The sequence below is a fragment of the Streptomyces sp. NPDC006487 genome, from assembly GCF_042870555.1.
GTDB lineage: Bacteria > Actinomycetota > Actinomycetes > Streptomycetales > Streptomycetaceae > Streptomyces.
Genome location: NZ_JBIAHN010000001.1, coordinates 110,582 through 167,292 on the forward strand (window position 1 = coordinate 110,582; position 56,711 = coordinate 167,292).

The 56,711-nt window shown below is 72.6% G+C and carries 46 protein-coding genes (2 of these 46 running past the window's edge); 28 read left to right on the forward strand and 18 right to left on the reverse strand.

Features of this window, described 5'->3' with window-relative positions:
• Window positions 1-218, reverse strand: the 5' portion of a protein-coding gene (locus tag ACFYM0_RS00545; RefSeq protein WP_388495229.1) for a TetR family transcriptional regulator. It extends 427 nt beyond the left edge of the window; the window shows 218 of its 645 coding nt (coding positions 1-218); it begins with the start codon at window positions 216-218; its stop codon lies off the left edge, out of view.
• A 210-nt stretch (window positions 219-428) separates the two neighbouring features.
• On the opposite strand from ACFYM0_RS00545, the gene ACFYM0_RS00550 reads away from it, so the two are divergent.
• Window positions 429-1,658, forward strand: coding sequence for an acyl-CoA dehydrogenase family protein (locus ACFYM0_RS00550; RefSeq protein WP_388495230.1), 1,230 nt, complete (start codon window positions 429-431; stop codon window positions 1,656-1,658).
• 111 nt (window positions 1,659-1,769) lie between these two features.
• Here the strand turns inward: ACFYM0_RS00550 and ACFYM0_RS00555 are convergent, their stop codons facing one another.
• Window positions 1,770-2,207, reverse strand: coding sequence for an SRPBCC family protein (locus ACFYM0_RS00555; RefSeq protein ID WP_388495231.1), 438 nt, complete (start codon window positions 2,205-2,207; stop codon window positions 1,770-1,772).
• 155 nt (window positions 2,208-2,362) lie between these two features.
• On the opposite strand from ACFYM0_RS00555, the gene ACFYM0_RS00560 reads away from it, so the two are divergent.
• The gene (locus ACFYM0_RS00560; protein WP_243341733.1) at window positions 2,363-2,548 is read left to right on the forward strand and encodes a DUF5999 family protein; all 186 of its coding nucleotides are present in this window, start codon (window positions 2,363-2,365) and stop codon (window positions 2,546-2,548) included.
• Window positions 2,549-2,734: 186 nt separating this feature from the next.
• Here the strand turns inward: ACFYM0_RS00560 and ACFYM0_RS00565 are convergent, their stop codons facing one another.
• Both ACFYM0_RS00565 and ACFYM0_RS00570 read right to left on the reverse strand, forming a co-directional pair.
• Entirely contained in the window at window positions 2,735-4,756 is a 2,022-nt protein-coding gene (locus ACFYM0_RS00565; RefSeq protein ID WP_388495232.1) for an ATP-binding protein, read from the reverse strand.
• 212 nt (window positions 4,757-4,968) lie between these two features.
• A complete protein-coding gene (locus ACFYM0_RS00570) occupies window positions 4,969-5,988 on the reverse strand; it encodes a fibronectin type III domain-containing protein (protein WP_388495233.1) in 1,020 nt (339 codons plus the stop codon).
• 193 nt (window positions 5,989-6,181) lie between these two features.
• Here ACFYM0_RS00570 and ACFYM0_RS00575 point away from each other — a divergent pair, with 193 nt between their 5' ends.
• The 7 genes from ACFYM0_RS00575 to ACFYM0_RS00605 all read left to right on the forward strand — a co-directional run bounded on the left by ACFYM0_RS00575 (window position 6,182) and on the right by ACFYM0_RS00605 (window position 13,394).
• Entirely contained in the window at window positions 6,182-7,801 is a 1,620-nt protein-coding gene (locus ACFYM0_RS00575) for an ABC transporter substrate-binding protein (protein WP_388495815.1), read from the forward strand.
• A 47-nt stretch (window positions 7,802-7,848) separates the two neighbouring features.
• The gene (locus tag ACFYM0_RS00580) at window positions 7,849-8,814 is read left to right on the forward strand and encodes an ABC transporter permease (protein WP_388495234.1); all 966 of its coding nucleotides are present in this window, start codon (window positions 7,849-7,851) and stop codon (window positions 8,812-8,814) included.
• On the forward strand, window positions 8,807-9,721 hold the full coding sequence (locus tag ACFYM0_RS00585; protein ID WP_388495235.1) for an ABC transporter permease: 915 nt from the start codon (window positions 8,807-8,809) through the stop codon (window positions 9,719-9,721). Before ACFYM0_RS00580 ends, ACFYM0_RS00585 begins: the two co-directional genes overlap by 8 nt.
• A 119-nt stretch (window positions 9,722-9,840) precedes the next feature.
• Complete coding sequence (locus ACFYM0_RS00590) at window positions 9,841-10,731, forward strand: ABC transporter ATP-binding protein (RefSeq protein WP_388495817.1); 891 nt, start codon at window positions 9,841-9,843, stop codon at window positions 10,729-10,731.
• On the forward strand, window positions 10,724-11,383 hold the full coding sequence (locus tag ACFYM0_RS00595) for an ABC transporter ATP-binding protein (protein WP_388495236.1): 660 nt from the start codon (window positions 10,724-10,726) through the stop codon (window positions 11,381-11,383). The genes ACFYM0_RS00590 and ACFYM0_RS00595 overlap by 8 nt, the downstream gene beginning before the upstream one ends.
• A 100-nt stretch (window positions 11,384-11,483) precedes the next feature.
• Entirely contained in the window at window positions 11,484-11,678 is a 195-nt protein-coding gene (locus ACFYM0_RS00600; RefSeq protein ID WP_388495237.1) for a hypothetical protein, read from the forward strand.
• A 147-nt stretch (window positions 11,679-11,825) separates the two neighbouring features.
• A complete protein-coding gene (locus ACFYM0_RS00605) occupies window positions 11,826-13,394 on the forward strand; it encodes a hypothetical protein (RefSeq protein ID WP_388495238.1) in 1,569 nt (522 codons plus the stop codon).
• Window positions 13,395-13,431: 37 nt separating this feature from the next.
• Here ACFYM0_RS00605 and ACFYM0_RS00610 read toward each other — a convergent pair whose 3' ends face one another.
• Window positions 13,432-14,559, reverse strand: a complete 1,128-nt coding sequence (locus ACFYM0_RS00610) for a PP2C family protein-serine/threonine phosphatase (protein ID WP_388495239.1) — start codon at window positions 14,557-14,559, stop codon at window positions 13,432-13,434.
• A gap of 96 nt (window positions 14,560-14,655) precedes the next feature.
• The gene (locus tag ACFYM0_RS00615) at window positions 14,656-18,141 is read right to left on the reverse strand and encodes a M28 family peptidase (protein WP_388495819.1); all 3,486 of its coding nucleotides are present in this window, start codon (window positions 18,139-18,141) and stop codon (window positions 14,656-14,658) included.
• Between the two features lie 187 nt (window positions 18,142-18,328).
• Between ACFYM0_RS00615 and ACFYM0_RS00620 the strand changes: the two genes are divergently transcribed.
• The 3 genes from ACFYM0_RS00620 (at window position 18,329) to ACFYM0_RS00630 (ending at window position 21,795) form a co-directional block, all read left to right on the forward strand.
• On the forward strand, window positions 18,329-19,288 hold the full coding sequence (locus ACFYM0_RS00620; RefSeq protein WP_388495240.1) for a LysR family transcriptional regulator: 960 nt from the start codon (window positions 18,329-18,331) through the stop codon (window positions 19,286-19,288).
• A gap of 143 nt (window positions 19,289-19,431) precedes the next feature.
• Window positions 19,432-20,832, forward strand: coding sequence for a sulfatase (locus ACFYM0_RS00625; protein WP_388495241.1), 1,401 nt, complete (start codon window positions 19,432-19,434; stop codon window positions 20,830-20,832).
• A gap of 78 nt (window positions 20,833-20,910) precedes the next feature.
• Window positions 20,911-21,795, forward strand: a complete 885-nt coding sequence (locus tag ACFYM0_RS00630) for a formylglycine-generating enzyme family protein (protein ID WP_388495242.1) — start codon at window positions 20,911-20,913, stop codon at window positions 21,793-21,795.
• Window positions 21,796-21,802: 7 nt separating this feature from the next.
• Here the strand turns inward: ACFYM0_RS00630 and ACFYM0_RS00635 are convergent, their stop codons facing one another.
• Complete coding sequence (locus tag ACFYM0_RS00635; protein WP_388495243.1) at window positions 21,803-22,402, reverse strand: TetR/AcrR family transcriptional regulator; 600 nt, start codon at window positions 22,400-22,402, stop codon at window positions 21,803-21,805.
• 81 nt (window positions 22,403-22,483) lie between these two features.
• Window positions 22,484-24,472: a discoidin domain-containing protein gene (locus ACFYM0_RS00640; protein ID WP_388495821.1), complete on the reverse strand. Its 1,989-nt coding sequence runs from the start codon at window positions 24,470-24,472 to the stop codon at window positions 22,484-22,486.
• 504 nt (window positions 24,473-24,976) lie between these two features.
• Here ACFYM0_RS00640 and ACFYM0_RS00645 point away from each other — a divergent pair.
• Entirely contained in the window at window positions 24,977-25,513 is a 537-nt protein-coding gene (locus tag ACFYM0_RS00645; protein ID WP_388495244.1) for an NADPH-dependent FMN reductase, read from the forward strand.
• On the opposite strand, the gene ACFYM0_RS00650 is transcribed toward ACFYM0_RS00645, so the two are convergent.
• Together ACFYM0_RS00650 and ACFYM0_RS00655 are read right to left on the reverse strand one after the other, a co-directional pair.
• Window positions 25,510-27,516: a sigma-70 family RNA polymerase sigma factor gene (locus ACFYM0_RS00650; protein ID WP_388495245.1), complete on the reverse strand. Its 2,007-nt coding sequence runs from the start codon at window positions 27,514-27,516 to the stop codon at window positions 25,510-25,512. The genes ACFYM0_RS00645 and ACFYM0_RS00650 overlap by 4 nt on opposite strands.
• Before the next feature lie 3 nt (window positions 27,517-27,519).
• Window positions 27,520-27,843 carry a YciI family protein gene (locus tag ACFYM0_RS00655; RefSeq protein ID WP_327251538.1) on the reverse strand — a complete coding sequence of 108 codons (324 nt, stop codon included), beginning with the start codon at window positions 27,841-27,843 and terminating at the stop codon, window positions 27,520-27,522.
• A 109-nt stretch (window positions 27,844-27,952) separates the two neighbouring features.
• Here ACFYM0_RS00655 and ACFYM0_RS00660 point away from each other — a divergent pair, with 109 nt between their 5' ends.
• From ACFYM0_RS00660 to ACFYM0_RS00680, 5 genes are all read left to right on the forward strand, one after another.
• Window positions 27,953-28,630, forward strand: coding sequence for a DUF998 domain-containing protein (locus tag ACFYM0_RS00660; protein WP_388495246.1), 678 nt, complete (start codon window positions 27,953-27,955; stop codon window positions 28,628-28,630).
• A 207-nt stretch (window positions 28,631-28,837) separates the two neighbouring features.
• Entirely contained in the window at window positions 28,838-29,434 is a 597-nt protein-coding gene (locus ACFYM0_RS00665; RefSeq protein ID WP_388495247.1) for a hypothetical protein, read from the forward strand.
• A 135-nt stretch (window positions 29,435-29,569) separates the two neighbouring features.
• The gene (locus ACFYM0_RS00670; RefSeq protein WP_388495248.1) at window positions 29,570-30,055 is read left to right on the forward strand and encodes a hypothetical protein; all 486 of its coding nucleotides are present in this window, start codon (window positions 29,570-29,572) and stop codon (window positions 30,053-30,055) included.
• Window positions 30,056-30,171: 116 nt separating this feature from the next.
• Entirely contained in the window at window positions 30,172-30,732 is a 561-nt protein-coding gene (locus ACFYM0_RS00675) for a hypothetical protein (RefSeq protein ID WP_388495249.1), read from the forward strand.
• 88 nt (window positions 30,733-30,820) lie between these two features.
• Window positions 30,821-31,843, forward strand: a complete 1,023-nt coding sequence (locus tag ACFYM0_RS00680) for a serine/threonine-protein kinase (protein WP_388495250.1) — start codon at window positions 30,821-30,823, stop codon at window positions 31,841-31,843.
• On the opposite strand, the gene ACFYM0_RS00685 is transcribed toward ACFYM0_RS00680, so the two are convergent.
• The 5 genes from ACFYM0_RS00685 to dacB form a co-directional block, all read right to left on the reverse strand.
• Complete coding sequence (locus ACFYM0_RS00685) at window positions 31,794-32,033, reverse strand: response regulator transcription factor (RefSeq protein ID WP_388495251.1); 240 nt, start codon at window positions 32,031-32,033, stop codon at window positions 31,794-31,796. The genes ACFYM0_RS00680 and ACFYM0_RS00685 overlap by 50 nt on opposite strands.
• Window positions 32,034-32,237: 204 nt before the next feature.
• Entirely contained in the window at window positions 32,238-34,697 is a 2,460-nt protein-coding gene (locus ACFYM0_RS00690; protein ID WP_388495252.1) for a SpoIIE family protein phosphatase, read from the reverse strand.
• A gap of 82 nt (window positions 34,698-34,779) precedes the next feature.
• Window positions 34,780-35,433, reverse strand: coding sequence for a 4'-phosphopantetheinyl transferase family protein (locus ACFYM0_RS00695; RefSeq protein WP_388495253.1), 654 nt, complete (start codon window positions 35,431-35,433; stop codon window positions 34,780-34,782).
• A 31-nt stretch (window positions 35,434-35,464) separates the two neighbouring features.
• Window positions 35,465-38,311 carry a type I polyketide synthase gene (locus tag ACFYM0_RS00700; RefSeq protein WP_388495254.1) on the reverse strand — a complete coding sequence of 949 codons (2,847 nt, stop codon included), beginning with the start codon at window positions 38,309-38,311 and terminating at the stop codon, window positions 35,465-35,467.
• 136 nt (window positions 38,312-38,447) lie between these two features.
• Window positions 38,448-40,079 (reverse strand): D-alanyl-D-alanine carboxypeptidase/D-alanyl-D-alanine-endopeptidase, encoded by a 1,632-nt coding sequence (dacB, locus tag ACFYM0_RS00705; protein WP_388495255.1) that lies wholly within the window; start codon window positions 40,077-40,079, stop codon window positions 38,448-38,450.
• 219 nt (window positions 40,080-40,298) lie between these two features.
• On the opposite strand from dacB, the gene ACFYM0_RS00710 reads away from it, so the two are divergent.
• Window positions 40,299-40,949 (forward strand): hypothetical protein, encoded by a 651-nt coding sequence (locus ACFYM0_RS00710; RefSeq protein ID WP_388495256.1) that lies wholly within the window; start codon window positions 40,299-40,301, stop codon window positions 40,947-40,949.
• A gap of 60 nt (window positions 40,950-41,009) precedes the next feature.
• Here the strand turns inward: ACFYM0_RS00710 and ACFYM0_RS00715 are convergent, their stop codons facing one another.
• Window positions 41,010-42,689: a carbohydrate binding domain-containing protein gene (locus ACFYM0_RS00715; RefSeq protein WP_388495257.1), complete on the reverse strand. Its 1,680-nt coding sequence runs from the start codon at window positions 42,687-42,689 to the stop codon at window positions 41,010-41,012.
• 283 nt (window positions 42,690-42,972) lie between these two features.
• Between ACFYM0_RS00715 and ACFYM0_RS00720 the strand changes: the two genes are divergently transcribed.
• The 4 genes from ACFYM0_RS00720 (at window position 42,973) to ACFYM0_RS00735 (ending at window position 50,761) form a co-directional block, all read left to right on the forward strand.
• The gene (locus ACFYM0_RS00720) at window positions 42,973-43,929 is read left to right on the forward strand and encodes a GlxA family transcriptional regulator (protein WP_388495258.1); all 957 of its coding nucleotides are present in this window, start codon (window positions 42,973-42,975) and stop codon (window positions 43,927-43,929) included.
• 250 nt (window positions 43,930-44,179) lie between these two features.
• Complete coding sequence (gene gap, locus ACFYM0_RS00725) at window positions 44,180-45,178, forward strand: type I glyceraldehyde-3-phosphate dehydrogenase (RefSeq protein WP_388495259.1); 999 nt, start codon at window positions 44,180-44,182, stop codon at window positions 45,176-45,178.
• Between the two features lie 219 nt (window positions 45,179-45,397).
• Window positions 45,398-49,351 (forward strand): Pls/PosA family non-ribosomal peptide synthetase, encoded by a 3,954-nt coding sequence (locus ACFYM0_RS00730; protein WP_388495260.1) that lies wholly within the window; start codon window positions 45,398-45,400, stop codon window positions 49,349-49,351.
• A 72-nt stretch (window positions 49,352-49,423) separates the two neighbouring features.
• Window positions 49,424-50,761 (forward strand): M1 family metallopeptidase, encoded by a 1,338-nt coding sequence (locus tag ACFYM0_RS00735; protein ID WP_388495261.1) that lies wholly within the window; start codon window positions 49,424-49,426, stop codon window positions 50,759-50,761.
• A 221-nt stretch (window positions 50,762-50,982) separates the two neighbouring features.
• On the opposite strand, the gene ACFYM0_RS00740 is transcribed toward ACFYM0_RS00735, so the two are convergent.
• On the reverse strand, window positions 50,983-52,272 hold the full coding sequence (locus ACFYM0_RS00740) for a DUF2254 family protein (RefSeq protein ID WP_388495262.1): 1,290 nt from the start codon (window positions 52,270-52,272) through the stop codon (window positions 50,983-50,985).
• Between the two features lie 217 nt (window positions 52,273-52,489).
• Between ACFYM0_RS00740 and ACFYM0_RS00745 the strand changes: the two genes are divergently transcribed.
• The 3 genes from ACFYM0_RS00745 (at window position 52,490) to ACFYM0_RS00755 (ending at window position 54,817) form a co-directional block, all read left to right on the forward strand.
• Window positions 52,490-52,969 carry a hypothetical protein gene (locus ACFYM0_RS00745; RefSeq protein WP_388495263.1) on the forward strand — a complete coding sequence of 160 codons (480 nt, stop codon included), beginning with the start codon at window positions 52,490-52,492 and terminating at the stop codon, window positions 52,967-52,969.
• Window positions 52,970-53,080: 111 nt separating this feature from the next.
• Window positions 53,081-53,809 (forward strand): hypothetical protein, encoded by a 729-nt coding sequence (locus ACFYM0_RS00750; protein WP_388495264.1) that lies wholly within the window; start codon window positions 53,081-53,083, stop codon window positions 53,807-53,809.
• A 117-nt stretch (window positions 53,810-53,926) separates the two neighbouring features.
• The gene (locus ACFYM0_RS00755) at window positions 53,927-54,817 is read left to right on the forward strand and encodes a 2OG-Fe(II) oxygenase (protein WP_388495265.1); all 891 of its coding nucleotides are present in this window, start codon (window positions 53,927-53,929) and stop codon (window positions 54,815-54,817) included.
• Window positions 54,818-54,903: 86 nt separating this feature from the next.
• Here the strand turns inward: ACFYM0_RS00755 and ACFYM0_RS00760 are convergent, their stop codons facing one another.
• Window positions 54,904-55,755: a LysR substrate-binding domain-containing protein gene (locus ACFYM0_RS00760; protein WP_388495266.1), complete on the reverse strand. Its 852-nt coding sequence runs from the start codon at window positions 55,753-55,755 to the stop codon at window positions 54,904-54,906.
• A gap of 151 nt (window positions 55,756-55,906) precedes the next feature.
• On the opposite strand from ACFYM0_RS00760, the gene ACFYM0_RS00765 reads away from it, so the two are divergent.
• Window positions 55,907-56,269 (forward strand): DoxX family protein, encoded by a 363-nt coding sequence (locus ACFYM0_RS00765; protein WP_388495267.1) that lies wholly within the window; start codon window positions 55,907-55,909, stop codon window positions 56,267-56,269.
• 36 nt (window positions 56,270-56,305) lie between these two features.
• A protein-coding gene (locus ACFYM0_RS00770) for a DUF5990 family protein (protein WP_388495268.1) crosses the window boundary here: on the forward strand, window positions 56,306-56,711 show its 5' portion. It continues 14 nt past the right edge of the window; 406 of the gene's 420 nt are visible here — the first part of the coding sequence; it begins with the start codon at window positions 56,306-56,308; its stop codon lies off the right edge, out of view.

Genomic DNA, 56,711 nt, shown 5'->3' on the forward strand with positions numbered 1-56,711 from the left:
AGGGCGTCCGTGTGCCGGACGGCCAGGGCCTGGTAGAGGCCCGCCTTGTCGCCGAAGTGGCGGTAGAGGATGGGTTTGGTGATCCCCGCTTCCGCCGCGATGGCGTTCATGGACGCTTTGGGGCCGTCCCTGAGGACGACCCGGTCGGCGGCCTCCAGCAGCTCCCGCCGCCGGCGCTCGCCCGCTCCCGGCTCACCGGACTGCCGTGTGGTCTCCATGCCCTGTTCACTCCCCGCCCTTGCGATGTCCTGAGGCCCACGCAACGTAACACCCCGCACACCCTGGTGATCTCATCGGCGGTCCGTCATCGCTGCTGCTTGACAGTGCTTACCGGCCGGTAACAGACTGGAGTCGAAATGGGGGTTACCGCTGGTAACTACTACTGGGTAACCATCTGCACGGCAGGCGAGACGAAAGCTGGAGGGGACATGGCGGAGTTCACCATGGAGCTCAACGACGACCAGAAGCAGGTGCGGGACTGGATCCACGGCTTCGCCGCCGACGTGATCCGCACCGCCGCCGCGGAATGGGACGAGCGCGAAGAGACTCCGTGGCCCGTCATCCAGGAGGCCGCCAAGGTCGGCATCTACTCCCTCGACTTCTACGCCCAGCAGTTCTTCGACCCCACGGGCCTCGGCATCCCGATGGCCATGGAGGAGCTGTTCTGGGGCGACGCGGGCATCGCCCTGTCGATCGTCGGCACCGGGCTCGCCGCCATCGGCGTCGTCGCCAACGGCACCGAGGAGCAGATCGGCACCTGGATCCCGCAGATGTACGGCACCCCCGACGACGTGAAGGTCGCCGCCTTCTGCTCCTCCGAGCCCGACGCCGGCTCCGACGTGGGAGCGATGCGCACCCGCGCCGTGTACGACCAGGCCACGGACGAGTGGGTGCTCAACGGTACGAAGACCTGGGCGACCAACGGCGGCATCGCCAACGTCCACATCGTGGTGGCCGTCGTCGACCCGGAGCTGGGGACGAAGGGGCACGCCTCCTTCATCGTGCCGCCGAACACCCCGGGCCTCTCCCAGGGGCAGAAGTTCAAGAAGCACGGGATCCGCGCCTCGCACACCGCCGAGGTGGTGCTGGAGGACGTACGGATCCCCGGTTCCTGCCTGCTCGGCGGCAAGGAGAAGCTGGACGAGCGGCTCGCGCGGGCCCACGAGCGGGCCAAGGCGGGCGGCGGGGAGCGCGTGAAGAACGCGGCCATGGCCACCTTCGAGGCCTCCCGCCCGGCCGTCGGCGCCATGGCGGTGGGTACGGCGCGCGCCGCGTACGAGGTGGCGCTGGACTACGCGAAGACCCGTACGCAGTTCGGCCGCCCGATCATCGACAACCAGGGCGTCGCCTTCCAGCTCGCGGACATGCGGACCTCCATCGACGCGGCCCGGCTGCTGGTGTGGCGGGCCTCCTGGATGGCGGTCGCGGGCAAGCCCTTCACCTCGGCCGAGGGCTCGATGTCGAAGCTGTTCGCGAGCGAGACCGCGAAGAAGGTCACCGCGCAGGCGCTGCAGATCCTGGGCGGCAACGGCTTCACCCGCGAGTACCCGGTGGAGCGCATGCACCGCGACAGCGCGATCTACACCATCTTCGAGGGCACCAGCGAGATCCAGCGCCTGGTGATCGCCCGCACCCTCTCGGGCATGCCGATCCGCTAGCGCGGGGCCGGAAATCAGGGAAGGGGCCCGGGGTTGCCGTGGGGCGGCCCCGGGCCCCTTCGTACGCCGTCGGCGGGCCCGCCGGGCCTGGCCGGGGCTCCTGCGCCCCGCTCAGGGGCGCAGGAGGGCCTCCAGGGCGCGGGTGAAGAAGAGGCGCGCCGCCGCCGCCACCAGGGGGTCGAAGGGGCGGCCCAGGCCGCGCACGTGCAGTTCCTCGCGCCATTCGGCCTCGCAGCCGCCCGCCGGCGCGGGGCGGATCTCGATCTCCGCCCTGCCCCGCACCACGCGGCCGTGTTTGACCAGCCGGACCAGTCCCGCGGAGCCGGCGTGCGGGGGCTGCCAGAGGGTGACTTCCATCGGGTCGTCGAAGGTGATGCTCCCCACGCCCGTACGCATGGTGAAACGGGTCCCGGTGTGCGTCGGGGGCGGCGTTTCGATGATCGCCCGGGTGAGCGGGACGGCGGAGGCGTGGCGTTCCCAGTCCGTCAGCCTCCTCCACGCCTCCCCGGTGTCGAGAAGTGTGTGGTGAATGATCCGGATAGCGGGCATGAGCGCATCGTAAGCGGGCATACACACCCTGAACTGGGCGGCGAATATGGGTTCCGCCCGGGGGTGGCGATCAGCAATACTCACCGCCACCGTGGATCGCGGATTCGACCGGGTGACCACCGGCCTTCCCGCCCCACTCTGCGAGGAGGTGCGCCATGTGCTCCCACCAGCCCCCCTGCCCGACCGCCGACAGCGTTGACCACGACGCCGCACGCACCGTGGCCTTCCACCCCGAACAGGGCTGGAACCTGCTGTGCAACGGTGCCGTGGTCTTCGATGACACAGGTGAACTGCTCCCCGACGGCCGCACGGTGGAACCCCGCCGCCCGGCCCTGGTCTGAGCGAGGAGGCAGCATGCGCCAGCAGCTGATCCGAAAGCCCGTCCCGAAGCCCGCACCCCGAGACCTGGACCTGCGTACACCGTCGGGCAGACCCCTCCCGTACTGACGGGAGCCCCGGATTTACGCCACGGCGCCATCGGCTGCGTCCACCGCGTGGGCCCACTGCCCGGGCCCACGGGTCGGGCGTCAGCCGGTGGACGCCGCCGCGCCGCCCAGGAAGGCGTTCTCGTACGCCTCGTCGCCGATCGCCGCCCTCGCCTGCCGTTCGCCCTGCTCGCGCACGGCCGTGAGTGAGGGGGAGCCCATCTGCGGCCGGCCCACCGTGCGCCACCATGCGTGCCCCGTGCCCAGCAGCCGGGCCGCCAGCTCGCCGTCTCCCATGGCCGCCACCGCCGCCGCCAGCAGGTCGAGACCGAGCGCGATCCCGAAGCGGTCGCCCAGCAGCCGTTTGCCCGACAGCATCGCCCGCGCGTGCCGGGCCGCCTCCCCGTGGTGGCCGAGCCCGAACGCCGCCACGGCCAGGATGTAGTCCGCGTACGCCCGCAGCCAGCGCTCGCCCAGCTCCGTGCAGGCCTCGCGCAGGCCCTGGGCCTCCTGCTCGGCTTCCTCGAAGCGCCCGAGGTCGCACAGGGCGTAGCCGGTGGCCAGCCGGCACAGCAGCCAGCCCACGCCGCTGGGTCTCCCGCCGTGCCCCCCGCGCGCCCGGGGGCCGGCGAGCGCCAGGGCCCGTAGGGGGTCGCCCGGCATCAGCACCGACACCGCGTGCAGGTACGCGGCGCGCAGCTCCGGCTCCGGGTCGGCCAGGGTGGCCGCGGCGCCGGTGCAGGCCTTGCCCAGCTCCTCGGCCGTGGCCAGGTCGCCCTGGAGCAGGGTGGTGAGCCCCAGGGCCCACAGGGCCTGCACGTACGCGGCTCCCGAGCGCGGGCCCCGGCTCAGGGCCCGTTCCAGGAAGGACCGGCCCTCGTGGACGTGGCCGCAGGAGAACCAGAAGAACCAGAGCGCGCCGGTCGTCTCCAGGGCCGCCGTGGGGTCCGAGCGGAGCAGGTGTTCCAGGGCGGTACGGAGCTGCGCCTGCTCGGCGGTCATCCTGCGGTACCAGTCCACCTGGCCCGGGCCCATCCAGCCCGGGTCGGCGGCCTTCGCGAGCGCCGCGTACCAGTGGGCGTGCCGGTCGGCGACGACGCGCTCCTCGCCGAGTTCCGCCAGCCAGTCCTGGCCGTACTCGCGGATGGTGTCCAGCAGCCGGTAGCGGGCGCCCGCGCCCCGTTCCCGGCTGCACCGGACCACCGACTTCGCCACCAGGGACGCCAGGACCCGCTCCACCCGTGCGGCGGGCAGGGGGCCGCCGGAGCACACCGCGCGGGCCGCGGCCACGTCGAAGTCCCCGGTGAACACCGAGAGCCGGGCCCACAGCAGCCGCTCGACCGGCTCGCACAGCTCGTGGCTCCAGCCGATCGCGGTGCGCATCGTCTGGTGCCGGGGGAGGAGGGCGGTGGTGGTGCCGGACAGCAGGTCGAAGCGGCCTTCGAGGCGCTGCACCATCTGTTCCAGGGTCCACAGCCGCATGCGGGCGCCGGCCAGTTCGAGGGCGAGGGGGATCCCGTCCAGGCGGCGGCAGATGTCCGCGGCGAGGGCCGCGCGGTCCGGGTCTGTGAAGGCGGCCGCGGCGAGCGGGGTGGCGGAGATGGCGCGGGCCCGGAACAGGGCCAGGGCGTCGCTGTCGGGGCCTTCGCTGGGCAACGGGCTGACCTCGACCAGGTCCTCCCCGGGGCTGCGGAGCGGCTCGCGGGTGGTGATGAGCACCGTCAGGCCCGGTGCGGACTGCAGGAGTTCGCCCACCAGGTGCCGGCAGGCGGCCACCAGGTGCTCGCACGTGTCCAGGACGAGCAGCAGCTCCTTGTCGGCCATCCATGCGCACAGTTCCTCGTCCAGGGGGCGCGGGGACTGGTGGGCGAGGCCGAGGGCGTGCGCGACGGTGGCGGTGAGCAGGTCGGCGTCGCGCAGCGGGGAGAGCTCCACCCACCACACCCCGTCGGGCCTGCGCTGGCGGGGGTCGGCGGCGGCCCGCAGGGCCAGCCTGGACTTGCCCACGCCGCCGACGCCCGTGAGCGTCACGAGCCGACGCTCGCGCAGCAGGTCGGACAGGAGGCCGAGTTCACGCTCACGGCCCACGAAGCTCGCCGTTTCCGGCGGCAGGTTTCCCGGCACGGCGCCAGAGTCTGGCCCAGGATCGCCGTCCATGGAATCTGCCTGATTGTTGTTGACCGAGTACTCACCGAACACGGGAGTATTCTGCGCGATCTTCTTTCTCCGCAGTACCGTTCGGGGCAGATCGAACGAACAGGTTGTCAGGAACTGCTCCGTCGACGGGAGTTCGCGAGTCGTTCCGCAGGCCGCTCGGGAGGCGTTCGGGAGGGCGTTCAGGAGGCCAGTACGACCCGCCGTTCGGCGGAGAAGGCGCCCCAGGTGCCGTCGGGCAGCCGCGCCCGGAGCTTCACCGTCCATACCGTGCCGGGCGGTTCGGCGACCGTGAGGCGGTGTTCCGCCCGGCCGTCCGGGACGGCGCCCTCGCCGAACTGGATGACGGTGGTGGGGCGGCCGTTGACGTAGAGCTCGTACGCCGTGGTCTGCCGGCCGGTGGCCGGGGCGTTCCAGGCGAGGGTGACCGCGCCCGGCGAGGCGACCGCGGTGAACTCGGCCGGAGCGGTGCCGGTCCGCTGTCCGGGCCCGGGCGGGGTGGTCACGTCCGCGGCGGGGCCGGCGGGGGAGGAGTTGTCGGAGCCGTCGCGGGCCCGGACGGTGAAGGTGTACACGCTGTCCGGCCGGAGGTCTTCCAGGACCGTGGTGGTGATGCCGGGGCCGACCGTGTGGATCCGGGCTTCGCCCTGGTAGACGTCGTACGCGGTGACGCCGGTGTCATCGGTGGCCGCGGCCCAGGTCAGCCGGGCGGAGGTGGGCCCGAGGGCCCGGCCCTCCGTGCGGGGCGGGGCGGTCGGGGCCAGCCGGTCCTCGGCCGTGGCCGCGGGGGTGGTGGCCGAGGCGGCCGCGCCGGCCTGGGAGGTGTTCCCGGCGGCGTCCCGGGCGCGGACCGTGAACGCGTAGGCCGTCCGCGGGGTGAGGCCGGTGATGTCCGTCATCGTCTTGTCGGCGGGCAGTTCACGGACCAGCCGGTCCGCCTGGTAGACGAGGAAGGAGGTCACCCCGTCGGCGGGCGCGGGCGACTGCCACATGACGTGGACCGAAGTGGCGCTGCCCGCTTGGGCGGTGAGCCCGGCCGGAACCGCCGGGGGTGTGGTGTCGGAGTCGCCGCACGCCGTCAGCGAGGCGGCCGCGAGGGCCAGGGCCAGGGCGGGTGCGGCTCCGCGTACGGACGGCCGCCGGGAGCGGCGCAAGGGGCGGCGCGGGGGGTGCGGCGCGGTGCTGGGTGCGGGGTCGTGCACGGCGGGCACCCTCGTCTTCCGTTCTGCGGGTCTTCCGGCTCCTCGGAAAGGTCTAGACATATATGGCATGCTCCGCGGCGGCCGGGCAAGACCCCTGCGCGGCCCCTTCCCGCCGGTGCGGCCCGGTTCGTGTTCCTCCGTCCCCGTCTGGCATTATTGCGTGCTCTTTGCAATAACGAAGGAAGTGCACCAGATGAAGGCCCGGACCGTACGGGGAATGGCCGGGGCGACCGCGGCCACGGTGATCGTCATGGGGGCGGCGGCCTGTTCGAACCCCGGGGGAGGCGTCGCGGCGGGCGCGGGAGCGGCCGACTCCGCCGTGGTCGGCATAGCCACCGAGCCGGAGAGCCTCAGCCCGCTGCTGGGCTACGGCAAGGACGGCAACTCGAAGATCTTCGACGGACTGCTGGCGCACGACGCCGACATGAAGCTGAAGCCCGCACTGGCCGAAACCCTCCCGGAGGTCTCCGCGGACGGACTCACCTACACCTACCCGCTGCGCCGGGGCGTGAAGTTCAGCGACGGACGGCCCTTCGGTGCCAAGGACGTCGTCTTCACCTACCGGACGATCCTCGACGCGAAGACGAAGAACGCGTCCAAGTCCGAGCTCGACGCGATCGCGGACGTCACGGCGCGCGGTGAAGACGCCGTCGTCTTCACCCTGAAGTACCCCTACGCCCCCTTCGCCGAGCGGACCGTCCTGCCCATCGCCCCCGAGCACGTAGCGGGCGGACAGGACGTCAACAGCGGCGAGTTCACCACCAGGCCCATCGGCACCGGACCCTACGTGCTCACCACCTGGTCCAAGGGTGAGAAGCTGAGCTTCAAGGCCAACCCGTCCTACTGGGGCGGCGAGCCCGCGGTGAAGAAGTTCACCATGGCGGTCATCAAGGACGACGACGTACGCGCCACCCGGCTGCGCTCCGGCGAACTGGACGGGGCCGTCCTGCCGCCGAACCTGGCCAAGGGATTCAAGTCCGACGAGGCCGGCAAGGCCGCCGGGACGATGAAGACCTACGCCGCCAAGACCTTCGACTACCGCAACGTCACCCTGCCGACCGGGCACCCCGTCACCGGTGACACGGCCGTCCGCCGGGCGCTGGACATCGCCGTGGACCGCGGCGCGCTGGTCGACAAGCTCCTGGAGGGCGCGGGCAAGCCCGCCTACGGCCCCGTCCCGACCGGCAGCCCGTGGTTCGCCGCCGGCACCGAGCGTCCGTACGACCTCGCCGAGGCCAAGAAGATCCTCGACGACGCCGGCTGGATCCCCGGCGCCGACGGCATCCGCGCCAAGGACGGGGTCCGAGCCGCCTTCCCGCTCTGGTACACCTCCGGCGACAAGCTCCGCCAGGACCACGCGCTCGCCTTCGCCTCCGACGCCAAGAAGGCCGGCATCCAGGTCACCACCGAATCGGGCAGCTGGGAGGTCATCGAGCCCCGGATGAAGACCGACGCCGTCCTCGCGGGCGGCGGCTCACCGGCCGACCCGGACTTCGACCAGTTCCTGACGCTGAACTCCGCCCTCGCGGGCGACGGCTTCAACAACATGGCCCGGTACGACAACCCGGCCGTCGACAAGGCACTGCTCGAGGGCCGCAGGAGCGCGGACCCGGCCGTGCGCAAGGCCGCGTACGACACGGTCCAGCGCGAGCTGGTCAAGAACCCGGGCTACGTCTACCTCACCCACATCGACCACCTCTACGTCGTGGCCGACCGGTGGGACGGGCCCTCCACCCAGATCGAGCCGCACGACCACGGCCTCGGAACCGGCCCCTGGTGGAACGTCGAGAGCTGGAAGCCGAAGCACAAGTGAGCCGTCTCCAGGGTCTCCGGCGTCTCCGGCGTTTCCCCTGGGGGCCGATGGCGCGCATGGCGGGACGGCGGACCCTGTTCGCCGGCCCGGTCCTGCTCGTCGTGACCTTCGGGGTGTTCGCCGTCGCCTCGCTGTCCCCCTTCGACCCCGTCAAGGCGTACGCCGGCACCGCCGGGCTCACCGCCTCCCAGGCCGGACTCGACCAGCTGCGGGTCAACCTCGGCGCCGACCAGCCCCTGCCCGCGCGATGGTGGGAGTGGCTCACCTCGGCGCTGACCGGCGACCTCGGCACCTCCGCCGTCATGCGCCAGCCCGTCTCCGACGTCATCGCGCAGCGCCTCGGCTGGTCGGCGCTGCTCGCGCTGTGCGCCTTCGCCGTCGCCGTGCTGCTGGGCACCGGGCTCGGCGTCCTGGCCGCGCGCCGGCAGGGCGGGCGCCTGGACCGGGCCGTCTCCGGGCTCGCGTACACCCTCGAAGCGGCCCCGGCCTTCTGGCTGGGCCTGCTCGCCGTCTGGTTCTTCTCGGTGCGCCTGGGCGTACTGCCGTCCGGCGGCCTCACCGACGCGGGCAGCGACGTCGTCACCGCCGGGCAGGTGGCCCGCCACCTGGTGCTGCCCGCGCTGGTCCTGGGCATCTCCCAACTGCCCTGGTTCTTCCTGTACGTCAGGCAGGGCGTGGCCGACGCGCTGGAGGAGGATCCCGTACGGGGCGCCCGTGCGCGGGGCCTGGGGGAGCGGCGGGTGCTGCTCGGCCACGGGCTGCGCTCCGGCATGCTCCCGATGCTGACCCTGATCGGGTCACGGGTGCCGGAGCTGATCACCGGAGCGCTGATGGTGGAGACCGTCTTCAGCTGGCCCGGCATCGCCGCGGCCACCGTCCAGGCCGCGACCGCGGTGGACTTCCCGCTGCTGGCCGCGCTGACGGTCCTGGCCACGGCTGCCGTGCTCGCCGGGAACCTGCTCTCCGACCTGCTCTACGGGCTGGCCGACCCGAGGGTGGGCTTCGATGGCTGACGCGACCGGGACGGCTGACGCGACCGGGACGGCCGACGCGACCGGAGAGCGGCTCTGGCGGTCCCACGGCCGCGACCGGAGTTCCACCCGGACCCTGCGGGTGCGGACCTCGGCGGTGATCGTCGCCCTCATCGCGCTCGCCGTGCTGCTCGTGCCACCTCTGGTCCAACTCGACCAACAGGCAGTCGACTTGTCGGCAAAGCTCCTGCCGCCCTCCTGGGCCCACCCCTTCGGCACCGACGACGTGGGCCGCGACCTGCTGCTGCGCTGCGTCTACGGGCTGCGCGTCTCGCTGCTGGTCGGGCTGGTGGCCGCGCTGGTCGCCACCGTCCTCGGCACGGCGGTCGGCGCGCTCGCCGGGGCGCTCGGCGGGTGGCCGGACCGGTGCGTCATGCGGGTGGTGGACGCCCTGTCCTCGATCCCGCACCTGCTGCTCGGCATCTTCATCGTGGCGATGTTCCGGCCGGGGGTGTGGCCGGTCGTCGTCTCCGTGGCCCTGACCCACTGGCTGTCCACGGCCCGCATCGTCCGCGCGGAAGTCCTCTCGCTCCGCTCGCGGCCCCACGTGGACGCGGCCGTCTCGGGCGGCGCCTCGCGGTGGCGGGTGGCCGTACGCCACCTCGTGCCCGGAGTGCTGCCGCAGGCCGGGCTCGCCGCCGTGCTGATGATCCCGCACGCCATGTGGCACGAGTCGGCCCTGTCCTTCCTGGGCCTCGGCCTGCCGGCGCACCAGGCGAGCCTGGGCAACCTGGTCCAGACGGCCCGCGGTTCGCTGCTCGCCGGCGACTGGTGGCCCACTCTGTTCCCCGGGCTCCTCCTGATCGTCCCGACCCTGGCGATCGCCGGTCTCGCGGGCGCCTGGCGCGAGCGCCTCAACCCCCGCCGCCGCTCGGAGCTGACACTGTGAAGACCCCCACCCCGCCGGCGCCGGAGTCCTCGGCGGCGCCGGCCGGCGTCCCGCAGGGGCCGGACCGGCGTTCCACCCGGCCCGTCCTCGAACTGGACCGGCTCTCCGTCCGCTTCCGCATGCGCGGCGGCCGGTACGTGGAGGCCGTCACCGACGCCACCCTCGCCCTGGCCCCCGGCGCGTGCCTCGCGCTCGTCGGGGAGAGCGGCTGCGGCAAGTCCGTGCTCGCATCCGCCCTCCTCGGACTGCTCCCGGGCAACGCCGAGACCGCCGGCTCGGCCCGCCTCGCCGACGGGACCGACCTCCTCGCCCTCGACGAACGCACCCTCGCCCGCAGCATCCGCGGCCGCCGCGTCGCCCTGGTGCCGCAGAGCCCGGCCGCGCACCTCACCCCGGTCCGCACCATCCGGTCCCATCTGGAGGAGACGGTCCGCGAACTGACCGGGGCCGCCAAGGCGGAACTGCGCGGGGCCGCCGAAGCCGCGGCCCGCCGGGCGGCCTTCCCCGCCACGCACCTCGACCGCCATCCCCACGAGCTCTCCGGCGGGCTCGCCCAGCGCGCCGCCACCGCGCTCGCGCTGATCGGCGACGCGCCCCTGCTGCTCGCCGACGAGCCGACCACCGGTCTCGACCGGGACCTCGTCCGCCGCACCGTCGACGAACTGCGCGCCCACACCCGGGACGCGGGCCGGGCCCTGCTGATGATCACGCACGACCTCGCGGCGGCCCACCGGATCGCCGACACCGTGGCCGTCATGTACGCGGGCCGCATCGTGGAAACCGCCCCCGCCGACGTCTTCTTCGGCGCTCCGGGCCCCCGCCACCCCTACGCGCGCGGACTCCTCGACGCCCTCCCCGAGCGGGCCTTCAGGCCCGTCCCCGGCGCTCCGCCCGAGCTCGGCGCGCTCCCGCCCGGCTGCGCCTTCGCCGCCCGCTGTCCACGCGCCGACTCCCACTGCCGGGCCGAGCGGCCCCCGCTCACCGAAGGGGTGGCCTGCCACCATGCTTGAGCTCACCGGCATCACCGCCGGCTACGACCGCCGGGCCCCGGTCGTCCGCGGCGCCCACCTGAGCCTCGCCCCCGGCGAATCCCTCGGACTGCTCGGCCCCAGCGGCTGCGGCAAGTCCACCCTGGCCAGGGTCGCCGCACTGCTGCACCGGCCCGACCGGGGGACCGTGGCCTTCGACGGCCGTGCCGTGACCGGCTTCCGGCACCGCGCCCCGCGCGCCCTGCGGACCTCCGTCGGCATGGTGTTCCAGCAGCCCCGGCTGGCGGCGGACCCCCGGCTCAGGCTGCGCGAGCTGGTCGCCGAACCGCTCCGGGCCACCGGCCGGCGTGGCGAAATCGACGCCATCGTGCCCGAGTTGGCGGACCGGGTCGGCCTGGGCGCGGACCTGCTCGACCGTCGGCCCCACGAGGTCAGCGACGGTCAGTTGCAACGGGCGTGCGTGGCAAGGGCGTTGGTGCTCCGGCCGCGGTGGCTGGTGTGCGACGAGATGACCGCCATGCTCGACGCGTCCACCACCGCCGCGCTGGTCGGCGTGGTCGAGGAGTACCGGGCGGAGTCCGGCGCGGGCCTGCTGGCGGTCGGGCACGACCCCGTGCTGCTCGGCCGCTGGTGCGGGCGAACGGCCCACTGGGACGAGATCGTCAAGGGCTGAACACCGGTCACGGACCGTCAACACCCGTTTGGCGGACACGAGTTTCGCCCGAAGAGCCCTCCCGCTGCGCCAGCATGGCGCCGCGTAAGGAGGTGTTCCGATGGTGATCTCCCTCTCCGTCCTCGTCCTGCTCCTCGTCCTCGCATGGATCTTCATGCGCGGCGGCGGCCTCAAGCTGTCGCATGCGCTCGTCTGCGTCCTGCTCGGCTTCTATCTCGCGAGCAGCAGCCTCGCGCAGACCATCCACAACGGAGTCTCGGCCACGGCGAACGTGGTCGGCGGCTTCAAGCCCTGACCCACACCCGCGAGTTGATCAACTGTTGCGCCTTCGTGAATCATCCGGCTCTTCCATGGACTCCTCAGGCAGTGCGATCTAGCGTCTGGCCGCGGCGCGATGTCATACGCAATGTCAATAGAGCCGAGGACAAGAAAGGAAGTCCGGATGTTCCGAAGAGCGCTGAACTGCGCCGTGGCACCCGCTCTCGCCGCATGTGCGGTGTTGTACGGGGTCTCGCCGGCCGCCGCCGACGAGATACCCCTGGCCCCGGGCCACCGCCTGGTCAGCCATTACGAGGGCGCCCCGGCCGCGGCCGCGCCGCTGCCCGGCGAAGCCCCGCCGCAGCACCCCTTCCTCGCGCCCAACGGCCGCAGCGGCATGCACTCCGACGCGGCGGGCAGTGCCACCTCGCCCTGGTCGGGACCGCTCGGCAAGAACCCGAAGGTGACCAGCGAGAAGATCGCCGCCCTCGGCGGCGAATGCGCCACCGCCACCTTCGACTCGGGCGGCCGGCTGGTCACGGTGTGCGGCACCTTCGGCGGCTTCAAGGTCAAGCTGCTGGAGCCCCGTACGCTCGCCACGCTCGCGGAGTACCAGCTCCCGCAGCGTTCCTCGACGGTCCAGGCGATCACCTCGCTCGACTTCTCGAAGATCTTCAAGGACACCTCGGGCGGCGCCTACTTCTACCTGGACAACCAGGACCGGGCGGTGCTGGCCGACTCCCGCCAGCACGTCCTGAGGCTCTCGCACGTGCAGAAGCCGGACGGGGGCTGGGAGTTCAAGGTCGACAACGACTGGGACCTCACCGGCCAGGTCCCGCACGACTGCGTCGACTGGACCAACCTGTGGCCCAGCGGCACCTGTGACCCGGTCACCTCGGTGATGCCCGACTGGGACGGCCGCATCTGGTGGGTCACCCGCCAGGGCCGTGTCGGCACCGTGGACCCGGCGACCTCGGTGATCCGCTCGGTCCGGCTGGCGGGGGAGGAGATCCAGAACTCCTTCTCGGTCGGCGAGGACGGGGTCTCCATCGTCACCGACCACGCGCTGTACAGCTTCACCGCCTCCGCCGACGGCACCCCCGTCGTGCAGTGGCGCCAGACCTACGACCGGGGTACGGGAACCAAGCCCGGCTCGGTCAACCAGGGTTCGGGCACCACCCCGGACCTCTTCGGCAACGGCTACGTCGCGATCACCGACAACGCCGACGACCGGATGAACGTCCTGGTCTTCAAGCGGGGCCTGGACGTGCCCGAGGGGCAGCGCCTGGTGTGCAAGGTCCCGGTCTTCGGGCCGGGTGCCTCGACCACCGACAACTCCCTGATCACCTGGGGCAACAGCATCGTCGTCGAGAACAACTACGGCTACGAGAACGTCACGTCGCTGGTCCTCGGCAAGTCGGTCGTCGGCGGCGTGAGCCGCATCGACGTCCGCGCCGACGGCAGCGGCTGCGACACGGTGTGGCAGAGCGCGATCCGCTCGCCCTCCGTGGTCCCCAAGCTCTCCACCGCGAACGGACTGCTCTACTTCTACGAGAAGGAGCCGAACGTCTGGGGGATCGACGCCTGGTACCTCACGGCCGTCGACTTCCGCACCGGTGAGCGCCGCTGGCGTCAGCTGACCGGCACCGGCCCGCTGTACGACAACAACTGGGCCCCGATCACACTGGGCCCCGACGGGACGGCATACGTCGGCGTCTTCAACGGCATCGTCTCGGTCCGCGACGGCGGCTGAACCACCGCGGGGACCCGTCCACCGGGCGGGTCCCCGCTCAGGGCAGCCGGCCGACGCGTTCGATGGCCACCATCGCCGCGTCGTCGCCCAGGAAGCCGTTCGGGGTGTGGGCGAGGAGGTCCGCGCAGAGGTGGCGCAGGAGGGCTTCCGGGCCGTCCCCCGGCCGGTCCGCTGCCCGCTCCGGCAGGGGGTAGAAGGCCCCCGACGCGTCACGGGCCTCGATGACGCCGTCCGTGTACAGCAGGACCACGTCCCCCGGCTCGAAGGGGAAGGACTGCGGGGTGAACCCGGTGTCCGCGAACTCTGACAGGCCCAGGGGCGGCGCCGGGTGGTCCACTTGGAGGGGGACGACGCGGCCCGCGCGCAGCAGCAGCGGCGGCGGGTGCCCGCAGCTGACCACCCGCAGCGACGGCTCCCCGTCGGGAATGTCGAGCACGGCCGCGGTGGTGAACCCCTCGTCCGGCCGCCCGGGGCCCGAGGAGCCGTCCGCACCCCGGTCCGGGTCGGCGGCCACGGCGGCCTCCAGGTAGCCCACCAGCCCCGGAAGGTCGGCCTCCAGGTGGGCGGCGGCCCGGAAGGCGCCGAGGACGACCGAGGCCTCTCCGACCGCCTCCAGCCCCTTGCCGCGGACGTCGCCGATGATCAGGCGGGTGCTGTCGGCGGTACGGGCGGCCGCGTACAGGTCGCCTCCGATCTGCGCCTCGGCCTCCGCCGACAGGTACACCGAGGCGATCCGCAGCGGACCCATCCGGTCGCGCAGCGGTCGTAGGACCACCTGCTGCGCCGCGACCGCCACGGAACGGAGCTGGGTGAGCTGTCGCTCGTGCACTTCGCGCAAGTGTGCGAAGAAGGTGACGAAGGCCGAGATCAGGACGAGGGCGATGATCTGGAAGGTGTGGTTGAGGTCCGTCAGGGAGGTCCGCGCGACGGCCACCGCCACCTGTGCGAGGACCGCCACGGCGCCGACGAAGCCCGTCGTGCGCGGCCCGGCGAAGGAAGCGGTGAGGGCCGGGGCGGCCACCAGGAAGGGGCCCAGGTGGACCTCCGGCGGTGCCAGCACGTCGACCACCGTGACCACGGCGATCAGCGCGAAGGGGACCGACAGCAGCACCGCGCGTGATTCCCGGAACCTGCTGGCGCGTGCGTGAGCCGGTGAGTGGTCCATGCCTCCTGCATACACCGCACACGGCCGGGCGGCACCCGCTCCGGCCGTGTGGCCGGGGCGGGTGCCGCCCGGGTGGTGCTCAGGGTGCCGGGGGCGTCAGCTCACCTGGAGGGTGACGTCGTCCACGACGAAGGAGGTCTGCAGGGAGGCGTCCTCCAGGCCCTGGAACTTCAGCGTGACCGTCTGGCCCGCGAACTGGGAGACGTTGAACGTCTTGAGCTGATAGCCGGAGGCCGCGTTCACGTTGGACAGGGTCGTCAGCGTCTGGCCGCCCACCGAGACCGTGAAGGTGTCGTAGACCGTGTTCTCGGTCTCGGCGGTGTCGATGTGCAGGTAGAAACCGAGCTGGTACGAGGAGCAGCCGGTCGGGATGGTCACGGACTGCGAGGCGCTGTCCGTGCGGGTCGTGCCGTAGCCGTTGAGCCAGGCCTTGTACGTGCCGCCGTGCGGGGTCTGCCCCGCCTGGTTGGTGATGACGTTCGTGGTGGTCGTCCACGGGGTGGTGCCGCTCTCGAACCCGCCGTTGGCGACGAGCTGGCGCGGGGTGCAGGAGGGGCCGGTGCCCGTGACGGTCAGGGTGTAGGTGGTGGTGTGGCTGACCGAGCCCGAGCCGGTGACGGTCAGGGTGTACGTGCCGGGCGCGGTGCTCGCGCCGACCTGGACGGAGAGCGTGGAGGAGCTGCCCGACTGGACCGAGGTGGGGCTCAGCGAGGCGGTGGTGCCGGCCGGAGCTCCGGTCACCGACAGGGCGACGGTCTGGGCGGCGCCACTGGTGGTCGCCGTGTTGATCGTCGAGCTGGTGGTGCCGCCCTGGGCGGCGCTGCCGGTGGCCGGGGAGGCGCTGATCGAGAAGTCCGGGCCGGGGGTGGTGCCGCCGACGGCCTGGTTCCAGACGGTGTAGGCCACGCCGTCGGCGCTGCGGTCCAGGACCGTGGCGCTGATGTTGTTCGTGGTGTCGCAGGAGGCGTGGTAGCAGGGGTCGTACGCCGCGTTCGCGGTGCCGCCCCACTTCGTGGCCTGAGCCGAGGTCTTGCGGGCGCTGGCGCCGGCCGCGTAGCCGGAGGTGGGGATGCCGCCCTGCTGGAAGGAGTAGTCGTCACTGCGCCCCTGGCCCTCGGTGTTCTCCTCGGGAGCGAGGTTCAGGGAGGTCCAGTAGGCCTTGAGCGGGGCGGCCGCGGTGGAGTTGACGTTGTTGATGAAGTAGCCGCCGTTGGTCGAGCCGACCATGTCGAAGTTGTAGTAGGCCTTGATGGCGGTCTTCTGGGTGCTGGTGAGCTGGTTGACGTAGAACTTCGAGCCGTTGAGGCCCTGCTCCTCGTCCGTCCACCAGGCGAAGCGCACGTGCTTGGTCATGGTGGGGTTCTTCTGGGCGAGGACGAGCGCGTTCTCCAGCAGGGTCGCGGAGCCCGAGCCGTTGTCGTTGATGCCCGGACCCGCCGAGACGCTGTCGAGGTGCGAGCCGAACATGACCGTCTGGTCGGCGGGGCCGCCGGGCCAGTCGGCGATCAGGTTGTTCGACGGGTAGGTGCACGAGGTGCAGTTCTGCTCGGTCACCGTGTAGCCGGCGGCCTGCAGCTTGCCCTTGACGTATGCCAGCGACGCCGAGTAACCGGCGCTGCCCGCACGTCGGTTGCCGCCGTTCTGGGAGGCGAGCGTGTTGAACTGGCTCAGGTGCGCCTGGACGGCGGCCACGTCGATGTTCGGCGCGCCCGGGTTGGGCGTGGTGCCGCCGACGGTGAGCGCGTAGTCGACGGTGTGCGAGAGGCTGGTGCCCTGGCCCTTGACCACCACGGTCGAGGATCCGGGGGCCGCGCTGGAGGAGGCGGTCAGCGTCAGCGTCGAGGACTGGCCGGACTGCACGGTGGCCGGGCTGAAGGTGGCGGTGACCCCGGCCGGCAGGCCGGACGCGGTGAGGGTGACCTGCTGTGCCGTGCCCGTGGAGACGGCGGTGGCGACCGTGGTGGTGGCCGAGGCGCCCTGCTGGACGGTGCCCGAGGCCGGGTTCAGCGCCATCGAGAAGTCGCTGTTCTCGCCGCTCGGGATACAGGCCGGGTCACCGGCCTGGGCGGGCACGCTGATGGCGTCCCAGGCACCCTTGGTCTTGTTGAACAGGTTGCAGGTGGCGTCCAGCGACTTGGCGGAACTGAGGGTCGCCGTCCGGTACTTCTTGTAGGACATGCTGGAGGTCTTCAGCAGCATGCCGCCGTAGAAGATCTTGCCGGCGTTCTGCACGCCCACACCGGTCAGCGTGGACTGGTTGCACGTGCTGCTGTTGGGCTTGCCGCCGCCCGGGCTGGTGCCCTCGGCGAGCAGGTAGAACCAGTGGTTCAGGGGGCCGGCGGCCGCGTGCACCTCGGTACCGGGTATCGCGGAGCTGTAACAGGCCGGGTCGTTGTTGACGGCCGGCGGGTTGTACATGTTGCGGATCGGACCGTTGCCCACGAGGTTGATCATCTCGCCGACGGTGTAGTCCGGAGTGTCGTACGGGGAGGGCTCGTTGATGAACGCCTCGGTCAGCGCGCCGAAGATGTCACCGGTGGCCTCGCCGAGCCCGGACTCCTGGCCGCTGGTGCCGCCGGGGGTGTTGGAGTCGATGGCGTGCCCGTACTCGTGGGCCACCACGTCCACGCCGGCGATCCACTCGTTGGCGTTGTTGTGGCCGATGCTGACCGAGGTGCCGTCCCAGTACGCGTTGACGTCGTTCAGGCCGACCTTGGCGGGGAAGCTGCGGCCGCTGCCGTTGACGCCGTTGCGGCCGAGCCACTGGCTCAGCATGTCCCACTGCTTCTGGGCCGCGAACATCAGGTCCACGCAACCGGTCTCCTTGGAGGTCGGGTTGCCCGTACCCCAGGAGTCGGAGGACTTCGAGAAGACCGAGCCGGAGCTGTAGTCGGCGCAGCTCAGACCGGTCCGGTTCGGGTCGCGCAGGGAGTACGTGCCACCGGAGGCCGTGGTGTCGATCGTCAGCGGGTTCGGGCCGTTCCACTTGCTGTTGCCGCTGCCCGCGACCACCTCGTCGAAGCGGTCGAGCACCTTGCCGGTACGGGCGTCCACGAACACGTGCAGCTTGCTGGGGGCCTTGGCGGTCCGCCCGACCAGGACGGTCTCCCAGGCCAGCACCGCCTTGTCGTCCTTGAGTTTGACGACGAGCCGGCGGCTCTCCACCTTGTCCGTCTTGACCTGCTCGGCGCGCGAGACGGTCTCGGCGGCCTGCGCCGAGACCGACGCGGTGGTGGCCACGTCGATCACGGTCGCGGAGGCCGACTGGAGGGCGCGCACCCGGCCCTGGCCGTCGGCGAGCACGACCGCGTCGCCGCCGACGACCGGCAGGCCGCGGTAGCTGCGCTCGTACGCGACGGAGTAGAGGTCCTTCACCCAGGGGGTGACCAGGCGGCGGTCGTACTGCTGCTGCGGGGAGTTGACCAGGCTGTCGAGGCCGCTGCGCACGGCCGCGTCGGCCGCGGCGACCGCCCGTTCGGCAGCGGTGGGCGGGAGGGGATCCGCGTTCTGCGAGGCGGTGGCGGTGGTGGCCAGCGTGCCGGCGAGGCCCGTGGTCAGCACCATGGCCGCGAGGGCGGCCATCCATCTGGTGGGCTGCAAGAGTCCACTCCGATCGTGTGGGGGGTGGGACGGGGAGGGGAGGTGCGCGAAAAGGCGGTCTGGCTGTTCGCGGCCGAGTATGGGCGTGTCCATGACGAGATCGGGACATCCCTGCCGACATAAGACCGGCGTTATGGTGCCGACGGATGACGCTGCGTAAGCTGCCGGGATGCAGCTGGAGTTGAGACATCTGCAAGCCGTCTGCCAGATAGCGGAGACCGGAAGCCTGGGGGGCGCGGCGCGGGTCCTCGGGGTCTCCCAGCCGGCTCTCTCCGCCCAGCTGCGCCGGATCGAGCGGGTCACCGGCGGCGAACTCTTCGTCCGGGGCCGGCTCGGGGTCGAACCCACCCCGCTCGGCCAGTTCGTCCTGGCGAAGGCCCGCCGGGTGCTCAGCGAGATGGACGCCCTCGGCTCGGAGGCTCGGGCCCGGACGGCCGACGCCCCGCTGCGCCTGGGCTGCATCCTGCTGGTGCTGATCGACGGCCTGATCGCCCGGCAGGACCTGGTCCTGGCGGGCCGGGAGATCACCGTGGACCTGGAGGACTCGGTGACGGCCCTGGTGCGGATGCTCGGCGCGGGCCGCTACGACGTCATCGTGTACGGCGAGGTCAACGACCACGAGGTGCCGCTGCCCGCCGGCGTGACGGCCCGCACCCTGGTTCCCAAGGAACCCTTCTGCATCAGGATGTCGGCCCGGCACCCGCTGGCCCGGCTGGAGGCCCTCGACCTCGCCGACCTCGCCGACGAGCAGTGGATGACCCTGGTGGAGGACGACGACGGGGGACCCGAGGCGCTGGTCGAGGCCTGCGCCAAGGCCGGCTTCGTACCCGCGCTGCGCTACCGGATCACCGACCGCATGATGCAGTACGACCTGATCTCCGCGGGGCGCGCCGTCTCCCTCAGCCAGCCCACCGCACCCGCCGTGGCGGGCACGGTGATGCGGCCGCTGATCGGGGCGCCGATCACCGGGCGCATCCGGCTGGCCTGGAACCGCTCGACGGTCTCGGCCCGCCAGGCGGAGCTCTTCTACCGGTCGGCCGTCTACGCGTACCTGGCCAATGTGGACAACAACGCCTTCCACCGGGCGTGGTGGGACGAGCATCCGGAAGCCCATCCGGTCCTCGACTGACGTTGTTCACGGACCCTGACGTCATTTCATACTCCGTACATGGAACGCCTATTGGGATCCCTTTACGCTCTCCGCATGGCAGTGGCTGCCACACCATCTTTTGAAGTTGATGGGGCGCCTTCGGAGAGCAGGAGGAAATACCCATGAGCAAGAGAATCCGTACGCAGGTCAGCCGGAGAGGATTCCTCGCCGGGACCGCGGCGGCCGCGGCCGCCGCCACCGTGCCCGCGATCGGCCAGGCCGCCGCGGCTCCCGCGGCAGCGGCCGCCGGCCGTCCGAACATCCTGTTGATCGTCACCGACGACCAGCCCAAACAGACCGAATGGGCCCTCCAGAAGACCATCGGCTGGCTGGCCGGGGAGGGCGTGAAATTCAACCACGGCCACGTCACCACCCCGCTGTGCGCGCCCTCCCGCTCCTCCGTGTTCTCGGGCCGCTACGCCCACAACCACGGCGTCCGCAACAACGCCGCGTCGGCTTCCCTCGACCAGAACACCACCGTCCAGCGCTATCTGAAGCAGGCCGGATATCGCACGGGCCTCTTCGGCAAATACCTCAATGCGTGGAACATTGCCGACGCGCCCCCGCATTTCGAGGATTTCGCACTGCTCCAGCCCTCGTACGTGGACGGCAAGTGGAACGTCAACGGGACGGTCCAGACGATCAACGGCTACACCACGAACATCATCAAGAACCGGACGCTGGGCTTCCTGGACAAGGCGGCCACCGACACCCGCCCCTGGTTCGCCTACGTCACCCCGTACGCCTCGCACGGACCCCGCACGCCCGAGGCCAAGTACGCGGGCGTGCCCGTACCCGAGTGGAACGGACGCCCCTCCGTCACCGAGGCCGACCGCAGCGACAAGCCGACCTACATCAAGGAGGCCACCGGCACCCTCGAGGACGGCAAGCGCATCCGCGCCGAGCAGCTGCGGGTGCTGCTCTCCGTCGACGACGCGGTCCAGGCCTTCAAGGACAAGCTGGCGGCCACCGGCCAGCTCGACAACACGCTCGTCATCTACATCGGCGACAACGGCTTCGGCTGGGCCGACCACGGCTGGACCGCCAAGTCGGTGCCCTACAGCCCCGCGCACGAGGTGCCGTTCTACCTCTCCTGGCCCGCCGGAGGCCTCGGCGCCGGCACGGTGGACAACCGCATCGTCGCCAACATCGACATCGCGCCCACCATCCTGGACGCCGCCGGGATCACCCCGAACACCCCGCAGGACGGCACGTCGCTGCTGAGCGCGTACAGCCGCGACCACCTGCTCGTCGAATGGTGGCGCAAGGGACAGGGCACCGACCACCGCACCTGGTCCTCCTACGTCTCCAAGGACAAGCAGTACGTCGAGTACTACACGCTGTACACCGACGCCAACGGCACCGTGGCCGGCACCGGAGAGGTCAAGTTCCGCGAGTACTACGACCTCGCCGCCGATCCGCACCAGCTGGTCAACAAGCTCTACCAGGCCACCCCGGCGCAGGAACGGAACCTTGGCATCCCCGCCCTGGCAGCTCAGCTCGCGGCCGACAGGGTCGGCTAGCCCCCGCCTCCGGCCGGGCGCGCCCCCGCGCGCCCGGCCGGACCGCACCCATCCGCACGTACGTCCACCGGAGCCCTCATGTCCTCCTCCTGCTGCACCCCGGGCCACGACTCCCCGGCCGGCGCCCTGACCCTGCTCGCCGCGCCGGTCGTCGCCGCGCCCCGGGCCGTCCGCGGTCTGCTCGACCTCCCCGGCGGGCGCTTCCTCATGGGCACCGACGACGCGGATGGGTTCCCGGCCGACGGGGAGGGCCCGGTCCGGGAGGTGGAAGTGGCCCCCTTCCGGATCGCGCCGACGACGGTCACGAACGCGCAGTACGCGACCTTCGTCAAGGCCACCGGCCATGTCACGGAGGCCGAGGACTTCGGCTTCTCCTTCGTCTTCGCCGGACTCCTGCCGGACGAACTCGCCGCCTCCGCACCGGCCGTGGACGGGGTCCCGTGGTGGCGGGCGGTGTCCGGCGCGAGCTGGAGGCATCCCGAGGGACCCGGGTCGTCGATCGCCTCCCGGCAGAACCACCCCGTCGTCCACGTCTCGTGGAACGACGCGGTGGCCTACTGCGGCTGGTCCGGAACGAGGCTGCCCACCGAGGCCGAGTGGGAGTACGCGGCGCGCGGCGGCCTGGAGGGGCGCCGCTACCCCTGGGGCGACGATCTCGCACCGGGCGGCCGGGTGCTGCTGAACATCTGGCAGGGCGACTTCCCCACCATCCACACCGCGGGCCGGACCGGCACCGTCCCGGTGAAGTCGTACCGCCCCAACGGCCACGGGCTCTACAACGCCGTCGGCAACGTGTGGGAGTGGTCCGCGGACCGCTTCGCCCCGGGCCACCCGTCCCGCGCGATGCGCGGCGGGTCCTTCCTCTGCCACGACTCGTACTGCAACCGCTACCGGGTCGCGGCCCGCAGCTCCAACACCCCGGACAGCTCGACGTCCAACATCGGCTTCCGTGTGGCTGCCTGAGAGTGGGTCAGTCGGTCCGGACGACGAGCCCCGCCACGTGGTCGGTGACCATGTCCAGGATCTCGGCGGCCGCCTTGTCGTCGCCGAGGACCAGGAAGTTCAGGGTGACCCCGTCCGTCATGGCCGCCAGATAGCGGGCCAGCACGGTCACCGGCACGCTGAGCTCGAACGGGTGGATGAGGCGCAGCTCTTCGAGCAGCACGGTGTACGCGGCGCAGTAGGACTCGTACTGCTTGCGCGCCAGGTGCCCGAACTCCGGCTGGCGCAGCGCGTACTGGGTGAGCTCGTAGGTGAGCATGTGCGCCCCGGGGCTGGCCGCCACGTGGTCCCAGTACGCCTGGAAGCCGGCCCGGACGGTCTCCCGCAGGGTCGGCCTCGGCAGGATCGCGGCCTTCACGAGGGTCACGTAGTGCGCCGTGATGGTCTCGATGACCGACTCCAGCAGCGCCTGCTTGGAGTCGAAGCAATAGTGGAAGACGCTCAGGGAGACGCCCGCCTCGGCGGCGATGGAACGGGTCGTGGTCCTGGACACCCCGTCTCGGGTCATCGCGCGGATCGCCGCCTCCGTCAGCTGCCTGCGCCGGTCGGTCAACGGCATCCGTGCCATGTACGGGTCCCCCTTCGCTCGGTGCGCCCCGGGCGGGGTGTCCGCGGGCGCACCGGCCCCCGGACACCCCGCTCGACGCCGTCAGCTGCTGTATACGCCGACTTCGTACAGGGAGTAACCCCACTGGGTGCCGCGTCCCGCTCCGTGGACGCGTACGTACCGGGCCGGGACCCCCGCGAACTGCGCCGTGTCCAGGCCGCCGTCACCGCTCGCCGTGGACCAGGCCGTCTGCCAGTTCGTCCCGTCCGGGGAGAGCTCGATGCGGTACGACTTCCCGTACGCCCGCTCCCACTCGAGCGTGACCCGCTTGACCAGGGAAGGGGAGCCGAGGTCGAACTGCACCCACTGGTCGTCGCTCCAGTCGCTCGCCCAGCGGCTGCCCCGGTCGCCGTCCACGGCCCTGCCGGGCGCGTAGCTGACGAACGGGTTCCACTCGGCGGAGCTCGCCGAGGCGGCCGTGCCCGAGGCGAGGTTCACTCCGGCCTTGTGCTGCTCGGAGTTGCCCCAGGTGCGCAGGTAGGACTCGGCGCCCTTGAACAGGTCGTCCACCACGCCCTGCCCGCCGACCAGCCGGATGTCCTCGATCCAGTCGGGCACCAGGCCGTAGTGCGAGGCGCCGTCGGTGTTGAGGTCCCACGTGCGCTGGCCGGTGGTCACCTTGTCGATGACGGAGCCGCCGTCGGTGCTGCGGAAGGGATACGTGACCGGGTTCGGCGTGTTCGCCCCGCGCGGGCCGGGCCAGCCGCCGACGCCGTTCATGTCGGTGCCGTAGCCGTAGCCGACGTTGTACTTCTCGCGCAGCGCGTCGGTCCGCTTGGCCTCCGCGCTGAAGCCCTCGGAGCCGCCCATGTACGCGGCGGCGAAACCGCCGAGCTTGTAGAGCCGCTCGGTCCAGCCCAGGTCCATCCAGCTGTGCGAGGAGATCACGCCCGGGTACGACTCGGTTTCGAGGATGTCGAAGGCCTGGCCGGCCGCCTTCACGCTCATGTGGTCGAGCTCGAGCATCATCTTGCGTTTCATCATGCCGCGCACCGCGTAGTCACCGAGGTCGGTGAGCCCACGGGTGTTGCACTGGGCGCCCGAGGCGTACGAGGGCACGCTCACGCCCGCGGGCAACTGCTTCTCGGCAGAGGCCGCCGGGGCCAGGCCGATGGGGTTGTCGTGCTGCGGGCCCGCGCACTGCTCGGTCTTCCAGAAGGTGCCCGTGGAGAGGAACTGCCCGACGTTGATGGCCGTTCCCAGCGCACCCTCGTCGAAGCGGACCCCGCACAGGGCGTTGTCGAACTTGTGGCACAGGAACATGCTGCGCACGCCGAGGTTGTACAGCTCGTCGAGCCCGCGGTCGATGTCCTGCCTGCTGCACTGCGCGATGTCCAGGATCTGCTTGCAGCCGAAGGGCTCGGAGGTCTCGACCCCGAGGACCACGGCCAGCTTGCCCTGCTTGATCACCTCACGGGCCTGGGCGGAGTCGGTGACGATGCGGAACCAGCCCTTGCCCGCGCCGCCGTACATCTTGTCGATGTAGGCCTGCATGTCGTAGGTCTTCTTCGCCTCCAGGCGGATGGCGGTCATCTCGTCGCAGCCGCGGTCCTTGAAGAAGTAGACCGAGCAGATCACCCCGTTGGTGACCAGGTCGTTGACGAGGACGCGCTGTCCGCCGCGCCAGGCGCGCTCGATCCAGGCGTAGTAGTTCTGCTGGTGGGTCAGCGAGTCGTGGGCGGGCCAGTCCTTGAAGGTGGGCCAGCCGTCGGGGTCGTGCTTGCCGTCGCCGCCCTTGGTGATGAAGTCGAAGATCGCGAGGCTGCCGTCGGGGTAGTGCTCGGGACAGTCCTTGAGCGCGTCGGCGATCCCGGCGTCGGAGAAGGGCTTTCCGCAGATCAGGCGGCCACCGAAGCCCTCGTTGGACATGATGTGGTCGTGCGCGTCGACGAAGCCGCGGACGTTGCCCTGGGCGTCGGTGCCCTTGAAGGGCTCACCGGTCACGTTGATCTGGGAGTCGGGCGCGGGCCGTGCGGTGGGGTTCCACCAGCCGTTGTCGGCCGCCGCCCCCGGTACGGGGCCGAGCGCCATGGCGAGCAGGCCGAGGAGCAGGGACAGGATCGCGAACGGCTTGCGCCGGCTGCGGGGGTGTGGTTCCGGTCGTTGCCTTCGTGGTTCTGGGGTCATGGCCACTCTCACGTCCTCGGTCGGCGGAGGGCGCGGTCGAGGACACGGTCCACCGGAGGCGTGGCCGCCCTGGCACCTGTTTGTCATGTCCCGCGCAAGCATTGGGTCGAGAATCGCTACTGCCGGGTACAGAGTCAAGAGTCCGGGTCACATGACCTGATGGATCGTCACCCTACTCGCCCGCCGGGCCGCCGTCAGCGGGATGCGGAGGAGAGGGCGAAGCGCCCCGGGGTGGTGCCGACGACGCGCTTGAAATGCCGGGTGGAGTGGGACTGGTCGTAGAAGCCCTCCTCGGCCGCCTCCTCCAGGGACAGGCCGCCGCCGGCCCGCGCACCTCGGACTACGTCCAGGGCCGCTTCGGCTGACCCGGGGGAGTCCCTCCTGCGACGGATCAATACATTGGGGCACATGTCTACGCTGCCTGTGATCCTCTTGCTGTCCGGAAGCCTGCGGGCCGGCTCCTCCAACGAGACCGTCCTGCGCACCGCGCAGGCGGCTGCCCCCTCCCGGCTGCGGACCGTCCTCTACGAGGGGCTGGCGGACCTTCCGCACTTCAATCCCGACGAGGACACGGAACCGCTGCCGGGTCCCGTGGCCTCGCTGCGCGCCGCGATCGCCGGGGCGGCCGGGGTGCTGATCTGCGCCCCCGAGTACGCCGGCACGCTGCCGGGTTCCTTCAAGAACCTGCTCGACTGGACGGTCGGCGGCACCGAGATCTGCGACAAGCCCGTCGCCTGGGTGAACGCGGCGGCCCCGGGGCGCGGCCAGGGCGCGGAGGCCACGCTGCGGACCGTGCTCGGCTACACCGGAGCGGACATCAGGGACGCGGCCTGCGTTCGGATCCCCGTGGACCGCGGGACGGTCGGCGCCGACGGGACCATCGCCGACGAAGCCGTCCGCGCACGGCTCGGGGAGGTCCTCACGGTCTTGGCGTCCGAGGGCTAGGCGGTGCCCTCGGTCGGCCGCGGACCGGGCTTGAGGCGGCGCAGGGTGTAGCCCTCGCGGTCCGGGTCCAGGGGTCTGGTGGTCTCCTTGAAGAGGTGCTCGGCGCGCTCGTAGGACAGGCGGCGCCGGCCCGTGTCCGGGCAGAGGTCGGCCGGGCCCGGGGTCCTGGCCGGGCCGGGACGCCGCTCGGAGAGGAACACCGGACCCCTGGTGCGGCCGGCCAGCAGAAGGGGCAGGAGCCGGGCCGTCCCGGAGCGCCAGCCCACCCACGCGCGGCCCGCGCGGGCCCGGCGGTCCTCCAGGTCCAGGTCCTCCACGTTCAGGGACAGGACGGCCTTCACCCCCGCCCCCGACTCGTGCAGGAGCCGCCACAACGTCAGTTCCCGCAGGGGTACTTCGGGGTCGCTCCAGAGCGCGTCGAGCTGTACGGGGCCCAGGGCGGAGCCCCGGGGGAGAGGCTCGGTGCGCCGCTCCAGCCCGGCCGCGAGCCCGTCCAGGCCGGCCCAGGCGCCGAAGGAGCGTACGGCCGCGCGGTGCCGGTTCCAGGTCCTGGCCGCCCCGGCGCCCCAGGCGGCCGTGCACACCCGTGCCACCTCCTCGGACGTCAGGCCGGACAGCGGTGTGCCGTCGCCGAGGTCCAGGCGCAGCCGCCGCAGGGTCTGCCCGTACGAGCGGACCGTCGCCGCGTCCAGCTCCGTCCGGCCGAGGAAGCCCTCCGCGGCCCGGCCGAGGGCCGGACCCGGCGCCGTACCGGCCGGGCCGCCGGTGACGGGGACCTCTTCCGCACGCCGGCGCAGGAAGGCGCGCTCGGCGGCGTTCTTGGCGAGGGCAGCGGCCCGGAGGAACTCCAGCCGCGCCTCCGGGCCGCGGTCCAGGCGCAGCAGCAGGTCTCCCCGGACGCTGGGGAGGAGGTGGTAGTCGCGGAGCACGGGATCGGCGACCAGGGAGTCCACCAGGTCGAGGCCGGCCTGCGGCCCGTGGGCCATGCCGAGGGCCACCGCCCGGTTGAGCTGGACCACCGCCGTCGGCAGCAGTCGCGCCAAGGCTCCGTACAGGGTCGCGATCTGCGCCCAGTCGGTCTCCTCGGCGGTGCGCGCCTGTGCGTGGCACACGGCGATCGCCGCTTGCAGCATGTAGGGGCCGGGGGCCCCGCCGGCCTCCCGCGCCCGCAGCATCGCGGTGAAGCCGCGGCGTACGAGCAGCTGGTCCCAGCGCCCCCGGTTCTGCTCGTGGAGCTGGACGGGCTCGCCCGAGGGCCCGGTGCGCGCCGCCGAACGGGAGGCCTGGATCTCCATCAGCGCCACCAGGGCGTGGACCTCGGCCTCCCGGGGCGCAAGCTCGGCCAGCAGCCGGCCCAGCCGGAGCGCCTCCAGGCAGAGCCCGGGCCGCATCAGATCGTCGCCGGAGGTGGCCGAGTAGCCCTCGTTGAAGATCAGGTAGATGACTTCAAGCACCGAGGACAGCCGCTCGGGCAGCTCCGTCTCCTCCGGCAGGTCGAAGGGCACGCGGTGCTCGGCCAGCGTGCGCTTGGCCGCGGCGATCCGACGGGTGACGGCGCTCGCCGTGACGAGGAAGGCCCGTGCGATCTCCTCGGCCGTCAGGCCGCCCAGCAGCCGGAGGGTGAGGGCCGCACGGGCCCGGGCCGGCAGCACCGGGTGGCAGGAGAGGAACATCAGCCGCAGGACGTCGTCCTGTTCGGGCTCCTGGTCCTCCCGGTGCCCCCGGTCCTCCTCCAGCTGGTGGGCGAGCTGCTCCTGCTTGTCCGTCAGCATCCGGGAGCGCCGGATGTGGTCGACGGCCCGGCGTTTGGCCGTGGTCGTCAGCCATGCGCCGGGGTTGTCGGGGACCCCGGCGACCGGCCACTGTTCGAGCGCGGCGACGAGCGCGTCCTGGGCCAGTTCCTCGGCCAGGCCGACATCGCGCACCAGACGTGTGAGCGTGGCGATGATCCTGGCCGATTCGAGCTTCCAGACCGCGTCGATCGTCCGCGAGGTGTCCGGCACGGGTCAGGGGCCGAAGACCTGCTGGACCACGCTCTCGCCGTCACCGACGATCCTGCGGAAGCGGCGGGCCAGCTCGATGGCCTCTTCCCTGGAACGGACCTCGATCAGCGCGAAACCGGCCACGGCCTCCTTGGCCTCGGCGAAGGGCCCGTCCGTCACGGTGATCTCCTCGCCGGAGGAGGCCACCAGGATGCCGCCCGGTTCCAGGCCGCCGGTGGCCAGCAGTACGCCGGCCGCCGTCAGCTCCTCGATGAACCTGCCCATTTCCGCGTACAGCCGCTCGTCGGGGGCGGCGTCGGAAGGCTTCGTCGTCATCAGGTAGCGCATGGGGACTCCCTCGTCTCGTGGTGCCGAGCTGCTGCCCGTACCTGCATACACGTCGAACCGGCGAGAACCGAACGAGAGCCGCGTACGACGAACCCGAGAGGTACCCGCCATGAGCACCCGAACCCCCGCCGCTTCCGCCACCGCCACCGCCACCGTCTCTTCCTCTGCCACCACCCGCTCCCTGCTCACCTGCGTGGTCGTGGCCTCCCCGCTGTGGGCGGTCGTCTCCCTGACCCAGGCCGCGAGCCGCGAGGGCTTCGACATCACCCGCCACCCGCTGAGCGCGCTGAGCAACGGCAGCCTCGGCTGGCTCCAGATCACCAACTTCCTGCTCGCCGGAACCCTGCTTGCCATCGGGGCGACCGGCCTGCGCCGGGCCCTGCGCGGCACCCCCGGATCCACCTGGGCGCCACGGCTGGTCCGGATCGCCGGCATCGGCATGATCGCCGCGGGAGCCTTCGTCATGGACCCGGTCGACGGCTTCCCGCTGGGCGCCCCCTCCGTGGAGACCGCCACGCTCACCTGGCACAGCTACGCCCACTTCGCCGCCGGATCGATCACCTTCACCTCGCTGATCGCCGCCTGCTACGTCCTGGGCCGGCACTTCGGCCGCGCCGGGAACCGCCGGTACGCGATCGGCTCCCGCGTCGCCGGTACCGCCCTCCTGATCGGCAACGGCTGGGCGATGGCCGGTGGCCGGGCCGGCACCCTGACCCTGGCCGTCGGAGCCGTCACGGCACTGCTCTGGGTCTCCGTGGTCGCGTACCGCAGCCGCCGGGGCCTCTGACCCCGCAGGCTTATCCGGCTTTTAACCCGTGGTTCGAAGGGTGTCAAGTCCCGAGTTTCCGGAACATGACCCGGATGGGCCGCCCGGGGCTTACTTGAGGCACAAGGGAAGCGGCAAACGGAAAGCCTCTCCGAGGAACTCCTCCTCTTCCCGACATCACCTCACCGTCCCGAATATCCCGGGTACGCAAGCCATTAGGAGAAGGTCATGAACCGTAAGACTCTCACCAACGACTCCGCCCGCACCAACCGCCGTGGATTCCGCATCGCGACGCTGGTCGCATCGGCCGCCATGATCTCGGGAGCGGTCCTCCTTCCGGCCTCCATGGCCACGGCGGCTCCGGCTCCGGCCCATGTGGCCACCGCCCTCCCGGCGGCCGGTGGCGCCGGAGGGGACGGCGGGGAAGGCGGCGGCGGCCTCATCGGCGGCGGTGGCGGCTCCGGCGGCTCCGGCGGGGGCAGCGTTCTCGGTACCGGCGGTGCCGGCGGCAACGGAGGCAAGGGCGGCGACGGCGTCCTCTCCGGTGGCGGTGGCGGTGGCGGCGGTGGCGGCGGCGAAGGCTTCGTCGGCGGCAAGGGCGGCAACGGCGGCGGGGGCGGCAGCGGCCTCTTCGGTGGCAGCGGCGGCAACGCCGGCAGCGGCGGCGACGGCATCCTGATCGGCGGCGACGGCGGTAAGGGCGGCAAGGGCGGCTTCGGTGTCCTCGAGGGCGGCAACGGCGGCAAGGGCGGCAAGGGCGGCTTCGGCGGCCTGTTCGGCGGCCTCGGCGGCGGTGGCGGCGCCGGAGGCGGCAGCATCTTCTAACCGCTGACTCCTCACCGTGCTCGACGGGGGTGGAGGCCTGCAGGGCCTCCACCCCCACCCCACCCGCTTCACCACCACCCGCTTCACCCCTTTCCCCATCAGCGACATCCGTGCTCACGGAAACGGAGAACCCCCATGTTCACGAGCCCCTGGCAGCGTCCGCTCATCCTGGCGGCGGCCTCCCTGGCTTTCGTCACCGGTACGGCGTGCGCCGCGCAAGCTGCGCAGTCCCACACCCCCGCAAGCTCCGTTTCCTCGATCATGACCGGATCGCCCGCCCACTGCGGGTTCGGCGGTGCAGGTGGCGAAGGCGGCGAGGGCGGCGAAGGCGGCAAGGGCGGTCAGCCCGGCAAGCCCGGTGAGCCCGGCAAGCCCGGTGGAGTCGGCTGCTTCCGGTTCGACGACCTGCCGGACAAGCCCAAGGCGGAGCTGACGATGGTGGACAAGGTGCGCATCGTGGTGACCCTGCTGGCCGACGACTCCGACGAAATGAAGGAGAAGATCGCCAAGAAGTACAAGATCTCGACCGAGCAGATCGACACCTGGAAGAAGAGCTACGAGGACGGCGACTGGTTCGCCCTGATGGGAAGCAGCAACCCCTTCTCCCCCCTCTCCTCCTGACATGCGGGCCCGACCGGCCGGTGGCCGGCCGGGCCCTTTTCCGTCCTCATTCCCGACACCGTTTCCGGTATCGATTTCAACCATCACCATCACCATCAATCGGCAAGGAGAATCCCATGCGTACGCGTTCCTGGAAGTTCCGTATTGGTCTTGTCATCTCGTCGACGTTGATCGGTGCCGGTGCGATGGCGCCCGCGGCCATGGCGGCTCCGGCGTCGACGGCCACCGTCACGACGGCTGCGGCGCCCAGTGGCTGGCAGGACGGTGGTGACAGCAGACCCGGCACGAGCCGCCTCGCCGGCAAGGTCCAAGTGGGCAACGGCAGCGTCCGCGTCGGTGACAGGGTGTGCGCCGGCAACTGCAACGGAACGGTCAACGGAACCAACGGCGGCAACGGCGGAATCTGCGCCGGGCTCTGCAACGGCAGCGCCAACGGAGGCACCGGCGCCCAGGGCCGGCCGTCCGGCAACGGTTCCCAGGGCGGCAACGGCGGAATCTGCGCCGGAGTCTGCGGCGGCAGCGTCAACGGAGGCACCGGCGGAAAGGGCGGCAACGCGGCCCCCGGTGGTGACGGAGGCGCCGGAGGAAAGGGCGGCACCGGCGGCATCTGCATAGGCGTCGGCTGCGAAACCAGTGGCCGCGGCGGCAACGGCGGGGCCGGCGGCGACGACGACTGACCGACGGCACATCCCCGTGGGGCGAGCACCGCTCGCCCCACGGGCATGCCTGTGGACCACTGGATAGACTTTCCGAGGGAGGCGCCTGATGGGCACGGCAGCGAACCAGGGCCTTTATACGGGCCGGGCCTCCGGCCTGATCGGCAGGCAGATCGCCGGCTACCGGATCGAGCGCATCATCGGCCGGGGCGGCATGGCCGTCGTCTACCAGGCCAGGGACCTGCGCCTGGACCGTACGGTCGCGCTCAAGCTGATCGCCCCGGAGCGCGTCCGGGACGAGGTCTTCCGGCGCCGCTTCGCCCACGAATCCAGGGTCGCCGCGAGGATCGACCACCCGCACATCGTGCCCGTCTTCGAAGCCGGGGAGACCGACGGGGTCCTCTACATCGCCATGCGGTACGTCGCCGGGATGGACCTGCGGGCCCTGCTGGACCGTGAGGGACCGCTGCCCGTCCCGACGGCCCTGCGCATCGCCGCCCAGGTGGCATCGGCCCTCGACGCCGCCCACGAGCACGATCTCGTGCACCGGGACGTCAAGCCCGCCAACATCCTGGTCGCCGAGGGCACCGACAGCGACCACCCCGAGCACGTCTACCTCACGGACTTCGGCCTGACGAAGAAGTCGCTGGCGCTCACCGGCTTCACCACGGCGGGCGAGTTCGTCGGCACGGTCGACTACATGGCGCCGGAGCAGATCTCCGGGCGCCCGGTCGACGGCAGGTGCGATGTCTACAGCCTCGGCTGCGTCGTCTACGAGTCCCTGGCGGGAGGGCCGCCCTTCGTCCGGGACGACGCTCCGGCGCTGCTGTGGGCGCACCAATACGACAAGCCGCCTCCCCTGTCGGAGAAGCGGCCGGATATCGCGCCGGAGGCCGGCGCCGTGCTGGAGAAGGCTCTCGCGAAGGTCCCGGAGGACCGCTACGACTCGTGCCTGGAATTCGTGGCGGCGCTGCGTGCGGCGACCGCCACCGCGGCGGTCCGGCGGACAGGTCCGCCGTCTCCCGGGGATCCGGGGAGCGGCGAGCCGCCGAGGGAGCCCCCGGACTGGGCGCGGCCGGTGTTCACAGGCCCAGGGAGATCGCCAGGCGGGTCATCTCCGCCGTGGTGTTGATGCCCAGCTTGGCCCGGATGCGGCGCAGGTAGGCGTCGACCGTGTGCTTGGAGAGTCCCATGGAGCGGGCCGTCTGCACGTAGGTGCACCCGGCGGCGATGTGGCGCAGAGCCTCCTGCTCACGCGGGGCGAGGACGGCTGCGGGGGCTGTGGTGGCTTCGGGGTGCGGTGCGACGAGTGTGAGGCTCATGGGACTTCCTCCGGCACTTCGGCTCGTTCATCACGGCTGCTCGCACCTTTGGAAGCAGAGGACATGTCCACGAATGTGAATGTATGTCCGTGTTAAAGAGCCTGTCGGTGGGAGTTCATCACCCTGTCCGTCGTCTGTCACGAGCGTGTCACAGGGGAGGGGAGAAGGTCCTCGGAAGGACCGCCGAAAGTCCCGGGAAGGTGCTCAGATCCCGGCGAGGGACTGCTCGGCCCAGATGGTCTTCCCGAAGAGGGTGTGCCGGGTACCCCAGCGCTGGGTGAGCTGCGCGACCAGCAGCAGGCCGCGCCCTCCCTCGTCGAAGATCCGGGCACGCCGCATGTGCGGGGCGGTGCCACTGGCGTCCGAGACTTCACAGATCAGCGTCGTGCCTTCGTGGATCAGCCGCAGCTGGACCGGCGCCTCGCCGTAGCGGATGGCGTTGGTGACCAGCTCGCTGACCACGAGCTCGGTGACGAAGGCGGCCTCGTCGAGCCCCCAGGCGGTCAGCTGGTCGGTGGCGCTGCGGCGGGCCTGCGCGACGAAGGAGGGGTCGGAGGGCAGGTCCCAGACGGCGACCTTGTCGGTGTGCAGGGCCCGGGTCCGGGCGACGAGCAGGGCCACGTCGTCATCGGGACGATGGGTCAGCAGAGCCGTCAGCACCCGGTCGCAGACGGTGTCCAGAGTGGAGGCGGGCCGGACCAGGGCCGCGAGCATGCTGTCCAGGGCCTCGTCGACGTCGTGGTCCCGGGCCTGGAGGAGGCCGTCGGTGTACAGCGCGAGGAGGCTGCCCTCGGGAAGTTCCACCTCGACGGTCTCGAAGGGCAGGCCCCCCAGGCCCAGCGGCGGCCCCGCCGGGACGTCGAGGAGGTACGCGTTGCCCTCGGGGGAGACCACGGCGGGCGGCGGATGGCCGGCCCGGGCGGCGGTGCACCGGCGGGTCACCGGGTCGTACACGACGTACAGGCAGGTGGTGCCGATCCCGCCGGAGGATTCGTGACCCGCCTCGTCCGCCGACAAGTGGATGATCAGGTCGTCGAGGTGGGTGAGCAGCTCGTCGGGCGGCAGGTCGACATCGGCCAGCGTGCGTACCGCCGTGCGCAGTCTGCCCATGGTGGCGGTGGCGCGCATGCCGTGACCGACGACATCTCCCACGACCAGGGCCACCCGGGCTCCGGACAGCGGGATCACGTCGAACCAGTCGCCGCCCACACCCGCCTCGCCGCCGGCGGGCAGGTAGCGGGAGGCGATCTCCAGCGCCGACTGCACGGGCATCGTGTGCGGGAGCAGGCTGCGCTGCAGCGTCATGGTGCTGGTGTGCTCCCGGGAGGTCCGGCGCGCCCGGTGGATGGACGTGGCCGCTCGGGCCGCGAGCTCCTCGGCCAGGCGCAGGTCCTCCGGGTCGAAGGGCTCGCGCTGCTGGTGACGGCTGAAGACGGCCAGGCCGACGGTGACCCCGCCGTCGCGCAGCGGCACGAGCATCATCGAATGGGTCCCGTGCTCGCCGATCCAGCCGGCTCCGGGATCCTGCGCCACCCACCGGGCGACGGCCGGGTCGGCGGTCCCGTACACGGCGCCCCGCCCTGCGGCCAGACACTCCACGGGGGGCGACAGCGCCGGGTAGACGGTCGTCTCCCCGACCGCGAACCGGGACTCCTGACTCCCGCCGAGGACCGACCGTACGGCGCTACGGGACACCGTGAGCGCCCCCGTCCCGGGACTCCGGGACGAGGCCTCGCCGCGCGGGGAAGGCTCCAGCAGGTCGACGAGCGCCAGGTCGGCGAGCCGGGGGACGGCCGCGTCGGCCAGTTCCTGCGCGGTGCGGGCGCTGTCCGGGGTGGCGGCGATCCGGGCCCCGGCGAGGGTCGGCGGGAGCGGCTTGCGCGGGGCGGTGTCCCCCGTGGCCCTGTCGTGTGCGGTCAGGTACACGGCCCGTACCCGGCCGTCCGGGCCCGGCACGGGGGCCAGCGCGGTCGCCCAGCCGGACGCCGCGCCCGCGCCGGGCGGCCGTACGAAGCCGTCCACGGACTGCGGCTCACCCGTCTCCAGCACGCGGCGCATCCCGCGCTCGGTCTCCTCGCTCACCGGGTCGGGGGCGATCTCCGAAAGGCGCAGCCCGCGCATCTCGGACTCCGTGAGGGCGAGCAAGCGGTGCATGTCGGCGTTCGCCCGCACCAGCCGCAGGTCCTCGTCGAAGACCGCCAGGACGCAGGGGGCGCGGTCGAAGGCCCATTCGCCCAGGGGCCCGTCCCAGGACGCGTCCGGCGCGCCCGGCACGGCTGACACCACGAACCACTCGGCCGCCCCGCCGTCGGCCGTCCTGCGGTGCGCGAGGAGCCCCGTGTCCAAGCGGCGGCCGTCCCGGTGGCGCAGCGGCACGGTACCGCTCCACCGCTCCCGCCCGGGTGCGACCGGCCGCGCCGCGGTGCCCGTTCCGCCGGATCCGCCGGATCCGCCGTGTTCGCCGTGACGGTCCGCGAGCAGGTCCGCGGCGGGCAGGCCCACGACCTCCGAGGGAACGTAGCCGAGCAGCCGGCGGGCTTCCTCGCTCCACCCGGTCACGATGCCCTGCTCGCTCACGGTGGCCGTGGCCGTGTACGCCGTCCCCGGGGAGGCGTGCGTCGTCCGGGCCGGCCGCTCACCGGGAGGGGTGGGAAGTTGCTCCATCGCCGCTCATCTCGCCTTCGCTGGCCAGGGGCTCCACTGACAAGCATGAGACGGCGCGGCAAGGAGCACCAACGCAGTGCCGTCACGTGCCCGGGTGCGCCAGTACGAGGGCCAGGACCGCGTCCGCCGCCCGCCACACCACCGCGCGCCGCCGCCCGCCGAGGAGGGGCGGCCGCAGGCGCAGGATCTCCACGCGGAGCGGAGCGGCGCCGAAGATCCCGCTGCGGTCGGCCTTGACCGCCGCCTCCTTCAGGGCCCAGGCGGCGGCCAGGAACTCGGGCCGGCCGGTATCGGAGAGGGATAGCTCCCCGGGAGAGAGCACGCGGTCCGCGACCCGGCGTACCGCCTCGGCCGAGGCGGTCTCGCACAGGTCCACTCCGACCGGTTGCGGTGCGAGGGCCGCGGCGACGTGCCCGTCGGTGTGGCTGATGGAGAGCCGCAGGTCCGGCGGCGGGCTGCCGCCGACCAGGACGTACGGGCTGCCGTCCGCGCGGGGCAGGACCTCCACCTCCCGTTCCGGAGCGCCGACGGCCTCGTGGACCAGCCGCTTGGCGAGCAGTCGGCCCGCGGTCCACTCGGCCTGCCGCCGGGCCGGCAGCGCGAGGACCACGCGCAGCTCGGCGGGCGAGAGGAAGGGGGACCGGTCGAGATCGCCGCGCCGGGCCACGAGGAGGACGGCGCCACCCCAGCGGTGGACGTGACCCGGTGCGATCCGCGGGAAGGCGTCGGTGTGCACGGTGCGCATCACGGCGGCGGGCCCGGCGGGCTCAGGCGGCCCGGGCCGCGTCGGCATCGGCGTCCTGACCGGAGCTCGGCGCTGCCATCTCCTTGGCGGAGGCGGAGGCGGAGGCAGCGGCCGCGCGAAGGGCCGGGGCCGGGGCCGCCGGGGCCGCGAGGGGTGCGGCGAGGCGCAGGGCGGCGGGGCCCGGTACGCCAGGCGGGGTGGGTGCGGGCCCGTCCGCGGGGCGACGGGTCGTGACACGGTAGGACCGCCCGTCGAGCTTGGCCACCGGCAGGTCCAGCAGTCGGCGCTCCTGCGCGGGGACCAGCGCGCGCGGGTCGACCGGGGCGCCGAGGACCGCGAGCCGGGCGAGGGCCAGGACGAAGGTGCGTCCGTCGTCCGGCACCTCCCCGGTGACGGGGATGACGTGGACGTCGCCGTGGCCGATGAGGTTGCGGCGGACGGAGGTGAGCAGCGAGGTCCCGCCGGCCACCTGGAGGAAGACGCGGGCCCCCTGGCGGTAGGCGGTGCGGACGGCGTCGTCGAAGAGGACCGGCGCGGACGCGTGCCGGGCCCACAGCTCGCGCAGCCGGCCGGGGTCGGTGCAGACCTGCGCGTTCACGGACGAGACGAACGGCACGGCGGGGCTGCTGATGCGACGGGCGGCGAGGCCCGAGCGCACGGCCTCCTCGGCGCGGGCCAGCCGCGGGGAGTGGAAGGCGTTGGACACGTCGAGCGCCGCCGTGACGATCCCGGCTTCCGCGCAGGCCTCGCGCAGGGAGGCCAGACCTTCCGGCGTGCCGCTGACCACGACCTGCCGCGGCTGGTTGAAGCAGGCGAGCCACACGTCGTCGATCCCGTCGACGAGCCGGCGGCAGGTCTCCTTGTCGGTCTGCACGGCGAGCATCCCGCCCCGGAGCCCGCTCCCGGCCCGCCGCAGGGCCGCGCCCCGGTGCACCAGCAGCCGGACGGCGTCCACGTGGGTCAGGGCCCCGGCCGCCGCGGCGGCCGCGTACTCGCCGGTGCTGTGGCCCAGGGCGAGGTCGGGGGTGATCCCGCAGTCGGCGAGGACCCGGGTGACGGCGATCTGGACGGTGCCGAGCAGCGGCTGGCACACCTCGGTGGCGGCGAGCATGCGCCCGAGCTCCCCGTTGTCCACGGGGGACGGCCGGGACGCCCGGGGCGCGGAGGCCTCGCCGTACAGCAGGTCGGCCAGGTCGAAGCCGAGGTCGGCCCGGGCCACGGCGCTGAGTACGCAGACGGCCGAGCGGTAGGCGGGGAACCTCTCGTAGAGGTCCCGCATCATGCCCGGCCGCTGACTGCCCTGGCCGGGGAAGAGGAAGGCGGTACGGCGCTGCGCGGCCGGCAGCGGGGCGTCGGCGGCGAAGGCGCCGTCGCCGAGGTCGCCCCGGGCCCCGGCCAGGAGCTGCTCACGGGCGTGCCGCAGGCGGCGCAGGAATCCGGCCGTGTCGGTGGCCACGATCGCGAGCCGGGCCGGCAGCGGCGCCCGCGCGCCTAGGGTGTGGGCCACGGCCGCCAGCGGCGTACGGTCCGCCGCGTCGAGTACGTCGAGAACCTCGCCGATGTGCTGGTCCAGCAGCTCGGGGTTTCCGGCCGAGAGGAAGACGAGCTGGTGCCGGGTGACCTCGGTGCCGGGTTCGGCTCCGGCGCCCGCGGTGGCGGCGGCCCCGTGCGCAGGCCGCCGGGGGACCGGGGCGGGGCGCTCCTCGAGCACCACGTGGACGTGGGTGCCGCCGAACCCGAACGAGCTGACGGCGGCACGTCGCGCGGTGCCGCCTCCCGGAAAGGGCCGCGGCGTGTCGGCGAAGCGCAGGCCGGCCGCGGAGATGCCCAGGTCGGGGTGGGTGGTGGTGGCCGGCTGCGGGACGACCGTGCGGTGGTGGACGACCAGGGCCGCCTTGATCAGGCCGGCGATGCCCGCCGCGGACAGGGAGTGCCCGATCAGGGCCTTGCCCGAGGCCAGGTAGCACAGGGCCGGGTCGTCGTCGGGGTACTCGGTGCGCAGCCGGCGCAGGGCCTCGACCTCGGCACGGTCCCCGGCGGCGGTCCCCGTGCCGTGGGCTTCCAGGAAGCCCACGGAGGACGGGGCGACACCGGCGTCCTCGTAGGCCCGGCGCATGGCGCGGAGCAGGCCTTCGGCGGTGGGGACGAGCGGTCCGGGGGAGGCGCCGTCGTCGGCCGAGCCGATGCCCTTGATCACGGCGTACACGCGGTCGCCGGCGGCGAGGGCGTCGGCGAGGGGCCGTATGACGACGACACCGGCGCCCTCGCCGAGGACGAACCCGTCGGCTTCCGCGTCGAACGGGCGGCACACCCCGGCGGCGGACAGGGCGCGCAGCCGGGAGGGGCCGACCGGGCTGTCGGGGGTGAGGTCGAGGTGAACGCCGCCGACGAGGGCGATCCGGCAGGCGCCCTGACGCAGGTGGGCGATCGCCTGGTCGAGGGCGACCAGCGAGCCGGAACGGGTGGTGTCGACGGCGAGGCCGGGCCCGCCCAGGCCGAACCGGCGGCCGACGGTGCCGGACGCCGTGTCGAGCAGGCTCCCGGGCAGGTCTGCGGAGCCTGCGAAGAAGACCCCGGTGTTCTCCCGGTCGAAGTCGCCGCGGCCCATCCCCGCGTCGTCGAGGGCCTCGCGGCTGACGTCGAGCAGCAGCCGGTGCTGTGGGTCCATGTCCCGCGCGCGGGCGGGCGGCACGCCGTGGTGCAGGGCGTCGAAGCGGTCCACGGAGTCCGGGAGCGCCGGGTTCCGGCGATCCCGGGGCTCGGCGGCGGACCGCCGTGCCCCGCTCAGCAGGAGGTTCCAGTAGCCGAGGACGTCGGAGGCGCCGGGAAAGCGGCAGCCGAGTCCGATGATGGCGATGTCAGCAGTCATGGCGGGTCTGCCTTCGGTCCGGATGGCGTCGCTCCCGCTGTGCGCGGGACGGTCGCTTTCCACCGTGCCCGGAGGCGGCGCGGGGCCGTAGACCCGGCTATTCGTTACTTGACAGGTGCCCGCTCGAGTGCCGCTCTCAGGTGCCGCGCGCGCCCTCCTGGAGATGGGCGGCGATCATGGCGACGTCGTTGGCGATGTCGAGGATGCCGCTCGGGTCGGTCGTCGGGGTCGAGGCGCCGGTGACGCCCGCGTAGAAGACGTCGAAGCGGCCGTCCCCCTTGTCCAGGTAGCCGGCGATGGTGATGGCGCCGATGCCCAGGCGGTCGTTCAGGGCGTCCAGCCCGACGGCGGCCCCGGTCTTGGCGAACACCTTGCCGCGCGCCGGGCAGTCGCGGCAGTTCTCGGCCAGCAGCCCGTCGACGCCGAGGACCGGCAGCGCCTCGCGGAAGCGGCGTGCCTCGGGGGAGCGCAGCCAGTACGTCAGCATCTGTATCTCCGCCTGCGGCGTGGACCGGTCGACGGGGTTGCCGCCCCGCCCGTCCAGGAGCTGTACCTGCGCACGGTCCACCTCGGCCGCGTCCAGGAAGGAGGCCAGGACGGGGAAGCCGTCCATGCACGCGCGGCTGCCCGTGGTGACCGCCATCAGGCACATGCCGAGGTTGGCGCCCAGGTTGTGGCTCACCTTGAGGATGAGCTTGGCGTAGTCGGCGAAGGGCGGCGAGGTGTACGCGGCCACCCGCGCCCGGCCCTCGTAGCCGGCGGGCAGCCGGTCCACGGGGTTCCCGCCCACCGGATCCGCGGTCACCTCCACCCCGGCCCGTTCGAGGGCCTCGATCAGCGCGGTCCGGCCGAAGGCCGCCGGGTCCGTGATGGGGGAGACCTTCAGTGCGGGTGCGGCGCCCGCCGCGATCGTGCCGGACAGCCTGATCCGGGTGCCGTTGTCCGAGGTCGTGACCGTGATGGCCGTCGGCTTGCCCGCCGCCACCGTCTTCACGGTCGAAGTGACCCGGTACGGGGCGACCTTCGGCCGCCAGTCCAGCCGGGCGGGAGCGTCGGCGCGGTCCCCGGGGGTGGTCGTCAGGTCGATGAGGTTGTCGTTGACGATCAGCGGGGTCGGGGTGGGGACGAGGACCGGCTCGGGCTGGAACAGCCGGTCGTCGACGATCACGTTTCCGTCGACGCGGGTGATGCCGGAGTCGCGCACCTGGCGCGCGAGGAGGTCGATGCCGGCGAGCGGGTTCTGCGGGGTGAGCGTGGCACCGGGGACGTCGTCGGCGTAGGTGTGGTCGAGGTCGGTGAAGGCGACCGTACCGTCGGGGCGGGTCCTGCCGCCCATGGTCAGATCGCCTTGGGCGACGAGGGCGAGATCGCCGGTCAGGGTCGCGCCGCGCCGCTCGCCCACCGCGTAGAGCGGTGTCACGAAGCGGTGGTCGGGACCGAGGGCGTGCCAGGCGCCGGAGACGCTGAACAGTTTGGCGGTGGACCCGGGGATGAAGAGCTGGTCGGGGAACCGGCTGTGGACGGTCCGTCCGGTGTCCGGGTCGACCTGGAGGAGACCCCACTGGGCGTTGCGGTAACCGGGCTTCCGCATGATCTCCGTGATGCGGGGGTCGAGCGGGTCGGAGCCACCGCGGTCGGAGGGCGTGGGTGTGGGCGCCGGTGGTGTCGCCGCGGCGGCCGTGCCCGCGGTCAGGACCACGAGCAGGAGGGCCGCGCATCCGGCGGCCATGCGCCGCCGCAGGGGCCGGGGGTGCGTTCCTCTTGGCACGGCGAGCCCCGTTCGTCCGGGCGGCGGGCTTCCGCATGCGTCGCCCGGTCGCGTGTACCCGGTACCCCGTAGGCGGTACGCAGGGTTCAGCCAGCGTGGCACGGCCGCATCCGGCGCGCACCTCGCCCGGGCACCACCCCCACGGCAGGTGCGGTCCCGGGGCGGCGGCGTACGTTGGGAGGGGGGCCGTACGAGGGCTGCTGCAGAAAGGGCCGACCCATGGCGCACACGGCTGGTGCCCGGGGCACGAACAAGGTGGCGCAGTTCCTGGAGAGCCCGTTCGTCGGGTTGTCCCCCTGGATCGTCTTCGCCCTCGTGGTGGGGCCCGGGCGCTTCGAGTGGGCGGTGGGGCTGGCCCTGGCCATCTCCGTCTGCCTCGTCGTCGGCAGCCGTCTGGTCAGTCCCGGCTCTTCGCTGAAGATCCTGGAATTCGCCGACGTCGTGTTCTTCACGGTCCTGACGGTGGTCGGGGCCTTCGCCAGTGACGGCACACGGCGCTGGCTGGAGACATACGCGGGCGAGATCTCGAACATCGCCCTCTTCGCCATCGCCCTCGGCTCCATCCTGGCCGGGGTGCCGTTCACCCTCCAGTACGCCCGGGAGCAGGTCGACCGGAAGTTCTGGGACTCGCCCGTCTTCAAGCGGACCAACTACCTGATCACCGGGGTCTGGGGGCTGGCCTTCCTGATCAACGCGATCGTGGGGGCGTACGGCGACCTCGTGCTGCGCGACCCGGACAACATGTGGACCGGCTGGATCATCCAGGTCCTCACCATCGTCGGAGCGCTGCGCTTCACCCGCCGGTACCCGGAGGTCGTGCGGGCCCGTGCCCAGGCCGGCGCCGAGGGACAGGCCCCGACCGGTTCCTGACGCACGAGCCGCGGGGGCCGCCGCGGATCGCGACGGCCCCCGCGGTTGCGAGGCGGTGGATCAGCCGGTGAAGCCGGCCGTGATGGAGGTGAACTGCCAGTCGCTCTGGGCGATGCCGGAGCAGGTCTCCTGCAGGCCGCCGCCGGGGCAGCCGCGGTCGCGGTTCACCGACCAGAAGGCGAGGCGCGCGATGTGGTGGGAGTTGGCCCAGTTGCGGATATCGGTCCAGTTCTGGACGGTGGTGGTCTCCTGGGTGTCGCTGATGCCGTTCATGCCCGAGATGCCGATGTGGGAGTACGCGGTCGCGTCGTCCCAGCCGTAAGTGGACTTGAGCTTGGCCTTGAGGCCCTCGGTCGCGCTGACGGTGCTGGCGTACATGTCCGTCGAAGCGTTGCCGAAGTCGAACGGCATGATCGTGAAGACGTCGATGCCGGCGTTCAGCGCCTTGGACTGCTCGATCAGGCGGTTGCCCCAGCTGGTCGGGCCGGTGGTGGAGGTGCCGAAGGTCAGGATGGTCTTCAGACCGGGGTTGTTCTGCTTGACGATCTTGAGCGCGCCGAGGATGCGGTCCTGGACCACGGCGTTCTCGAACTCGTCGGTGTTCTCGATGTCCACGTCGATGGCCTTGAGCCCGTACGCGTTGATGACCTGCTGGTACGCACCGGCCAGGGCCTCGGCGCTGGAGCAGTTGGGGCCGAGCTTATTGCCCTGCCAGCCGCCGATGGAGGGCACGATGTCGCCGCCCGCCGCGCGGATCGCGGCGATGGTGCTCTGGTCCACGCCGCCGGTCAGCGGGCGCTGGCCGTCCCAGGACGGGTTGCAGCCGCCGGAGGAGAGGATGAACGCCATGGTGAACCACTTGGTGCCGGTCGCGTTCATCACCGTGGTCGGGCTCGGCGGGTTGCCCCAGCCGAGGTAGAGGTACGGAGCGGCCTGCTTGAAACCGGCCGGCGGCGTGGTCCCGGTGTCGGTGGTGACGTTGACGGTGTTCGAGGCCGCCGAGGTGTTCCCCGCGGCGTCGCGGGCGCGCACGGTGAACGCGTAGGCGGTGCTGGGGGTCAGGCCGCTGACGGTCGCGCTGGTGGCGGCGGAGGTGGCGACCTTCGTCCCGCCCTGGTAGACGTCGTAGCCGTTCACGCCGACGTTGTCGGTGGACGCGGTCCAGCTCAGGGACGCCGTGGTGGAGGTCTTGCCGGTGGAGGTGAGGCTGCCGGGCACGGTGGGCGCCTGGGTGTCGACGGTGCCGCCCGGGCCGTCCAGGGTGATGTCGTCGGCGTAGTAAGTGCCCTGCCCGTACCAGCCGTTGAGGTAGATCTCGGCGCTGGTCTGGGAGGCGCCGGTGGTGAAGGCGACGGTCAGTTTGGTGTACGCGGCGGCCGAGGGGGTCCAGGTGGAGGCGCCGCCGGTGACCCCGAGGTAGACGTAGCTGCCGCGGACCCAGGCGGAGAGCGTGTAGCTGGTGTTGGGCTGCACGGCGACGGTCTGGACGCACTTGGCGTTGTCGCTCGCGCCGGCGGCGCCGGCCAGGGCCTTGCTCCCGCCGTGCACCGGTGAGCCGACCACGGAGCCCAGCCCGCCGGAACAGGACCAGCCGGCCGTGGTGCCGGACTCGAAGTCGCCGTTCGAGAGGATGTTGGCGCCGAAGGCCGCCCCGGGGGAGGTCAGCACCGCGGCCGCGCCGAGCAGGGTGGCGCCGAGGGCGCAGGCCAGCCGTGTGCGGGTTCGGTTTGGGGTACGCAAGGAAGTGCCTCCAGTGGGAGTGGGGGGACGGCGTGGAGCGCGAAGCGTGGGCGTGCGGCCTGCCGGGGGCGCGTGGGGACGGGACGGCGGGCCCGTGGGTGGGGCCCTGTGGCCGGGCGGGCGTGGGGAGTTGACGTCGTATCCGCTTCGTGGCCGGGAACCTAATCCTCCGGAAGGACCGCCGTCAACAGGTCTGGACCAACTGATAGGTGGTTATCTCAATCGGAAGGTTTACTAACCGTGGTGCTTGACAAGGCTCCCGCCCCTTCGGAAGCATGACGCGGTGCCAGCCTTCCGCCCCCACCACGTCGCCGTCCTCGTCCTCGAAGGGGCGAAACCCCTCGACGTCGGCATCCCCGCACAGGTGTTCACGACCCGCGCGAGCATGCCCTACGAGGTCCGGGTGTGCGGCGCCGCGCCGGGACTGGTGACCGGCGGTGACGGACTGTCGTACTCCGTCGCCCACGGCCTCGAAGCCCTGGCCTGGGCCGACACCGTCTTCGTTCCCGGCTACCGGTTCCCCGACCGCGAGGACCCGCCGCGGGCCGTCGTCGACGCGCTGATCGCCGCCCACGAACGGGGCGCGCGGCTCGCGGCCATCTCCACGGGAGCCTTCGCGCTCGCCGCCACGGGCCTGCTCGACGGCAAGCGGGCCACCACGCACTGGCACTACACCCGGGCCCTCGCGGCGAAGTGGCCGCTGGTCCGGGTCGACGAGAACGTCCTGTTCGTCGACGAGGGCTCCGTGCTGACTTCGGCCGGCGCCGCCTCGGGCATCGACCTGTGCCTGCACGTCCTGCGCAGCGACCTCGGAGTGGCCGCCTCGAACCACACGGCCCGGCGGCTGGTCGCGGCCCCCTACCGCAGCGGCGGGCAGGCCCAGTACGTGCGGCGCAGCGTGCCCGAGCCGCTCGGCCCGCGGTTCGCCGCCACCCGCGAGTGGGCGCTGCACCGGCTCGGCGAACCCCTGACCCTGGAGACGCTCGCCCGGCACGCGGCGGTCTCCCCGCGCACCTTCTCGCGGCGGTTCGCCGAGGACACCGGGTACACGCCGATGCAGTGGGTGATGCGCGCCCGCATCGACGTGGCCCGCGAACTGCTGGAGCTCTCGGAGCGGAGCGTGGAGCAGATCGCCGCGGACGTGGGCCTGGGCACGGGCGCCAACCTGCGGCTGCACTTCCAGCACATCCTGCGGACCACGCCGAGCGAGTACCGGCGCACCTTCGCCCGGGGCGAGTGACGGGAATGGCGCGGAGCCGCTGAGCGCGGAGCAACCGCCGGACGGTGCGGTGCCGCCGCCGGACGGTGGGCGCGGCCGCCGGAGCGTGCGGTGCCGCCGCCGGACGGTGGGCGGCCGGCCGGACCGTGCGGAGCCCTCCGCCGGAGCGTGGCGCGATCCTTGCGGACCGTGGCGATCGCGCCGCTGTCGCGGACGCCCGGGAGAGGCGAACCTGGTGGCGAACCCAAGGGACAGGGAACAGGGAGACACCATGACTCGCATCGCCATCAACGGATTCGGCCGCATCGGACGCAACGTGCTCCGCGCGCTGCTCGAACGCGACAGCAAGCTCGAGGTCGTCGCGGTCAACGACCTCACCGAGCCCACCACCCTCGCGCGGCTGCTCGCCTACGACACCACGTCCGGCCGGCTCGGCCGGCCGGTGACCGTGGACGGGGACGTCCTCGTCGTCGACGGCCGCCGCATCAAGGTGCTCGCCGAGCGCGAGCCGGCGCAACTGCCCTGGGCCGAGCTCGGCGTGGACATCGTGCTGGAGGCCACCGGCCGCTTCGCCACGGCCAAGGCCGCCCGCGCCCACATCGACGCCGGGGCCAAGAAGGTGCTCGTCAGCGCACCGGCCGACGGTGCCGACATCACGCTCGCCTACGGAGTGAACAGCGACTCGTACGACCCGGCGCTGCACACGATCGTCTCCAACGCCTCGTGCACGACCAACGCGCTCGCGCCGCTGGCCGCCGTACTCGACGAGCTCGCGGGCATCGAGCACGGCTTCATGACCACGGTGCACGCCTACACGCAGGAGCAGAACCTGCAGGACGGTCCGCACCGAGACCCCCGGCGCGCCCGCGCCGCCGCCGTGAACATCGTGCCGACCACGACGGGCGCCGCCAAGGCCATCGGCCTGGTCCTGCCGAACCTGGACGGCAAGCTCTCCGGCGACTCGATCCGCGTCCCCGTTCCCGTGGGATCGATCGTCGAGCTGAACACCACCGTCGCCCGCGACGTGACCCGCGAGGACGTCCTGGCCGCCTACCGCGCCGCCGCCGAAGGGCCGCTCGCCGGAGTGCTGGAGTACTCGGACGACCCGCTCGTGTCCTCCGACATCACGGGCAACCCCGCCTCGTCCATCTTCGACTCGCAGCTCACCCGCGTCGAAGGCCGCCACATCAAGGTGGTCGCCTGGTACGACAACGAGTGGGGCTTCTCGAACCGTGTCATCGACACGCTCGAACTCCTCGCGAGCCGCTGAGGCCCGGCACCCGCTCACGGGGCGCGCCGCGGACCGGGTTTCCGGTCCGCGGCGCGCTGCTTTTACCGTCCCTTCCCGGCCATGCGCAAGGCTTGAACCAGAAAATCCTTGATGTCGCACTAGACTGGCGGGTTGTTTGGCGCTGGACCGGAACAACCTGGGCAGACCCGGGCTCCGCCCGGCGACCCGGAGGGTTCCGGGAACACGACGCGAGGGCCGATGGCAGCCACACCAGAGCACGGTGAAGTCACTCTGCTCGACGACGGGACCGGGCTCGACGAAGGGCCCGCGCCCGACGCCGGGGACGGGCCCGCGGAGTCCGGCAAATCGGCCCTGTTCTCCGCCGGATCCGCCGCCCCGACGCGCACCCTCGTCGATGTCTTCGAGGCCTCCGTACGGGCCCACCCCGACGAGCTCGCCCTGGATGACGGGGCCACCCGGCTGACCTACCGGGCGCTCGCCGTCGAGGTGGAGCGCCGCCGCCAGGCCCTCGCGGCCGCCGGGGTGGGGCTCGGCGACCGGGTCGGCGTACGCGTGCCGTCCGGGACCAACGAGCTGTACGCGGGCATCCTGGCCGTCCTCGCGGCGGGCGCCGCCTACGTGCCCGTCGACGCCGAGGACCCGGACGAGCGGGCCGACCTGGTCTTCGGCGAGGCCGGAGTACGGGCCGTCCTGGGCGCCGGCCAGCGCATCGAGGCCGCCGCACCGGGCAAGGGCGCCGGCCCCGCACACGCTCCGGCCGCCCGCCCCGGACCCGAACACGACGCGTGGATCATCTTCACCTCCGGCTCCACCGGCAAGCCCAAGGGCGTGGCCGTCAGCCACCGCAGCGCCGCCGCCTTCGTGGACGCCGAGGCCGCACTGTTCCTCACCGAGGAGCCGATCGGACCCGGTGACCGGGTCATGGCCGGACTGTCCGTGGCCTTCGACGCCTCCTGCGAGGAGATGTGGCTGGCCTGGCGCTACGGCGCCTGCCTCGTCCCCGTCCCCCGCTCCCAGGTCCGCAGCGGCGCGGACCTCGGCCCCTGGCTGGCGGAGCAGGAGATCACCGTGGTCTCCACGGTGCCGACCCTGGCCGCCCTGTGGGAGCCCGAGGCCCTCAACGAGGTCCGGCTGCTGATCTTCGGCGGTGAGGCCTGTCCGCCCGAGCTCACCCAGCGCCTGGTCACCGAGGGCCGCGAGGTCTGGAACACCTACGGCCCCACCGAAGCCACCGTCGTCGCCTGCGCCTCCCTCCTGACCGGCGAGGAACCGATCCGCATCGGCCTCCCGCTGGCCGGCTGGGAACTGGCCGTCGTCGACGAATCCGGCGAACCGGTGCCCATGGGCGGCAGCGGCCAGCTCGTCATCGGCGGCGTCGGCCTGGCCCGCTACCTCGACCCCGAGAAGGACGCGGAGAAGTACGCCCCGCTGGAATCCCTCGGCTGGGAGCGCGCCTACCGCAGCGGCGACCTCGTCCGCGCGGAACCGGAGGGCCTGGTCTTCCTGGGCCGCGGCGACGAGCAGATCAAGCTCGGCGGCCGCCGCATCGAACTGGGCGAGGTGGACGCGGCCCTCCAGGCACTGCCCGGAGTCGCCGGCGCGGCCGCCGCCGTCCGCACGGCGCGCAGCGGCAACCAGCTCCTCGTCGGATACCTGGTCACCCAGGAGGGCTGGGACCACGCCGCGGCCGTCACCCGGCTCCGCGCCGAGCTTCCCGCAGCGCTCGTACCGCTTCTCGCACCGGTCGAGGAGCTGCCCACCCGCACCTCCGGCAAGGTGGACCGGAACGCACTGCCCTGGCCGCTCCCGGACCTGGAGACCAGCGGCCCCACCGAGCAGCTCTACGGCACCGAGGCCTGGCTCGCCGAGCAGTGGAGCGAGACCCTGGGCGTGGCCGTCACCGGCGCCGCCGACGACTTCTTCGCCATCGGCGGCAGCAGCCTCGCCGCCGCCCAGCTCACCACCCGGCTGCGCACCCGCTACCCGAGCGCGGCCGTCCTCGACATCTACCAGCAGCCCACCCTGCGCAAGCTGGCCCGGCACCTGGAGAAGTCCGCACAGGACGACGGTGCCGTCCGGACCGTCGCCCCCGTGCCGCCGCGGACCAAGGTGATCCAGTCCCTGCTGCTGCTCCCGCTCTTCACCCTGATCGGCCTGCGCTGGACGGTGGCGGTGCTGGCGCTCGGCAACGTACTGCACTGGTTCGGGGCCTATCCGTGGGCGCCGGCCGCCTCCTGGTGGCTCGTCGCCGCCGGGGCCGCACTGCTCTTCAGCCCGCCCGGCCGCCTCGCGATCGCGGCCGGCGGCGCCCGCCTGCTGCTGCGCGGGGTCAAGGCGGGGCGCCACCCACGCGGCGGAAACGTTCACCTGCGGCTGTGGACGGCCGAGCGGCTGGCCGAGTACTCCGGCGCCACCTCGCTCACCGGCTCCTGGCTGGAGCGCTACGCACGGGCCCTGGGCGCCAAGATCGGCCCCGAGGTGGACCTGCACTCGCTGCCGCCCGTCACGGGCATGCTCAAACTCGGCCGCGGCTGCGCCGTGGAGTCCGAGGTGGACCTCTCCGGCCACTGGCTGGACGGGGACCGGCTGGAGATCGGCGCCGTCAAGGTCGGCGCGGGCGCCGTGGTCGGCACTCGCAGCATCCTCTTCCCGGGCGCCCGCGTCGGCAAGCGGGCCGAGGTGGCCCCCGGCTCCGCCGTCGTCGGCCAGATCCCGACCGGCCAGCGCTGGGCCGGAGCCCCCGCCGGCAAACTCGGCAAGGCCAAGCGGAACTGGCCCAAGGAACGCCCGCCGCGCGGCCTGCCCTGGCGCGCCGCCTACGGTGCGGCCGGCTTCTGCCTCACCTCCCTGCCCGTGCTCGCCGCCCTGCCCGCCCTCCTCGTGGCCGGCCGGTTCGTGCCCGCCGACGCCGGGCTCGGCCGGGCCCTGGCCGGAGCACTGCTCGCCGTGGTGCCGGGGGCGCTCGCCTTCGGGTTCGCGTACGCGACCCTGCTCCTGGTCTCCGTACGCCTCCTCAGCCTCGGGCTGCGCACGGGAACCCATCCGACGCACAGCAGGATCGGCTGGCAGGCCTGGACGGTCACCCAGCTGATGGACCTCTCCCGGGAAACCCTCTTCCCCCTGTACGCCGGGCTGATCACACCGGTGTGGCTGCGGCTCCTCGGCATGAAGATCGGCCGGGGCGCCGAGGTGTCCACGGTGCTCGCGCTGCCCAGCCTCACCACCGTCGGCGAGGGCGCGTTCCTCGCCGACGACACCCTGACCGCCCCCTACGAGCTGGGCGGCGGCTGGCTGCGGATCGGCCACTCCGAGATCGGCCGACGGGCCTTCCTGGGCAACTCCGGCATGACCGCGCCGGGCCGTTCCGTGCCGGACGACGGGCTGGTCGGCGTCCTCTCCGCCACCCCGAAGAAGGCCAAGAAGGGCAGCTCCTACCTGGGCCTGCCGCCGGTCCGGCTGCCGAGGTCCGCAGCGGGCGCCGACCAGAGCCGGACGTACGATCCGCCCGCACGGCTGCTGTGGGCGCGCGGGCTCGTGGAGCTGTGCCGGCTCGTCCCGGTGTTCTGCTCGGCCGCGCTGGGCGTGGTGACCGTGGCGGCGTTCTGCGCGCTGGCCGGGGCGGACGGGCCCGGGTTGTGGGGGACCGCGCTGCTGTCCGGAGCGGTCCTGCTCGCCGCCGGGGTGGCCGCGTGCGTGGTCGCGGCGGCCGCGAAATGGCTGCTGGTGGGCCGCCACCGGACGGGCGAGCACCCGCTGTGGAGCGGCTTCGTGTGGCGCAACGAACTGGCCGACACGTTCGTCGAGGTCCTGGCCGTGCCCTGGCTGGTCGGCTCCGTGCCCGGTACGCCGGTGCTGTCCCTGTGGCTGCGCGCACTCGGCGCCCGGATCGGCCGCGGCGTGTGGTGCGAGAGCTACTGGCTGCCCGAGACCGACCTGGTCACCCTGGGCGACGCGGTCAGTGTGAACCGGGGCTGCGTGTTGCAGACGCACCTCTTCCACGACCGGATCTTGAGGACGGATACTGTGGTCCTCCGTGAGGGCGCCACCCTGGGCCCGGGTGGAATCGTCCTGCCCGGGAGCACCGTCGGCGCCCGCAGCACACTGGGTCCGGCCTCCCTCGTGATGGCCGGGGAATCCGTTCCCGCCGACACCCGCTGGCTGGGCAACCCGATCGAGGCGTGGCGGCCCTGACGGGCGGGTCCGACAGGACGGGCCGGCACCACCGCACGTCGTACGAGCACAACGCAGGGAGCGGAAGCGGCAGTGAACGGCCAGAAGACAGCGGCATCGGACCCGTACTTTCCGGCCAACGGCGACCCCCGTTACCGCGTGCACCGGTACGAACTCGCTCTGGAGTACCGTCCCGGCCCCAACCGGCTCGCCGGGACGGCCCGGCTCAGCGCCATCGCCGGACGGGCTCCGCTCACCGAGTTCCACCTCAACCTGGCCGAGTTCAAAATAGGCCGGGTCCTGGTCAACGGCAGGGCGCCGCACTACAGCCACCGGGGCGGCAAACTCCGCATCCGGCCGCCCAAGCCGCTGCCCGCCGGCGCGGCCTTCACCGTGGAGGTGCACTGGGCGGGCAACCCCACCCCGGTGCGCAGCCCCTGGGGCGGACTCGGCTGGGAGGAACTGACCGACGGCGCGCTCGTGGCCAGCCAGCCGGTCGGTGCTCCCTCCTGGTACCCGTGCAACGACCGGCCCGCGGACAAGGCCTCGTACCAGATCTCGGTCAACACCCCCTCCGCGTACACCGTCGTGGCCGGTGGCCGGCTCCTCACGCGGACGACCCGGGCCTCCACCACCACCTGGGTGTACGAGCAGCCCGCGCCGACCTCCAGCTACCTGGTCGGCCTGTCCATCGGCATGTACCAGACGGTGCTGCTCGGCGACCCCGGCCTCGGCGGAGTCCCGCAGAGCGCCCACGTACCGGCGCACCTGCTGCCCCGGTTCTCCCGGGACTTCGCGCGGCAGCCCGCCATGATGGCGCTGTTCGAGGAGCTGTTCGGCCCCTATCCCTTCGGCGAGTACGCGGTGGTCGTCGCCGACGAGGAGCTGGACGTGCCGGTGGAGGCCCAGGGGCTCTCCCTGTTCGGCGCCAACCACGTCGACGGCGTACGCGGCTCCGAGCGGCTCATCGCCCACGAGCTCGCGCACCAGTGGTTCGGCAACAGCGTGACCATCGCCGACTGGCGGCACATCTGGCTCAACGAGGGCTTCGCCAAGTACGCGGAATGGCTCTGGTCGGAGCGCTCCGGCGGCCGCACCGCGCACGAACTGGCGGCCGCCGCACACCGCCTGCTGTCCGGGCAGCCGCAGGACCTCCTGCTGGCCGACCCCGGACGCAAGCTGATGTTCGACGACCGCCTCTACCAGCGCGGCGGCCTCGCCGTGCACGCGATCCGCTGCGCACTGGGCGACGGCCCGTTCTTCCGCATGCTGCGGGAGTGGGCCACCGTGCACCGCCACGGAGTGGTCACCACGGCGGGCTTCACCGCGCACGCTTCCCGCTACGCGCTCGAACCGCTGGACGACCTGTTCGCGGCCTGGCTGTCCGCGCCGGCCCTCCCGCCGCTGCCCGCGCCGGCCCCGGCTGCTTAGAGCCATCCCCACCCCGGTCCCACGGGATGGGCCGAAGGTCGCCGGAGGCGTCCTTGGAGTAGACCTGGACGGCGAAGGACTTCGTCCCGCCGTCGGTGTTGCGGGCCGTGACCGTCACCGCCGACGGCCCTTCGTCGTCGGTGCTGACGCCGCCGAGCGTCATCGCGGGGAGTCTGCGCGCCCAGGGGCCGGGCACCGCGCTCGGCGGCGTCGTGGGAGGTTCACGCCGGACCCGGGGCAGGGGTTTCCCCTCCCGGTGAGGTGGTCCAGACGAGGGGGTACCTTTCGCTCCCCGCCCGGTCGACCCACCGGAGCCGGTCCCGGACGATCCCGCGCCGGCTCTCCGGGATGCGGTCCGCCAGCCCGCTCAGCAGGTCGCGCATCCTGCGCAGGGCCATCGGGGAGCCGGCGGCGGAGGAGAGCACGTCGTCGACGGCCGTCCGCAGGTAGTGCTCCCAGTCCGGCACCGGGATCGTCACCCGCAACCGGCCGCCCTCGTCGGCGAAGTGGCCGATGCCCAGATCCAGGCCGCCGAGTCGGGTCAGCAGGTCTTCGAGGCGGTCCATGCTCTCCACCGCCGTGGCCGGGTCGTTGACGGCGGGGGACAGAGCGCGCAGCGCGATGTCGGCGAGGAGGCGGAAGGGCAGGTCGGGGTCCTGGTCGAAGGTGCGCTCGACTCCAGTCTCCAAAGCGCCGCGCAGCGCCGCCTCGGGGAGCTCGCCTCCGGTCACCCCGGCCAGCGTCATGCCCCGTGACACGGCCGTTCCCGGGGAGACGAGGAAGGCGATCGAGCAGTCGTGCTCCTCGGCCAGGGCGACCAGGGTGCGGACGTCGATCTGCTGGATCACCACGGCCGGTCCGGACCAGAGGACGGCGGTGGAACCGGCGGCCCGGGGCGGCGGGCCCGCGATCGTGGCCGCGTCCGGGTCGTACGGCCGTACGTACACGTCGTCGAACAGCCGGTGCGCGCGCGTGGCGATCGCAGTCAGGGAGTGGCCGAGCTGGATCGAATGGAACGCCCTGGTCTGCAGGGTCCGCATGAGGGCGAGCGCGATCAGCGTGAGCACCATGGCGGTGCCGGGAACGAGGGTCGACACGGTCGTCCTGCGGGCGCCGACGGCCAGTCCCGAGGTGATGCTGAAGACGAACACGCCGACGGTGAAGGCGAAGGTGCGCCACACGATCGGGTCGTCGCGGAAGAGGCCGAGGCGCGGAGTGAAGGTGCTGGCGGAGAACTGGATGACCAGGAACAGCATCGAGTAGATGATGCTCACCAGGCTGATGACGCCGAACCCGAGCGTGAACAGGAGCGTCACCACGGGTCCGGCATCCACCTGGGGGCCCGGCGAGATCCTCGGGACCAGCACCCCCAGGGCCACGCCGGCGACCGCGCAGACGAGCTGGGCCAGATCCCGGCGCATCGCGCGCGGGGGAGGGCGGAACGACGCACCCCGTCCGGGTCGGCGGTCCCGGACCCGGCGGCGCGCGGGGTCGTCAGCCGAGCCGGACATCCAGCCTCCTCCAGGTCCCGGTGAACGCATCCTTCCGATGAGGATGCAACCACGGGAGCCGCGAGAGCGGGCGGCGCAATGCCGGACGCATGCCGTTTCGGGGGAGTCTTGCCGTCCGGGTGCGGGCGGGGCGCCCGGTCGAACCGACCGCGGCCGTACGCCTCCCGTCAACGGGGCTGCCACACGGCGGATTCCGGCCACCGGATAGGGTCCTGCCATGATCACGGCCCGAGCCGCATCCAGCGCGAAGCGGGCCCGCCGTCCGGCGGGTGCGCTGCGGCTGCTGTGGCTGGCCGCCCTGCTGTTCGCCCTCCTGTACACGCATGCCGCCGGAGCCGACAGCGCCTCGGCGCATGTCGCCCGCGGCGCCGTCCCCGTCGTACACCTGGACGCCGTCGGTGCCGACCGTGCCGACGGCGCGGATCCTCACGGCGCCGCGGCGCCCCGCGGGCACGATGGTGATGGTGATGGCGACGGCGATGGGCACGGCGACGGCGATGGGCACGGCCACCCGGCCGAGGCGTGCGTCTCAGGTCATCCCCAGCAGGGTGCGGAGCTGCCCGAGCCACCGCTGGTTCCCCTCGGCGATCTGTCCCCCGCCGTCGCCGCGCTGCGGCCGGGCCCGTGGGCGCCGACCGTCCCGTCCGGCTTTCCACCCTTGCGAAGCGTCATCGGCTCCGTGGTGCAGCGGGTATAGAACCGGGCGCTCCGCCCCGCTCTGACCCGACTCTCATCGCAGACCCCGGCCCGCCCTCGCGTGGCGGACGGGGCGATGAGCCATGCATGCAGCATCCAAAGGAACTCGTACGTGACTTCGCCCCAGCTCCTCGGTGCCCGGACCGCGGACACCTCGCCGGACGCTCCCGCCACGGGACGCGCCGCCCGGCGCAAACACATCGCCGGCCTGGCCCGGAAGCGGTCCCTGGCCGCCCGGTACCTCGGCTACGTCGGCTACTTCGTCGGCGCCGGCCTCATCAGCGGCGCCGTCGTGCACCACCCGCTCGACCCCGACCGCTACACCCGCATCGCCGTGTACGGGGCCCTCGTCTTCCTCGCCGCGACCGCCCTCAACGAGTTCGTGCTCACCAGGGAGCGTCCCGGACTGCCCCGTCTGCTGCTGGTGATGGGCGCCTCGCTGCTGCTGTCCTTCGGCATCGGCATGCTCAGCGGCGGCCTCCAGCACTTCGACGACTTCCCGGCCCGCGGCGCCGTCCTCGTCCCCGCCGGACTCGTCGTCTCCTTCGTCGCCTACGTGATCAGGGACGCCGACACCCCGGCGCGCCGGATCTTCGGCCTCATCGGCCTGGCCGTCCTCGTCACCGCCGCACTGGCCTTCCTCGGCCTGCGGGAGGTCGCGGCCTCCATGGAGAGCGCGCCCGGCGGCGGCCACAGCCACGGCACCGCGGAAGAACCCGCCGCGGACGACCATGCTCCTGCCGCCACCCCGGCGAGCCCGGCGGTGCCCGCCCCCGGCGCCCCGCCGACCGTGGAGCCCGCTCCCGCGCGGACGCCGCACGACGACGGTCACGCCCACTGAGCCACGGGGAGGGGCGGGCTCGCCCGTCCCTCCCCGTGAGGTCGTGGGCGGTGTACTCCCGTGCGCCCCCATGTGCCCCTTCGGCGGCCCGGGTGATTCCGTTTACGGTTCCGGGCCATGAGCGGATACGCAAAGGAACCGGCCACGCCGACGGAAATCAGCACCCGCGACCTGCCTCCCTCGGACCGATGGTCCACGACCCCGGTGGTGCCGGCCCCGGTCTGCCGTCTGGAAAACTTCCTGGGTGCCGAACGCGCCGCCCGCTTGCTGAAGTACGCGATAGCCCGGCAGCCCGACTTTCGCGCCGGAACGGTCCTGGATCCGCTGTCGGGCCAGGTTTCCCGCAAAGGCCGCAGCTCCCTCGTCCTCCCCGTGACCAGCTCCGTGCTGAGCCGGCACCTCGCGGACTGTCTGCCGCTCGTCCAGGAGGTGCTCGGTCACCGGGCCGCGCTCACGCGGACCTCGACGGTCCTGACCGCGCACGGCGAAGGGGGGCACTACGGCATGCACACCGACGCCTCACGGGTCCGCGACGTCGGTACGGCCCTGTCGGCCGTGTACTACCTCCACCGCAGGCCCCGCGGCTTCGACGGTGGCCAACTCCGGCTGTACGACACTCTGCTGGCCGGTGGCGCGGCGCAGCCCGCGGAGTCCTACCGCACCGTCGAACCCGAGCACGACACCATCGTCTTCTTCCCGGCGAGCGCCTTCCACGAGGTCGTCCCGTCCACGTGCCCCAGCGGGCAGTTCGCCGATCACCGGTTCACCCTCACGACGTGGATCAGCGGTGTCGAGTCCCAAGCCGCGGTGCACCGCCCGCCGTTCGGGATCCTTTCGTGGATGGCCCGCGCGGCCGAACACACCCGCCCGCTGACGGACATCGGGCACGACCACGACCACGACCACGACGGTGCCGGCCCCATCGCACTCCCGGCCGCCGACCCCGCGACCCGGCTCGCGCTCCCGCCGGCCCGTACGACGTCCCGTACGGCGCCTCGTTCGCGCTGATGCCGGAGAGGGGCCGGCCAACGGGGCAGGCGCCGTTCCGCCGAGTGACGGGGCCGACCGCGTCCCGACGCACGCGGCCGCGGCGGTCAGTCGCGGTAGGCGGCGGTCGCGATCCGGACGAAGGAGCGGACGAGCGGGTTGGTGTCGCCCCGGTTCCAGGCGGCCACCACGCGGCTCGGCGCCATGTCCGTCACCGGTACCACGGCAAGCTCCGCGGGCGTGCCGTGCCCGAGGGGGGTCATGCCGACCGTGCCGTTCCACAGCACGGCCTGCAAGCACTCCTGGACGGCGCGCACGGCCGGGCCCTCACGGGGCTCGCCGCCGTTCCAGTAGGCCCGCCACAGCGGGTCGGTGCCGTCCGGGAACTGGAACCACGGCCGGTCGGCCAGGTCGGCCAGCGTCAGGTGGTCGCGTCGGGCCAGCGGGTCGTCGGCGCGGAGCACGGCTCCCACCGGGTCGGCCCGCAGCTCGCGCAGGGTCAGGCCGGTTCCGTCGAACGGGGCGCGGGTCAGCGCGATGTCCACCAGTCCGGCGCGCAGCCCGCACGTGGGATCGGTCAGGTCGGTCTCGCGGATGCGTACCTCGACCCCGGGATGCTGCCGGCGGTACGCACCGGCCAGCCGGGTCGCACCCGGATCGGTGGAGTCCCCCAGGACGCCTACGGTGATCACCGCGGCGCCGGCCGCCGCCGCCACGCGCGTGCGCACCCGGTCGGCCCGTTCGAGCAGGGCGTACGCCTCGTCGAGGAGCACCGCCCCCACCGGAGTGAGCGCGACCCCGGCGGGCGACCGGTCGAACAGCGCGGCGCCGACCTCGGTCTCCAACTGCTTGACGGCCCGGCTCAGCGGCGGCTGGCTCATGTGCAGCCGGGCGGCCGCCCGGCCGAAGTGGAGTTCTTCGGCGACGGCCACGAAATAGCGCAGCGTGCGCAGCTCCATGACCGGCAACGATACCGGCACGGTATCGGCAGCGCGGAACGGGTCTTGGACGACCGCGGTGCCCGGGCGGTGGAATCGGAGCACGACCGGCGCACCGAAGCCCGCACCGCGCAAGGCCCTCTCCCGCAACCGGCAACCAAGGATGGAAAACGTGAACATCGCCTACTGGATCGCTGCCGGCCTGCTCGCTCTCTTCTCCCTCTACGCGGGCGGGGTGAAGGTGGTCCGCAGCCGTGAGCAGCTCCGGCCGATGATGGCGTGGGTGGACAGCACCCCGATGCCGGCCGTCAGGGCCATCGGGACGATCGAAGTGCTCGGTGCCGCCGGGCTGATCCTTCCGCCGCTGACCGGCATCGCGCCCTGGGCGGCCCCGGCCGCGGCCCTCGGTTTCGTGGTCCTGCAGATCGGCGCGACCGGGGTCCATCTGATGCGGGGAGAACGCCAGGTTGCCCTCAACCTCGCGGTCCTCCTCACCGCCACCGTCACGGCCTGGCTGGCCACGACCTGGCTGTGACCCCGGCCGGCCGTGATACGTGACACCGTGGTGCGCATGTCATCGCTCTCTCTGCGCGTCACCGGCCACGATCTGCCGGGTCGCGAATGCGGCGGATACCGGGACGTCCACGTCGCCGTGCAGCGCGGGCGCGAGCCCGAAGGCCCCGTTCCCGGGGACGCAGCCCGGGCGGTCTGGGAGTTCACCGTCGAGGCGGTCGCCACACCGGAAGGTGCCCGGGACTTCCGGGGGCCTCACGTACACGGGCGACGCGGGGCCCGGTTCCTGTATCTGACGTGGGGAGAGCTGCCGCCCGGCGGAGCGTTCACGATGTTCCGCCGCGCCAAGCTGATGCTCGGAGACCTCCCCGCGCTCGCCGTCGAACGGGGTGCGGCCGAAGCGGAACTCCGGCTGACGGATCCCTGCGGGATGCCCGTGTGCGCCACCATTCGCCCGCCGGGCA

Coding starts and splice junctions, on each gene's coding strand:
- ACFYM0_RS00550 (WP_388495230.1), top strand. CDS start 429: ATGGCGGAGTTCACCATGGAGCTCAACGACGACCAGAAGCAGGTGCGG.
- ACFYM0_RS00555 (WP_388495231.1), bottom strand. CDS start 2,207: ATGCCCGCTATCCGGATCATTCACCACACACTTCTCGACACCGGGGAG.
- ACFYM0_RS00560 (WP_243341733.1), top strand. CDS start 2,363: ATGTGCTCCCACCAGCCCCCCTGCCCGACCGCCGACAGCGTTGACCAC.
- ACFYM0_RS00575 (WP_388495815.1), top strand. CDS start 6,182: ATGAAGGCCCGGACCGTACGGGGAATGGCCGGGGCGACCGCGGCCACG.
- ACFYM0_RS00580 (WP_388495234.1), top strand. CDS start 7,849: ATGGCGCGCATGGCGGGACGGCGGACCCTGTTCGCCGGCCCGGTCCTG.
- ACFYM0_RS00585 (WP_388495235.1), top strand. CDS start 8,807: ATGGCTGACGCGACCGGGACGGCTGACGCGACCGGGACGGCCGACGCG.
- ACFYM0_RS00590 (WP_388495817.1), top strand. CDS start 9,841: ATGCGCGGCGGCCGGTACGTGGAGGCCGTCACCGACGCCACCCTCGCC.
- ACFYM0_RS00595 (WP_388495236.1), top strand. CDS start 10,724: ATGCTTGAGCTCACCGGCATCACCGCCGGCTACGACCGCCGGGCCCCG.
- ACFYM0_RS00600 (WP_388495237.1), top strand. CDS start 11,484: ATGGTGATCTCCCTCTCCGTCCTCGTCCTGCTCCTCGTCCTCGCATGG.
- ACFYM0_RS00605 (WP_388495238.1), top strand. CDS start 11,826: ATGTTCCGAAGAGCGCTGAACTGCGCCGTGGCACCCGCTCTCGCCGCA.
- ACFYM0_RS00610 (WP_388495239.1), bottom strand. CDS start 14,559: ATGGACCACTCACCGGCTCACGCACGCGCCAGCAGGTTCCGGGAATCA.
- ACFYM0_RS00615 (WP_388495819.1), bottom strand. CDS start 18,141: ATGGCCGCCCTCGCGGCCATGGTGCTGACCACGGGCCTCGCCGGCACG.
- ACFYM0_RS00620 (WP_388495240.1), top strand. CDS start 18,329: ATGCAGCTGGAGTTGAGACATCTGCAAGCCGTCTGCCAGATAGCGGAG.
- ACFYM0_RS00625 (WP_388495241.1), top strand. CDS start 19,432: ATGAGCAAGAGAATCCGTACGCAGGTCAGCCGGAGAGGATTCCTCGCC.
- ACFYM0_RS00630 (WP_388495242.1), top strand. CDS start 20,911: ATGTCCTCCTCCTGCTGCACCCCGGGCCACGACTCCCCGGCCGGCGCC.
- ACFYM0_RS00635 (WP_388495243.1), bottom strand. CDS start 22,402: ATGGCACGGATGCCGTTGACCGACCGGCGCAGGCAGCTGACGGAGGCG.
- ACFYM0_RS00640 (WP_388495821.1), bottom strand. CDS start 24,472: ATGGCGCTCGGCCCCGTACCGGGGGCGGCGGCCGACAACGGCTGGTGG.
- ACFYM0_RS00645 (WP_388495244.1), top strand. CDS start 24,977: ATGTCTACGCTGCCTGTGATCCTCTTGCTGTCCGGAAGCCTGCGGGCC.
- ACFYM0_RS00655 (WP_327251538.1), bottom strand. CDS start 27,843: ATGCGCTACCTGATGACGACGAAGCCTTCCGACGCCGCCCCCGACGAG.
- ACFYM0_RS00660 (WP_388495246.1), top strand. CDS start 27,953: ATGAGCACCCGAACCCCCGCCGCTTCCGCCACCGCCACCGCCACCGTC.
- ACFYM0_RS00665 (WP_388495247.1), top strand. CDS start 28,838: ATGAACCGTAAGACTCTCACCAACGACTCCGCCCGCACCAACCGCCGT.
- ACFYM0_RS00670 (WP_388495248.1), top strand. CDS start 29,570: ATGTTCACGAGCCCCTGGCAGCGTCCGCTCATCCTGGCGGCGGCCTCC.
- ACFYM0_RS00675 (WP_388495249.1), top strand. CDS start 30,172: ATGCGTACGCGTTCCTGGAAGTTCCGTATTGGTCTTGTCATCTCGTCG.
- ACFYM0_RS00680 (WP_388495250.1), top strand. CDS start 30,821: ATGGGCACGGCAGCGAACCAGGGCCTTTATACGGGCCGGGCCTCCGGC.
- ACFYM0_RS00685 (WP_388495251.1), bottom strand. CDS start 32,033: ATGAGCCTCACACTCGTCGCACCGCACCCCGAAGCCACCACAGCCCCC.
- ACFYM0_RS00690 (WP_388495252.1), bottom strand. CDS start 34,697: ATGGAGCAACTTCCCACCCCTCCCGGTGAGCGGCCGGCCCGGACGACG.
- ACFYM0_RS00700 (WP_388495254.1), bottom strand. CDS start 38,311: ATGACTGCTGACATCGCCATCATCGGACTCGGCTGCCGCTTTCCCGGC.
- ACFYM0_RS00710 (WP_388495256.1), top strand. CDS start 40,299: ATGGCGCACACGGCTGGTGCCCGGGGCACGAACAAGGTGGCGCAGTTC.
- gap (WP_388495259.1), top strand. CDS start 44,180: ATGACTCGCATCGCCATCAACGGATTCGGCCGCATCGGACGCAACGTG.
- ACFYM0_RS00730 (WP_388495260.1), top strand. CDS start 45,398: ATGGCAGCCACACCAGAGCACGGTGAAGTCACTCTGCTCGACGACGGG.
- ACFYM0_RS00740 (WP_388495262.1), bottom strand. CDS start 52,272: ATGTCCGGCTCGGCTGACGACCCCGCGCGCCGCCGGGTCCGGGACCGC.
- ACFYM0_RS00745 (WP_388495263.1), top strand. CDS start 52,490: ATGATCACGGCCCGAGCCGCATCCAGCGCGAAGCGGGCCCGCCGTCCG.
- ACFYM0_RS00755 (WP_388495265.1), top strand. CDS start 53,927: ATGAGCGGATACGCAAAGGAACCGGCCACGCCGACGGAAATCAGCACC.
- ACFYM0_RS00760 (WP_388495266.1), bottom strand. CDS start 55,755: ATGGAGCTGCGCACGCTGCGCTATTTCGTGGCCGTCGCCGAAGAACTC.